Source organism: Shewanella sp. 10N.286.45.A1 (assembly GCF_041470405.1).
In the GTDB taxonomy this organism is placed as follows: Bacteria; Pseudomonadota; Gammaproteobacteria; order Enterobacterales; family Shewanellaceae; genus Shewanella.
This window is the reverse complement of sequence record NZ_JBFRMK010000049.1, coordinates 1-57671: the sequence shown is the minus strand read 5'-3', so window position 1 is coordinate 57671 and position 57671 is coordinate 1. Positions and strand designations below refer to the sequence as shown.

The following is a 57671-nucleotide window of genomic DNA, read 5'->3' as shown; positions in this document are numbered from 1 at the left end:
TGAATTTAGAGATGATGCCTATGCAAAGGACCATCTTTATCATGTCGATACTTACTACCACAATAGGACTTTCATTTTGACGATAAGATCTCCTATATAGGCTCATCCAATTTTGCCCCTCGCTCTGACTTTCTCAATATTGAATTTGGGATTGTGATTGAAAGCGAAGCCTTTGCCAAGATACTCAACACCTATTTATTGGGCACACAAGAGTACAACTATTGGCATGTCACTCAACAGTCTGACGGCAGTATTCGTTGGCAGTCCGCTGATGAGAGCCTCGACACTAATCCTAATTATGGGGATTGGTACAAACTGCCAGACTAGCTTATCAGGCAGGTGGATGGTGGAGCGGAACTCTAAACAGAAACGGTAATGAACAGGAGCGGTTATTGATACCGCTCTTTTTTATGTCTGGATGTTTAGTAGCGGGAGGGGTTTAGCATTTAAGCATCATCTAATATCAAAAAAGCCCACTAGTTGCGGGCTTAACTAAAGTCGCTCATGTTATTTGTATTCGATAACCCGAGCGACGTAATTAAAGTCTCCTGAGTCGCCATGGTAATCTCGATATAGGTCAACCGAGAAAAATACGGGCTTATCTTGCTCAATACGATCCGCAATTTTACGGCTCAGCACATCAATATCTGTTTCACCATAAACATAGAACTTGCTCGCTTTTTCAAGTTGAAGATCTCGGGCCTGGTGCCTATTGATATAGATTTCACTAAACATCTCTTTAATAAAACCTCTATATTCAATTAGCTCAAAACTGGCATCTTCATCGATGGTGATAAAGAATTCTGTCTCCTCAGTAACCGACACTAGCTGCTCCATCTCTTGATCCACCTGCGCCGCTTCGCGCTGATCTAATGTATTCGCTGAGGCATTCGCAGCTAAAGCAAGCAGTGTTAGGGTGACAAGTGTTTTCTTCATATTACTACCTCTTGGTAAGTTTAAGGAACTTCAGTTGACCAAAGCTCAGTGGATGTAGCTTTGCTATAGCCATGCTGGTACAAGGCTTTCATATACTGTAAGTCGAACATATCTTTGGTCGATTTAGGTGCGTTAAACTCATCATCCATATAAGTAAATGAAAGTTCTAAGCCACTATTTTTACTGAAATAAAGCATTCTATACAGGTCACCTTTAGCTTGTTGAATCGTCATACTGCCAAGACTTCTACTTAATAAATCAACGCCCTTATCCTCAGTTGCCTGATAGGGAACTTTTAACATGCCATTACGAATAACATGTACCTGTGGCGTCGTCGTTAAACCCAAAGCCTCATTGATCTTGCCGTAATCAACATTGACTACTTCGAAAAACATTTGCACCGTAAGTCCGCCATCAACATGAAGCTCTTCTAGGGTCTTGTCACCTTGGTTAACCTCAATAAATTGTGGCGGAAACACCCCAGGTATTGATGAACTAGCTGCCAGAATTTGATGAATAAGAGTAACCTTGTTCGGTAGATCACTCTCGGCGATGCGACCAAGGTTCCAAACGACCAGCTCTTCAGAGTCAAAATGGGTGCTGCCAATAAATAACCGACGACCAGACTGATGCTGTACAGCAATCTGCTCAATCATTTCTGCCGTGTAGACGCTCTGGATGAATTCATACATCTTTTGTCCATCGGTAAATGCATCCTTAATCAACGCATTGAGAAAATTACGCTTACCTAAGATAAGATCGTCATTGAGACTCAACATGACGTTTTTCAAACGCGGGATTTCTTCCCCACCCACAAATACAAATGGCGCCATCAGTGAGCCAGCACTAATGCCAGTAACAATGCTGTACTCCTGCAATTGATTGCTGTCGTACAAACCGTTAATGATTCCGGCGCCAAATGCTCCGTTAGCCCCGCCGCCAGACAAAGCGAGAATATTAAGCCGTTCGCCTTTTACACTAAGCGGTGTTGTCCCATCCAGCTCATTGAATAGAAAGTCCGATGCATCATCAGCCCAAACTCGATAGGGTTCAGCAGCTGAATCTGTTGTGCTGGACTCAACCGTTACCGCTCGGTAATTATCTTTGGTTACTCGGTTTTCAAGGGGGTGTATTGAACTACACGCCACAAGAAACAGCGACAAAAACATCACCATAGATAAAGACTTTGTGTGACCCATTACTATCTCCAAATGACTTATCACCACTGTCTGACAGTGATACTGAAAACAACGGACAACAGCCTTATGTCCAACTGATAAAATGCTGCTAGTGGTATTACCCTCACCAGCACTGCAACATTCTTGATTGTGGGTATTTTATACAGATAATTGAGAAGCCATTAATCGCATATGAAGGGTTAAACCCTACAATCACAACTCGACTATTTCATCAGGAAAGCTTCACGGTGTTCGAAGGGTTTGATCCTTCAAAATGAATGTGGGTGATAGCTATGGCTCAGGTACATTAACCTTGTCCGATCCGTTTTAATCTATAGGTCAATTATGAGCAGAAAAAAATTATTATTGAGTGCTGCACTACTTATATCTGTGTCGGCTTACACCCAAGCCAACATCATTGTCGACAGCAAAAATGTCGACCCCCAGCAATATCACGCCGATATGTATGAGTGTGAACAGTTAAGCCAGCAAGTTGAACCACAGTCGTCCAATTCGCTAGGTCATGACATACTAAAGTCAACAGCTAAGGGGGCGGCCATCGGCGCCGCTGGCGGTGCAATATCGGGGGGCAGTGGCTCTAACGGTGCCAAAGCGGGGGCGGGAATAGGTTTGATTGGCGGGGCATTAAAGCATGGTGCAGAGAAACGTCGAGCCGAACAAAGCTTCGATGCTCAGACCCAAAATGTTATGCGTAACTGCATGGTCGGTCGCGGCTATACGGTACTCAACTAACCATTTTGCTTAACATTACAGCAATTGCTATAAGCTCAAATATAAAAATGCCGCGACTTTATCGCGGCATTTTTTAAGCACTGAATCCCCCCGTGCTACTGGATGTTTAACCGACTAAACGGGCTAGTTTTTGACGCATTACGTTTTCATCCATGCCGCCTTTCGGCGCGATAAAGACTAAACGTGTCGCCCGCGCTTCATCAATATCCCATGGCTCACCCACGGTGACATTGGCGCGCTGACCAGTGCATTGGAAAATGCAGCGATGATCAGGACGATCAACCAAATTTAATATACCTTTCATGCGGTAAGCATCGACTGAAAACTGCTGTAATAGTGGATACAGACTTTGCAGTGCGAGTGGCTTATCGGTTTCAAAACTGAAGGTATCGAAACTGTGGTTTACATGATCTGCGTGGTTACAGCCCTGATGGTCATCACAATCATGATGCTGACAGCCATGCACCTTGTGTAGTGTTGGCTGAGTGACTCTTTCTGGAACATCAAATAAGATCGGTAAATCAACTTGGCCAAAAGTCATCTCAACCAATTTAGCGAACGGTGCTTGTGTCGTGCACCATGCTTTCACCTCATCTAATTTAACAGCCTCAACGAGATCCACCTTGTTAACAAGTACGATATCAGCAACTTGGATTTGTTGCTCTGACAGGTCGGCTGTAGGCCCTTCAAAACCTAAGATATTTTCTGCATCAACAGTCGTAACGATAGCATTAAGTGGAGCATGTATTTGAAGCTCTGGATCTTCAAATTGAAGCGCAACCTCTTTAGGCTCGGCAATTCCCGAAGTTTCAACAATAATATGATCAGGGCGATCATCCAAAGCGAGTAAGCGCATTACTGATACAACAAGACCTTCGGCAAGATTACAACAAATACAGCCATTTTCCAGGCTGATCATGTTTTTATCTTCAGATTTAACTAACTCAGCGTCGACATTGATTGAACCAAAGTCATTAACGATAACGGCCATTCGCATACCATCTGCATTGGTCAGTATATGGTTAAGAAGTGTTGTTTTTCCTGCGCCCAAGAAACCCGCTAAAATAGTGACTGGAATTGGCTTGCTGTTCATATAAGGCTCTCTTTTTCTGGTATCAGTTTAACTCACATTCGATATAGCTTTTAAACAGGCTAGTTCAATAACTAGCCCTTAGACTTGGTCCTTACACGGTAACCTTCCGGCGAACGGGCAGACCTGGCATCGCATCTAAATTAAGCTCACCTTGTTCTATTAGTGGCGTACCGTTCACCAATACATACTCCATTCCTTTAGAGAGTACATTTGGCTGGGTAAAGGTAGCCATATCTTTAAGTTCTTCCAATTTGAATACAACTAAATCGGCATCTTTACCCACTTGGACGCGTCCTTTGTTCTTCATTTGAGGAATCGCGTCTTCAAGAATACGACATGCATTTAAACTCGTACGCTCCATCGCTTCAGTAAGAGTCACAGCCTTATACTGATTTACGTATTTGCTCACGAAGCGAGAAAAACAAGCAATCGAACGAGGATGGGCAAATGCATCTTTTGGCAGTGGCCAGACATCACCTTCGATTAATTGCCCTTTACTGTTCATCCAAGGCATGGCATCTGAAGCAATTGCAGCACCAGGGAACAATACCGAGCGATCCATTTTATTACGATCATCTTTATCTTCATCCGGCTTCAAAAAGTGCATGACGACAACTGAGCCTGGTGCTGTCGCTTGAAGTTCTGTAACTTTAGCTTGGTCTAATGCTTTACCATTCATTTCCATATAGCTGGCACTTGGTACCCCCCAACGCTCTAGCCAATCTTCACCACGAAAAACTTCAGCACCGACAGCAGAAGAGCCTGCACCATAAGGGTAGGCTTCGGTAGTAATAGCAAGTCCGTTATCAACCGCTGACTGCACTAGATCTGCACAATCATCGATATCTTGTACTGAAGTACTGTTCAGGTGACAAATATGCATGTGAGCGCCAGTAGTCGCAGACAGGCTAATTAGCTCTTGATAAGCTTCAAAGCTTGACTGAGGCTCTGCACTATTTAAGTAACGAATATGGGTATAAGTAGGGACGTCATAGCGCTTAGCAAGTTTTGCGAGCTCATAATATTCTTTGTGTCCGTAACCAGGTGCGTACCCCGCATTAATGCCCACGCCTAAACCGCCCTCTTTCAACCCTTGTTCAACGGACGATAAGATCTCTTTTAACTCATCTCCTGTTGCCAAGGTGTTTTGCCAATTTTTAAGCCCAAATGCTTTTTGAAACCAAACAATAGTGCCATCGGCAGGCGTAACATCTTTCTCTTTAGCCATCACTCGTGCGTAAGTCCATGCTACCGACGCACCGTAATTAATGGGACGCCCCTCTTTGGCACAATCATCATAGAATTTACCAATAGGCAGTAGGCCTGACTCCATCTCTAATGCTGTGGTGACGCCATCAAATGCTTGTGCGCGAGCAGCAGGAACTTGCTGACCATGAGCATGCATATCAATAAAACCAGGAGCTACAACTAAGCCTGCCGCATCGATGACTTTACTACCTTGTAGCTTTTTATCTGAAATGGCAGCAATACGACTACCTTTAATCCCCACATTTCGAATCGCATCAAGCTTAGTTTCAGGGTCAACCACACGGCCATTTTCAATAACAATATCAAAAGGCCCGGCCTCATTCGCCATTAGTATAATATTCTTACCTAGCAGTTTTTCTGGAGCCGCATGCAAAACCGAGGCAAATGGAATTGCAGCCGCTCCTACAGCTAATTTGGTTAACGTTGCGCGTTTTGACTGATCAATATCATTAACAGCCAATTCATTTAAAGCTTTGGTGTATTTCATCATTAGTTTCCCTAAGTTGATGTCTAAACAATAACCACTAGCTCTCAGACCCTCTAGTTCACTAGGACATGATAATAGTTCATTATTGCACTCTCGTTATTGGTCACTAATATAGACGGGAATAAGCATACTAAAAACTCGTATTTGAATGACTAAACCCTACATGAAATATAACCATACACTAATAAATTAAGCAGCTATTAATGAACGAGAACTGCCATTTGTTCTTTTATTACGGCTACTAGGCAAGCATTTTATAACTGACTTTTGGACAAAGTGAGTCAGCAAGATCTCATTACTGAAGACGCACACCTTTGGTGACTAAGGATTTGTTGCCGCCAAAAATGATCTTGTATGCACATATAATGACACCAAGGTAACAAGGTATTTTCAACATAAGAGCAGAGAATATCATCCCTCAATGTGGTGTGACGTAGCAGGAGTAGATCATTTAGTCCAGAAGACGATGCTTTCAGGTTTCTAGTACCGAGGGTTTGATCGTACATATACGATTAATACTTAGATGATAATGAAGCTACTATTGTGACAACTCAACAAGCTTAGCGTTTATTCAACAGTTTGAAAAAGATGCAAACACTATAGGAATCGAATTATGACTAATAACAAAACCCTTGAGCTACCTGAATTTGAAATCAAAGATTATTCCAATATTCCACAGCGTAAACAGTTTTATCCCGCATCAGAAAAAGCTGTCAATATTGTCCGTGATTCTATGACCATTGATACGCTATTTTCTGCACTATATCCCAGTCAGTGGTCTTCACCTGAAGCGCCAGAATTTCACGATGAAATGGACCGTTGTAAGGCTGCTGGTTTTAAAGTACTTGCAGCATGTCCATCTGCGGACTCGTTAGACGCCTCTGTCGATGGCATCATGAAAGGCACAGATTTTTATCTTAATAAAATGAGAGAACGCCCAGACAGCTACAAAATTATCCGTACAACAAAAGACATTGATGATGCGGTAAAAGAGGACAAGCTTGGGCTATTTTTTACTCACCAAGGCACCCAGATATTTGGTGGCGATGTGGACCGTGTCGCTTTGTGGCGTGAGTTAGGTTATGGCTACTGTCTTTTAGCTTACAACAATCGCAATGAAGTAGGAGATGGTTGCTTTGAACCTGAAAATCGCGGTTTGACCGCCTTTGGTAAAAAGCTGATTGATAGCTATAACCGTTACGGCATGGTGGTAGATGTTAGCCATACAGGCGAACGTACCTCGCTTGATGCGATAGAGCGCAGTAGCCAACCCGTTATTTCTTCGCACTCAGGTGCAAAAGCCATGGCCAATTATCAACGTAGTTTATCTGACGAAGTAATCAAAGCCATCGCAGAGAGTGGCGGCGTATGCTCAATCAACATGGTTGGCGCATTTATGGACACTTCTAACCCAGATATTGTGACCACAGACGCGCTATTCCGTCATGTCGATTACATGGCGAACCTCGTTGGCATCGATCACGTGGGTTTTGGTTCAGACTATATACCCAATATTAATTTTACTGCCTCAATCATGCAAACCCCTATGGGAGCCGCTGTATTCCCAGATGGCGGCTATAGTGCGGCGGCGGGGGCAAAAGGTTTTCCAACTCCTGCGCCTTACCAAATTGTCGCGGCACTGATTGATAAGATGCTTGAAAATGGGTATTCCAAAGAAGATTGTGGCAAATTCTTAGGGGGGAATATGTACCGAGTATTTGATCAGGTGTGGCGTTAGTCAACCAATCTAATTGGTTAAATATCTAGTCGTAAAAAGCACCGCCAAATCAGGGTGATGAGTGTCGGTGCTAACTTAAATTTGAACAATTGGCTGTCGCTGCAAGCATAAGCTGACCTATTGAACGAGGTCCATTCCAATATGGACTGCCCCCAGAACCCTAGACATTTTACAGCCTCATTTTAAGACTGCTTCAAACAACAACAGGCAGATGTCGCTGGATGCAAAGTCTGACATAGGCAGCTTCCGGCTTTCAATGACTTAGCAAAAACATATAACCATACTCTGACATAAAATATACCCATAGTCTGACAAATTGGGACAGCCTCTAATGGACGAAAATAGTGAAATGTTCTTTTATTACGACTATAGAGACGAGCACAATAGAGACGAGCATTTTCTAGCTCACTTTTGTCGGATAGGCGGCACCAGTTACCAAGTGCCGCCCTCCTAAGAACCGGACGTGCAACTTTCACTGCATACGGCTCAAGCCTCCACTAAGGCGTGTTCTGTTACCCAGCACCTTACATCGCAGCTAAAACAGGTTCGAACCAAGAATTGCGACTTTGCTTTTTCGGTTTCCTCTTAGCCAAATAGGCTAGATATTGAGGATCGAATGGCGTGGCAGCACTCCTGATTTTCACATGTCTCTTTATCGGCGTTTGAGCTATCTGAACCAGATTAAAATGGCAGTCCATGTTGGCGATTTTCTGCCAGCCGTGGAATTGCCACCCACCTAAGCGATTCATGTAGTATTTTCGACGTACCCAGTCTTTGCTTTTCGTTAGGTGACGCCTTACCGCCCATCGCCATAACAACCAGAAAAGTTGATGGCCTACATAATCGAAAGTTCGCTTTGCCACACAATGACGATAATAATTCGCCCATCCTCTCAGCTTCGGATTCAAAATCTTAATGAGATCGTTTACTGGAATAGTTGCGTGCTTTTTGATGAGTTCGCGTAAGTTACTCAAAAATGATAATAGATTGCTCTTACTTGGTTTAATAAGCAGTTTGCCTTTGTACTTTCTAAGATTGAATCCCAAAAAGTCAAAACCATCATCAATATGAGTGACATGCGTTTTCTCTTCAGAAAGTGTTAAGCCTCTTTCTTGTAGAAAACCAATTAGCTGCGGTTTGATTTCGTTAAGTAGGAACTCCTGTGAAGTCCCCGTTATAACAAAATCATCTTGTAGTGGTACGGTGAATTTGGCCACCTAGTTAGAGGTGATATCATCACCTCGTAAGTTAACAGGTGACACTATGAAGAAACGTACAAGAAGACTGTTTAGTGCAGAATTTAAACTCGAATCTGCACAACTAGTACTAGACCAGAATTACTCAATTGTTGAAGCGGCTCAAGCCATGAATGTGGGTAAATCAACTATGGATAAGTGGGTTCGGCAATTAAGAGAAGAGCGACAAGGTAAGCAACCTAAAGCATCACCTATATCACCAGAACAAATTGAAATTCGAGAGTTAAAAAAGCAACTCGCTCGCCTCCAGGAGCACAACGAAATACTAAAAAAGGCCACAGCTCTGTTGATGTCGGACTCACTGAACAATTCTTAATAATTGAGAAACTCAGGCAGAGCTACAGCATAAAAACATTATGCGAAGTGTTCAGTATTCATCGTAGTAGTTACAAGTATTGGAGAAAACGGCCAACAGCCATAAACGCAGATAAAGTAAAGCTTCGAAGTCTAGTTAGCGAAGTACACACTGCAAGTAACGGCTCGGCAGGTGCTAGAACGATTGCAGATATGGTTAGCCAGCAAGGTATCTCGCTAAGCCGTTATCGCGCCACTAAGTTGATGAAGGAGCTTGGTATAGTTAGCTGTCAGGTACCTAAGCACAAATACCGAAAAGCGACACTAGAACACATTGAAATCCCTAATCACCTAGGTCGACAATTCGCTGTCACTGCTCCGAATGAAGTTTGGGTTGGTGATGTCACCTACGTGTGGGCTGGTAACCGCTGGATGTACTTAGCGGTTGTGATTGATCTATTCGCTCGTAAAGTTATTGGGTGGGCTATGTCATTATCACCAGATAGCCGTTTAACGGGCAAAGCGCTTTCGATGGCCTATGAAGGTCGAGGTAAACCTAAAGATGTTATGTTCCATAGCGATCAAGGGACTCACTATACAAGCAGAAGGTATCGGCAACTATTATGGCGATACCAGCTCAAACAAAGTTTATCTCGACGTGGGAATTGTTGGGATAATAGTCCAATGGAACGCTTTTTTAGGAGCCTTAAGACAGAATGGATACCAACGACAGGGTATCGTAACTTTGCAGAAGCTCAGCAAGAAATTACACGATACATAATTGGATATTATTGTCAGCTTCGCCCGCATCAATATAACGGCGGACTGACACCTAATGAATCAGAACGATTGTTCTGGTTAAACTCTAAAACTGTGGCCAATATTAGTTGACCACTACAACCTTTCCGCAACTGGCGTTCGGTGATCAATCGGAGCTCTAAGCCCAGCTCAATACAAGACTGCTGTTTATGCCTAAGTCTCTCCTTTACCTCTAGATCACAAGCCTCTTTTGAATACTTAATCTCATAGTAGATCTGCTTACCATCTGCACTTGAGACCAAAAAATCAGGGGTATAAGGAAGGGACTTACCATAATACTGGTAATAAAAACCGATAGGTTGTGCTTCAAAGGCTGACACCGACTTACTGTATTCAAAATGAAAGCAAGCATCAAACTCTAATGAAGACTCTAGCGTTAACGAAGCACGATTCTTTAGGCTAGCAAACTTAAAGAGGTTCTTCACGCGAGAGTGCTTTATGTTTCTTTGGTACATAAAAACACTCAGATGTAGTTAAATGACAAATAAACACTACACTATGTGAACTTATAGTTCAAATTGTGCACACTTATTTGTCGCTATGCAGACTTACATGTAATTTATGCAGGCTTATGCTTTAAACAACAGCAGGTGTCGCTGCAAGCATAACCTGACATACCTCTTATTCAACTTTCAACCACTTAGCTAAAAAATATAACCATATTCTGACATAAAATATAACCATAAGCTGACAAATCGGTGCAGTGACTAATTAACGCGAACAGCGACATGTTCTTTTATTACGACTACTAGGCTCTCACTTTTGGACTAAAACGTTTTAGAGTTTAGGTCATAACAACCACTATTGGCATTAGAGAAAGTATTGGACTCCGATAAGGTAAAGCTCTAATAATGGGCAAAAAATTGTTGGCTAAAATGTTGAGGAACGAAAACGGCCAACTTTTTTTGTCCTTATTAATTAGCTTGTTAGGCTTAAAACGTCTCAGACAAACTAATTGCTACCTGTCGGTCTAATTTAGGAACAACCTCTAAAATATTATCTACTGTTAAAGGCGAAAAACAACCAAACTTATCACGCATATTTTTTAAAGCGTCTTTTGATTCAGCAAGTAACTGCTCGACTAGACTCCATGCACGGTCATACTTATCGTCGCCAGAGCTATCCCAAATATTCCCCGAATGTCGAGACATAAAATCATGCGAAAACCAAACCGCTACCCCTTCCTCTAAAACTGTAGCCACTCCAAAATCTACAGGAGATAGTAGGTGCACGGCTTCATGACCTAATTGATAATATGCTCTGTAATTTTCTCTCATACATGAGTCCCCAATTTTTATCTGAACTGAATTTTGATCAGGATAAAAGACTTGAGGAACATTTGGGTGAACCTCCACAGGAAGCATATTCCTTGAATGATTACGCGTACCAAACATTTGTTCGAGCTCATTCAAAGCAAGGTTTAAAATATCATCAAAACTCAATTAATACTCCTGAAGCCTAACGCCGCACTAGGCGGACTAAAATTGTGGGTTAAAATGTGTAGCGAAAAGTAACTAATGTTTTAGTTCCGTTTAAGTGCCTTGCCATGTGTTTAGCGAGGCAACTCCATCAAGAATTCATCCACTTTTTCAAACAAAAGTTCATTTGGGTCATCACCAGTGATCTTGCTTTTTATTAAGTCAATTAGCATATTTTCATCAAGGTTTAGAATCAATTTACCATGCTCACGCATAGCTCCCTGGCATGCAACAACAGCATTGTCTGATGGTCCCTTTCGAGATATGAGAAAACAAACTTTACGTTTAGCTTTTTCATAAAGATATTTTTCTGTGGAATACACCTGAGACTGACCTATCTTATCTTTGTAATTTTTGAATTCAAATAGGACATACCTAGAATCTAAGTTCAAAGAAATAAATTTCCAAACGGTTGAATTATCAATGACTCGACAAATCATGTCATAGCGATGCAAATCATCTGTAGTTCTTTTTTGTTGATACCAGCCTGTTAGGTCATTATCAAAAAGGTACTGTAATATTTCACTAACAGTATCTTCGAATTTATAGCAACCTTCTCTCCCTGGAGGTATCGCTTGCAGACTATCAATGAAATTCATCCCAATTTTTTCATTTTCATGTGATGAATTTGAATCTAATGATGCTTTAATTTTTGTAGGCTGAATGATGCTTTTAATGTTGCTGTCAAGGTTTCGCTCAGAGAGGTCAATTTCTCTCAGCTTAACGAGTTTACCCAAAAGTTCTAAATCGACACTTGCTAGTGACAGTAAATCATCTAAGTTTAAAATTTGTATTTTATATTGATTTTCAATTCGCTCTTTAATTTCGGGTTTAATATCTGCAGCAACGATAAGTACTGCTTTATGAATCCCTTCTTCATTAGAGCTTTCAATTAATCTTTCCGAAGATATACGTAGAGCTTGTGTAGGGTACATGGAGTTGCGTGTATATTTAACTTCAAAAGCGACTCGTTCATTTTTGACGGGTTCTGTAGCAACGATGTCAATCCCAGTGTCAGAAAACGCATTCAATGATTCAACTACCCAACCATTCGCTGATAAAATATCACGACAAAGGTCTTCTAGAGCAAATCCAAGTCTTGCACTCACTCCAGCTCTTATTTTTATACTCAATCTATATCCTTTTTATAAATTTTTCTGACGACTACCTGACAGTAACTGAAGACACATAACTGTAGTGGACAACAGGTATTGGCACTGTTTTGTAAATTACTGCAATAACTCGGAGTCTATCATTAGATATGATTATGTCACTAGCAATAGTGCGTAACAAACTTTGGGTCAAAAGTGTGCCAGGATGGTACTTCGATATTCAAGAAAAATCCCCGCACTCCATTTTATTGAGCAGTTCGTTGACCAATTTACGTCCTTCCGGAGATCCGAGTAAATCGTTGGGCTTTTTGTTACCGAGTGCCGGAACGTCACTGTTAAATAGCGATTCAGCTAGGCTACGGTCGCCTTTATAAATATCACAAGCCTTTCGAAGAAGGTCACATGCACTGAGATCTTTTGTAGTCATAAGAATCACCATTTCACTAAAAGGTTATTGATAGATTACATCCGGTGGGGAAAGTGGGCTAGAACTAAAAACATACAGCCTCTGGCTCGTCATATCATTCTCCTAACTTTTCAAATAAAAACCTCTTCTCATAACATCAAGAAGAGGTTTTGCTGCCTATTCGGCAGATATCAAAGCATGATTAATTGACTGTACTTCACTGACATTTTCAGCTGCCTATTCGGCAGGTCACGCGTCAAGCGTATTTCTTACCCAATCTGATTTCTTTTCAGCTGCCTATTCGGCAGGTCACATGTAGCCTGAGTATTGCGGGTCTGGTTCATACTTTTCAGCTGCCTATTCGGCAGGTCACTATGCGTTTATCAAAACTTCATGATTAAAACCAATAGCTAACTATAAATATATACTTTTAACCTTAATAAATCACCATAAACAAATAGCCATATTTATCAGCAACTTAAATCCAGCCTGCAAAAAAAGGCTTAAATATTCTCAACTAAGTGAGCTAGATTTGGAACAGTGCCATTCAGTTGCTGATTAGTAGCAAAACCATAGCTATTAAACATGGGTTCCAACTGCTTATCCACCACACCTCTCTGAATATGAAGAAGATAGTCTTGCTGACTTTTATCGCTACTCATGGCAATTCGGTGAAACGCATCCCGCTCTCTTGGTTCGGTGTTTTTATTGGGATTAAAAACTTCCCCTCTTGCTAACGCGCGTTTTTCTAAACGTTTTAATCGTCTTCGAGTTTCACCAACAAATATTTTTGCTATATTTTGATTGCGCTTAAACCTGACCTCTGTACAACCATCGGGAACAGCTTCAACATTACCGACGCTAAAGAATCCACACTCCTGCATATCTTGAAAATAACCTTGTAGCCTCAGCTTATTCAATACACCGATATCGGTGTGAACAAAAGCCATCATATTGCCGATTGATGCATCTGACCAAGCTGGAAAGCTCACACCAAGCCCCTCAATTTCATGCTTACAAATAAAGCCATGCATAATTGAAATGCAGCGCCCAGTAAGCAACGCTAGGTTTGCTTGTTCTGGTAAAAATCTCACCATCAAATAGTAGCGTTTCATACTAGGCCTTCGCAGGGGTTGTTGTTTTAGCGGTTGTGGTTTCGGCTTTTGATTTACTTTTAGCTTCAGCCTTTTTCTGGAACATGCCGCCCTTTATTAACACCGCAAACAGATAGTAGATATTTGGGCTGATGGAATATTCTCCCTCAGCTAGCTGTTGCTTAAGCTCTGCAAGATAGAGCTCTGTATTAACAAACAGAGAATAAAAACTCTGCTTAGATTCAGGAGCACGGCGCGCAACACCTAACTCCTTGTCTGCACCGTATTCATGAATACGTAATCGCTTTGAACCATCAACATCCCACCAATCATCAATTAATTGCAGTGCAGCGCCTATTTTTACCGAATTAAAGCTCACAGCATAACGACCATCAACACACTTCACTTTAGCAAATTGTTTTGAGGCTTCGCCCTGTGCCGCCTTTTCGCCAAAAGACTGGCTTGGGTAGATCTCTTGGCAGAAAGCCGTTTCAATTTTTGCGGTGATATTTGCATCCCAAAATACAGTAGGATCGGTTAACGCTTGATGAACCTCATGACTTAACTCCTCTAATACTTGCTGAGCCTCGGCAGGCCAACGACTATCCCAAGCCAGGTGACGGGTATTAGCTATTTGATAGTAGTTACCAGAGCTAGTCTTAATTTCTATTTGAGAGTTCCCCGTATTTTGGTTACGCCAAAGCCAGGTGCCTAACAGCACGTTTTTACAATATCGAGTAGCTAGCTCTTTGTATCCGCCACACGCTTTAAATGTAGCAGCAAACTCTTCAAGTAAAGCAAATACTGTAGGTTCGCTGCAGCCAGAAGGTTTAAGGGAATTAGCTTGTACTCGCAATGAGAAACGACAATAGATATGCTCGATATTTGGCGGCACATAACACTCTTCGAGGATAAGGGGATTACAGTGGGCTAAATCTTGCGGTGCTAAGTTTTTGGATTTGAACTGAGGAGTAAATGCTTCTGTAAAACCCACCTTCTGACCACGAATTCGGTTGATTTCAGCTTCAAGAGGGACAAAATCACTTTCTGCTGTTTTGTAAAAGAAAATCGCTTTGCTTGGGTACAAAGAGCGGTCGTACTTTAAAACATTACATAACTCCATAAAGCATCCTCAAATCCGTTTCATTAGCATTGAAGTCTCTTTTATATCGAGCATCCAAAAGGCTCGCCTAAAAAAGTTACTCATCCCTTGCAACCTTATATCAATAGCGGTGGCACACTCAACCACTCCTATCGCAGGCTCAGCATAACAATGTAATGGCTCTAACGAATTCTTGCGGCTTTCAGGGGATCCTAACATCAGATATCCCGACATGACTGGGCAGAGTGCTACATTTAGCTTCAATAGCTGCAGCAACCCATCAAGGCTATCCATTTGATATCTAGTTGGCATTATCCATTTACCGGATGCAGGAAGCCGCCTTAGCTTTGAGTACAGTGATGCTTCGCTACGATACAACTCGCACCACTCATCGACTGAGCCGATCTCTGGAGGATGCATTACGCCTCCGGCAAATGTTGCAGGAAAACTGGATTTTATAGCATCTGTAGAGTTATCAATTGCATCTAACTCCTCTTCATAGCCATCAATGTGCACCACAAAATCAAACACTAAATCGCAATGTTTATTATCTACAATCCCAGCCCGTCTAAACTGGTTTTCTTTTTGCCCTTGCATACCGTACTCAGGCAGTTTTTTACCCGCTACAGATGAATACTGACGAATAAACCATGAAAATGAGGTTAGTCTAAGCTGGGTGCCTAGCCTTTCATTTAATCGCCGTTGGTAGTTATGCATCATTCCCCACACAGCCGTTAACGAAGGTACGCCTGCGCAATAAGGATTAGATAACGCTTGGGCATCAAATACTCGTATGCCTTTTAGATACAAATAACGCTGTTGATTGTCTTCATCTGAATCTATTGCTACTGCATTCGATTCTTTCGAGAGGTTATCGAGCAACCATTTTAAACTACTTTTCAATGGCTTCATCAAATGCTGATGGAAGGCATATTTTTGTAATGTATTTGAGTTAGACAACACTGTATTTAACAGGCTAAATATTGGGCTTAGTAAGCCGACAAGATTTTCTTTTTTCGCAGTTAAAAACTGATACTCAAATGAGCCATGAATACAGGCCAGTTCACTCACATGAATCTTGTTCTCTTCCACCTCTAAACGCCACTCTAATAATGGTGACAACCATTCAGTCAGGGTTGCTCTTATCTGCCTCATACTGGCAACTTTTTGCTGCCTACGTTGCTTTAATGCCAGTTCAAAATTCTTTGATAAAAGCCCCTCTAAAGCTCTCTTGAATCGAGGTTGTGATAACGCGCCTTGGTTTAATACAGTTTGGCCGGCTTGAACCTTTAATACCCAAGAGTCACTTAATCCATGCACAGCATTTCCTATCCGAGGAGGATAATTCAGCGCTTTGACGTTACCACCAAGAGAGGCCGATAACTCACTAACAGCCGCTGGACGCGTAAACTCAATATTAGTGTATCGGCCCTGCTTAGCCATTGCAGCTTGCTGTATTTCAGCTTGAAGTGCATGACTAACAACTGGCGTTATCGCCAAATAGCCATCTCGATAAGGCAGACGAACTTGAATCGAATATTTATCGACACGACTAGGGCTCTCATCACTAGGCAATGAAGCTTTAACCCTGCCGCAAACGTTCATGAAGTACTTCACAGGCATACCAAGTTGCTGAAAAGCCGTCTTCCATTCCTTAGGAGCATCAGTCAAAACAGTTGCGAGGCAACAAACTCGTTCTTGCCAGATAAAATGACATGTAAATAACTTTGCTAAATTCACTTTGGCACTGTCATGTGACCAACCCAAAGTGCTTTTGCAGTTTGCACGACTCAATACATGAGAGTGTGATAGCGGAGATGCTTTAATCAGCCTTTGCTTACTGACTCGTATGTCTGGATACTTTAAATTATGCGTATGTAGCCATTGCACCTCGCCAATACAAGCATCTATATGTGTATCAGTATTGAGTGTTTGCTTGGCTAACCGTTTATCAAGTAGATCATCAACCTGTTTTCTAGGGTAAGTCAGATTAAGTAGAATAGTTAACGCAGCAGCTTCATAACCTGTCACATCCATCGGCGCGGTATAGGCAGTAAATGCTCGTCTTAAAACGATATTCCGCTCAGAGATATCATCAATGTCGAGCAATTCTTGGAATTTTAGTTTATCTACCATGCTGATAAGTACATTCCTTGTTTATCGTTGCCAAAACTAGTTTTGTACTCGATAACTTGTCTTAAGTAGAACACACCAATATGAGGACCGATTCGTGTGCGAATCTTTTGTTTAAATCCAGCAGTTAACACACCATCTTGATAAAGCCGATACACTTGCTCATGAGTGGTCGATAGTAATACTGCGGTTTCAGCCACAGAGACCAACATATCAGCCACATTGGGCTTTTTTGATTTAGGATGCGACACTACTAGTTTGCTGATGTATTCCATCAAAGCAAGGTAGATAAAATGCGGCTCTTTATCTTCAGGCAGTAAACATTGGGAATCTAAAATCAGATCATCGTAAATTGACCGAAATGATGTGCGATTAAATAGGTCAATAAGCCTGGCCTCAGCACCAGAAGTCACCACATCGAGTTCCTGATAGAAACTAGCAGGCCAGTCTTCAAAGTAGGTAATTGCTCTATACGCCATACATTCAGTATTTTTAGCATGACGCTTCTGGTACCAAAGCAAAGCAGCAAATCGATGAGTCGCAGATGTGCCAATAAATAACAGAGGATTGTTAGATAAGGCATCACCATCAAACAAGCTACGGGACAATACAACCGCTTGGCTATCGGCTTTCTCGCTCGAAGCGGTGGCAAACTCAAAGCCGCAAACGCAATGAGCAATAGACTCGTTCTCAATGTAATTGATAGGTTGTTGGCAATCAGGGCAATGATGAATCAGTTCACACTCATGCTTGGCACACACTTCAATTGGCTTAATATGCCAAACCTGCCGAATATAGGGTTCTTCTTTCAAACATTGAGGACAAATAGGTACAGTCTCAATACCATCTTCACCAGCGCAACGAATAAAGCTCAATGGAATATCAACACCATTACGATGCACTGCAGACATTCCTCCAACAAACCTTCTATTCGATCGTAATAAGGCAAGTTTTTGTAACTCATGTGGAGGTAAATCAAGCAGGGATTCTAGCAAGCTCAACGCCCGCATTCTAAAGTGACTGTTATGCTTGGCGTGATAAACATTAAGGCGTTTTAGCTCGATAGGAAAAGCCCCGTGGGCCTCAAAGTCCAGCTCGTGAAGCTCCTCACGAATAGCTAAACTCAGCTGTTGATATGAGTCAAAGAAGTTCTCCGCCACAACTCGCAGCAGGTAACTCTCCAATGACTCATCGGAGAATGCGCGTGCGTTAGGAGAAAAGAGAAAAGCCATTAAACACCAAAAACTAAGGAATTCTTAGCTAAAGATTACTCGCTCTGTAGGCTGTTAGCAAGCCATTACAAAACTGATGACATCACCCAATAATTAAACATGATACTAACAAAAACAATGATCAAACTCTCAAATACTCGCACCAGGGAGCCTCATCGTTTAATTTACAGTCAGCTCTGATGTATAACTAGCAATAGAAAAATAGCCATTCGAATTCCGTTATATTCAGGCGATTATCGCTGTAGAGGTCAAATGAACAACATTGTCTCGAAAATACATCAAGGGCGATACGATACCGAAAAGCAATTACTAACCCTGCGTAATAATGCACTAGATAGAAAGAGAAAAGATGTACTCGATGCGGTAAACCAGCGTCTAAAAAAGTGCTTTCCAAAAACATACCAACGTCTTGTGGGGCCTCTGAACGCAAGAATTAGAGATGAAAAGTTTAAATGCTACTGTAATAACCCCAAGAATCTTCATGAGATCTATAAAGACATCATTAATAAGAATGTTCATTATCATTCACTAACCTGCGATGCTTGTTGGCAAGAGGATTTGACGAAGACATGGGGCTATTATGGCTGGGCCAGTAAAATGATTTCAGTACAAACATGGCAAGATCTGTGTGATGAACGTGGCAATGATAAGTTTGCAACTTAATTAACTAAAGACCTTATATTGCTTAAAGCAAAATGGCTTCCGTTACTATGAAAACTATAAATCTAAGGAAACATCAGTGGGCTTAAAAGGCGACATCGTTTTACACGTCAAATTCGGTGAAGGGGTAGCTCTCCATAATTACCCCGAAAAAGATGATGCACGCGGCATCTTAGTTAAAGTCAAATTTTCAAACAAGATTAGAGAAGTCAGTTCTCCCAGCCTTTACAATATAACTGAGCCAACAAAATCAAAAGAACCAAGTACATATAAAGAAAAGTTGAGATGTGAACAAATAAAGCGAGCTGCATTTTATAAAATGAAGAAGTTAGCCATTGCAGCCGAAAAAGAGCAGGAAAGAGTTGAAAAAGAAGCTGAGAGAGCGAAAATAGAAGCCAAAGCAGAAGTTGAGAGAGTAAAGAATAAAGCAAAGGAAAAAGCCGAGAGAGCTAGGGAACGCCAAGAAAAAAACAGGTTGCACGCTGAAAGAAAAGCCTTAATCCAACAAAAAACAGATCAGCTGTTAACACTATTTAGTGCTAACTACCTTAATGCTGAAAGCCACTTTAATACCCATTGCAAAGGTGTTATCTCTCAAGCTGAATTCGACAAATTAAGAATCAACTTCGTAAGGAACTGGCTAGTAACCTACTCGCCTAAGAGAGATGCCAAACAGCTAAACCTCGATGATGAGCAAGCTTTGGCTATCGCCAGCGTGAATGGCAACGTTCAGGTTATTGCACGAGCAGGTAGCGGCAAAACAACCACGCTTGTACTCAGAGCTTTCTTTCTCATTAAACACTGTAATATTAATCCACAAGAGCTATTACTGCTTGCTTTCAATAGAAAAGCAGCCCAAGAAGTACGTAAAAAATTAATGTTCTTACTCTCAGGGGTACCTGAGTCTCAACTAGCGCAGAAAATCGATGAACTAAAAAAACGTAATAGTAGAGACGTAATAGCTACCTTAGAAGCCAAAGCTATAGAACAGCTAATTACACAATATGACATAAATCTACCTAATGTATTTACCTTTCATGCATTGGCTTACGCCATCGTTCACCCTGAAGAATCACCACTTTTTGATAGTGAAGACAACCAATCTTTAAGTCGTTTAACTCAAGGGATAATTGATGACTACCTTAGAGACAGCAAGCACCAAGCTGAAATAAAACACTTAATGATGGCTCACTTCAAAGAAGATTGGATCAGGATTGTTTCAGGCGGATATGAGCAAGATAAAGCAACATTTTTACAGTATCGCCGTTCACTCCCACAACAGTCATTAAAAGGCGAGTATGTTAAATCCTACGGTGAAAAGCTCATTGCTGACTTTCTCTTTGAGCATGATATCGATTACAAATATGAGCGAAATCATACTTGGGACAACATCAACTACCGCCCTGATTTTACGCTTTTTAAAACGGCAAAAAGTGGTGTAATAATCGAATATTTTGGGTTGAAAGGAGATCCAGATTATGACGAGATGAGCTATAAGAAACAGCAGTATTGGAAAGACAAAAATAACTGGGATTTGCTATTTTACACTCCAGTAAATATTGCTGAGCAGAGTAATGATAACTTTCTCAATCACCTACAAAAAGATATAGAAGCTCAAGGTTTTATTTGCAATAAACTATCAGATGAAGAGATTTGGCAACGTTGTAAAGAGAGAGCCATAGACCGGTTCACTGCAGCCATGGTTGCTTTCATTGGTCGCTGTAGAAAAGAGTCATTATCAGAAGATGAGATGGCATTAAGATACAATAACTACAAGACTAGTTCCGAAGTTGAAGCCCAATTCCTTAAATTTTCTACACAGTTTTATACTGATTATCTCAACACGCTCAAGAATACTGGAGAAGACGATTTTGACGGTTTAATACAAAAGGCATCGAGCATCTTAACTCAAGGTAAAACAACCTTTGAAACTAAATCGACAACTGGCGAGCTGTCGAATCTAAAGTACCTGTTTATTGACGAATACCAGGATTTTTCACACCTTTTTAATGAGCTTATACAATCCATAAAGAAGGCAGCGCCCAAGGTAGACCTTTTCTGTGTAGGTGACGATTGGCAAGCAATCAACGGCTTTGCAGGTTCAAATTTAAAGTACTTCAAAGAGATTAATCGCTATATTAGTGAACCAAAGCAACTTGAAATAACCACCAACTATCGGTCACCGACACCAATCGTCGAGCTCGGCAATAAACTCATGCAAGGGCTAGGTACTCCCGCCAAAGCAAATAAGTCACATTCTTGCACACTAAATTTAGTCGACATGGCCAACTATAAGCCAGTAAGGCTAGAGCTTGAAAGACACAGCGGAGACATCATCACCCCTGCAGTTTTAAGGATAATTAATCAGTCGTTGCTCAAAGAGCAAGATGTCGTTCTACTATGCCGAAAAAATAGTATCAGTGGTTATATTTTTTGGGGAGCAAGTGAAATACAGTTGGGAAGCCTTAGAGGGCTAGATAAATATCTCCAGTTTATCCGCAGCTTCTTCCCTGAAGAGCAGCGCAACAAAATCACTATTTCAACCTCTCATCGTTATAAAGGACTCGAAAAACCGACCGTCATAGTCATGGATTTAGTTAAGCGTAGCTACCCATTAATCCACCCGGACTGGGTTTTTCATCGCTTTTTTGGCACGACCTTAGAAACGATTATTGAAGAGGAGCGCAGGTTACTCTACGTAGCTCTGACTCGAGCAGAAAAAGATCTCTTTATCATTACAGATACCAAAGAACCATCGCCATTTTTTGACAACATTCGTAGCGCTACATTTATGAATGCTATCCAATGGGACACCTACCCGCCTTTTGTTGCCGAAGGCCAAGTTAGAAGGGTTTCTGTACATATAAAGAACTTCCAATATGCCGAAAACAGCGGAACGTTTCCCATAAAAGATCTATTGAATGCATCAGGTTATCGCTGGCGCGCCGTAAGCAAAACATGGGAAAAAACATTCCCTATGGAGGAGTTTGATATCAACATACTGACGAGTGAAGTCTGGTACTCAGCCGCAACTAACTTACAAGTAGACATGATTGATGATACCCAGAAACATATCAACACCTGGTATATCGGTTGTTAGCTGCACACATTCAATAAAGCATGGCGGCAACGATACCGATAAAAATACCAAAACCTAATATCCCCACGGTTCGCCAAGGATTGCTTAATCTTGCTAGCTCTGCCTTGTCACGCTCTTTATCCAATTCATCATAGGGGTTTGGCAATGGCTGGTAGGGACTGTCACATTTTTCACAGTAAAGATAATGGCTACCTTGCTCTGCTTGGTAAAAAGTAAAGTTATCAATAGATAAACCAATTTCATCACCACATTTTATGCAGCATGATGACCCTAAACGTATTACAGGCATATTACCTTTCCCTCTACCGTTTTTTATTTGTTATGAATAAATTAAAAGCTGACATAAAAACTTGACCGTAAACCATAACATAGCCATTTTTTGCTGATATGATGAGCTCAATTATTTTCCTATCTAAGACAATGAACTGCCTTAGATTTATTCAAAGCAACTAATACGACTGACACGCAGTAAAGCATCATTATTGGCGTGTTTAGATTATTGCAATATCAAGAGAAAACCAATGCTAACAGGCAGAATACGTAATCAAATCGACCAAGTGTGGGAAATGTTTTGGACCGGCGGTGTCGCTAACCCTATCTCAGTTGTTGAACAAATCTCTTATCTATTATTTATTCGTCGATTAGATGAACTGCAACGTACCGCAGAGCGACGCTCCCAAGCGACGGGATTACCAGTTAAAAACCCAATATTCAGCCCAGATGAGCAAGATCTCCGCTGGAAAAGTTTTAAAGATAAAGACCCTGATATTATGCTCGAAATTGTGCGTGATAGAGTGTTCCCAAAAATTAAAGCACTCCATGACCAAGGCAGCTTTGCCGAGCACATGAATGACGCCATTTTCATTATTCCCTCAGGAAAGCTACTCGACCAAGTGGTGCAACTGCTTAGCGCCATCGACATGGACGACAAAGACACCAAAGGCGACCTGTACGAATACTTGCTAAGCAAATTGCAGCAATCAGGTGTTAATGGGCAGTTCCGCACCCCACGTAACATCATTAATATGATGGTTGAATTAATGCAGCCTAAAATTGGCGATACCATTTGTGACCCTTCATCAGGCACCTGTGGTTTCTTAATGTCGGCGCTTGAATACGTTGAAACTCACCACAAACAAGCAGTAAACAAACCCGTAAATCGCAATCACTTTGATAATGCCATGTTTACCGGTTTTGATTTTGACAAAAGTATGCTCCGCATTGGCGCAATGAACATGCTACTGCACGGTATTGAAAACCCAAGCGTGCATTACCGTGACAGCTTGCAAGACCAAGGCGATGACAACATCTCAGAAGCGTACAACCTCATTCTTGCCAACCCGCCATTTAAAGGCTCGGTCGATTTTGACATTGTTTCACCTGATCTACTGCGGGCATTGGGTAAAAACCCTACTGCCAAAAAAGCCGCAGTTAAGTACACCACCGAAATAGATGAAGACGGTCAAGAGATTCAAGTTGAAGTTAAAAAGAAAGGCCCGACTGAAAAATCAGAACTGCTATTTTTAGCATTGATTTTACGCATGCTTAAAGTCGGTGGCAGAGCCGCCGTTATCGTACCTGACGGGGTATTATTCGGTTCAACTAAATCTCACAAAAGCATTCGCGAAAAAATCGTTAATGAGCAAAAGCTTGAGGCGGTTATCTCACTGCCATCGGGCGTATTTAAGCCATACGCAGGGGTCAGTACTGCAATCCTTATCTTCACCAAAACCAACAGTGGCGGTACCGATAATGTTTGGTTCTACGACATGCTGGCTGATGGTTTTTCGCTGGATGATAAACGTACACAGCTTGTTAAAGCAGGTGAAACAGCTACCCACGAACAAAGCAACATTGCCGATATTATTGCACGCTTTAACACCCTAACCAATGAAGACAACACACCAAATAGTGACAGTTCAGAATACACGCGCAAAAAGACCGAACAGAGCTTTATGGTGCCAGTGGCAAGCATTACTGCCAACGATTGTGATTTAAGCCTTAATAAATACAAAAAAGTAGTCTACGAAGAAGTTCAGTACGACTCACCAAAAGTGATTTTAACGCGAATTAAAACCCTGCAAGAGAAGATGGCAAAGGGTGTTTATGAGTTGGAGAAATTGCTGTGAGCTGGCCTTTAGTAAAGCTTCAAGATCTTGTTGAGATAAACATTGGTCGAACACCTTCTCGCGATAATCCAAAATTTTGGGGAAAAGGCCTTTCATGGCTCTCCATTAGGGATATGAATCAAGGCAAGTTTTTATCTAAAACAGCCGAACAAATTACCGAATTTGCGGTAAAAGAAACAAATTGCAAAATAGCTAAGAAAGGCACGGTATTATTTAGTTTCAAACTAAGCATTGGTAAAGTTGGGTTTGCTGAAATAGACATGTTTCATAATGAAGCTATTGCAGCTATGCCTATCAAGAAAGACGTTGAATTATGTGAAGAGTATTTATATTTTGCATTATTACAAATGGATTCAAGCAAGAGTACAGATCGTGCTGTTATGGGAGCCACTTTAAATAAAAAGAAAATGGCAGAATTGGAAATCCCACTCCCCCCACTTGCAACGCAAAAGCAAATCGCAGCGGTGTTAGAAAAAGCCGACCAATTGCGTAAAGGCTGCCAGCAAATGGAGCAAGAGCTAAACAGCCTCGCTCAGTCAGTGTTTATTGAACTATTTGGTGATCCACTAATAAACCCTAAAGGTTGGCAGCCTCGCACTCTTAATGAGTTTTATGCTTCGCCAAAGACGGGCACTAAATGTGGGCCGTTTGGTTCTGCGTTGAAAAAAGAAGAGTTTGTAGATTCAGGTATACCTGTATGGAATATGAGTAACATTTCTCTAACCGGGGAATTTATTGATAGTCCAACACTGTGGATTACTGAAGATAAATACAAACAACTAGAGTCTTATGATGTTCTTCAAGGAGATGTAATCATCTCTCGTGCCGGTACAGTTGGGAAAATGGGAGTAGTTAGCTCTGAATATGATAGATCAATTATTAGTACAAACTTGATTAGAGTTAGGTTTGGAAATGATCTTTTACCGTTGTACTTTGTGTGTTTAATGACTTACTGCAAAACGAGATTGAAACGATTGAAAGTAGGAGATGATGGGTCATTCTCTCACATGAACACAGGAATCTTGGATAACATCGAGTTCCCGTACCCACCTATGAAAGAGCAGTTGAAGTATATGAAGTTTAGAGAAAATCTCGACCTTCAATTGGGTAACTTGAATCAATTAAAGGGTGAACACGAGTCGAGCTTCAACTCATTAATGCAAAAAGCCTTCAAGGGTGAATTGAATCTCAACGAAATTGAGAAAGTAGGATAGTGTGTAGGCCGCAAAAAGCCTTGCATTCGCAACATCCATGTCGCTCACCCTACGGGCAACATAGTTGTGCAAAATGGCTATCCTGCCATTTTGTTAAGGCGAATTAAACTTATAAAAATAATAATATGATGATGTAAAAAGGAAATTTAATGTCAGATACAGCTAACGTTTCAACAGACGCTCAAGGCTGCTCAACAAACGCTCAGGGCTCTGCTGCTAAAGACGCTCAAGGCTCTGTTCATCACAAGAGTAACTTCGCCATCATGGATGTGGCGATTACCGATGTGGATGATTTGTACTCCACCCGCTGTGCGGAGATACAAACTCGCGCAAAAAACGCTGAGAGCAACATCAAATCCGACCCACGTATAGCAGGCTTCTATGCCCGCAATGCGTTGGAGTTGATGGTTGAAACCGTATTTGATATTGATAACTGGCTAACCCGCCCTCGTCATGATGCCACCTTGATGTCGCTGATTCATGATAAGGGCTTTAAACAAAACCTCACCACTAATCTGTTCCCTAAGCTTAAGCTTATTATTCAAGTGGGTAACGAAGCCGTACACAGTAAAACAACGCTGCCGCAACGTGATGCTTTGCAAGCAGTAAAAGAGCTGCACCATGTGTTGTATTGGTTTGTGCGTACTTATACGCCAATTCTTGGTAGTAAACAGATTGGCAGCAAAGAGCCTGGAAACAAAGAGTTTGACCGCAGCCAGTTTGTAATTCAAGCCTTTGATGAAATCCTTATTCCGCAAAAAATTGCCATCGATGCCACATTAGTCACCAAGGCTATGAGTAGCATTAAGCGAGTGCAAGAGCTTGAAAAACAACTGGCAGAAGATGATAAAGTTGAGCGTGAAGCCTATCTGAAGCAGCTTAAAGAAAACGCTGACTTAAAAGCTGCCAATGAAGATTTACTAAAACAAATTGCCAACGCCAAACAGGCAGCTAAAAACCAGCAAGACAAGCATGACTATAACGAAGCAGAAACTCGCTATTATTTAATTGATGCTCTATTAGATGAGGCAGGTTGGCCACTTAAAGATACCCGTGATAGAGAATACAAAGTCACGACTATGCCAATCAGCGATGCTAACCCCAAGGGTAACGGTTATGTGGACTATGTACTGTGGGGCGATAATGGCACCGCCTTAGCCGTGGTTGAGGCAAAAAAGACCCATCGCCGTGCAGAAGATGGCCAGCAGCAAGCCAAATTGTATGCCGATTGTTTACAAACAAAGTATGGTGTCCGTCCGGTAATATTTTACACCAATGGCTATGAGACGTGGTTATGGGATGACAAGTTTTATCCACCACGTCAGGTGCAAGGCTTTTACACCAAGGCTGAACTTGACTTGATGATAAAACGCCGCAGCGAGCGTAAGCCGTTTTTTGAAGAAGATACTTCTGAAAAAATAACGCCCAGTGCCAACCTCGTTATTAATAACGAGATCTCCAATCGTCACTATCAAAAATCAGCCATTACTAAGCTGTTACAAGACTTTGAGTTAGAGCACGAGCGCAAAGGCTTGTTTGTCATGGCAACAGGTACAGGTAAAACCCGTACCGTGATAAGCCTTGTTGATCTGTTGGTGAAAAACGATTGGGTTAAGAACGTGTTGTTTTTAGCCGACCGTAATGCGCTGCTGAGCCAAGCGAAAAAGAACTTCGTTAAGTTGCTGCCTCGCGTTAGCTGCTCAATGCTCGATTCAGGCCAAAGTAAGCACAACATCGACAGCCGTTTGTATTTTTCTACTTATCCGACCATGAAGAACTTGCTAGACCGAGGAGCAAATGAGCGCCCATTTGGTGTTGGGCATTTTGATTTGATTATTGTTGATGAAGCGCATCGTTCAGTGTATTCAAAGTATCGCCAAATTTTTGAGTACTTCGATGGCTTCTTAATCGGCTTAACGGCAACCCCAAAAGATGAAGTTGAAAAAGACACCTACGGTATTTTTGATTTACAAAAAGGCATGCCAACCTACGCCTACGAAGATGAAAAAGCCTACGGCGAAGGTTACTTGGTTCCGCCGACTAAAATTTCAGTCGCCACCAAGTTTTTACGTGAAGGCATAAAGTACAAAGAGCTTTCAAGCGAAGAACAAGAAGAGTGGGAAAACAAAGCTGAGCTGGAAGATCGTGAAGAAGTGTTGCCCTCAGAGATCAATAAATTTTTGTTTAACGAAGACACCGCAGAGAAGATGTTTGCTCAGTTAATGAGTAAAGATGAGCATGGCGGCATCCACGTTGAAGGCGGTGATGTGATTGGTAAAACCATCATATTTGCAGCCAATAATGATCATGCCCTTTTCCTTGAAAAGATGTTCAACAAGAACTACCCCAAGTGGGCGGGCAAGCTTGCTCGCGTCATTACCTTCAAAGAGACCTATGCACAAAGCCTCATTGATGAGTTTGGTGGCGACGAGAACAAAGTAGATGAGTTTGACCCAAAGAACCCAACCTGCCGTATCGCTATCTCGGTAGACATGCTGGATACCGGCATCGATGTGCCTGAAGTGGTCAACTTAGTGTTCTTCAAAGTGATCCGCTCAAAGGTGAAATTCACTCAGATGATTGGCCGTGGCACACGCTTGTGTGAAGATTTGTTTGGCCCTGGCGATAATAAAACAACCTTTAAGGTATTCGATTACTGTCAAAACTTTGAGTACTTCGATGCTAACCCTGAAGGTTTACCGGTTGGGGTGGCAAAACCCGTTACTCAGCAAGTGTTTGAGAAACGAGTTCTGCTCAGTACCTTGCTTAACAGCAAGCTGAAAAATGTAGAATTCAGGGAGCATAGTCCTGAAGACTGCCAGCGCTATACAGCGTTAAACGACTATCAGCTGGATATGCTTCATCACTTAGTCAGTGGCATGAATCTCGATAACTTTATCGTTAGACCAAAGCGTCAAACGGTGGAGCCTTTCTTAGAGCGTGAGCACTGGAATAATATCGATGATACTAAGTTCACTGAGCTAGAAAGCAGCATTTCCGCACTGCCTACGGAAGCGGAAGCCTTCAACCCAGATGAGCAGCTTAATCATTTATCCCATCGATTCGATAACCTAATACTGACGATGCAACTCGCCTTGCTAGAAAAAGGCATGCTGCCTGAAGCAAGCAGAGTTCGTATGATTGAGTTTGCCGAACAATTAGAAGCGAAATCGACGATACCAGCGGTTCAAGCACAGCTGCAATTGCTGCAAGATATTCAGACAGAAGAGTTTTGGCAGGATATTCACTTAAGCACACTGGAAGATGTGCGCCGTCGATTGCGAAATTTAATGTTTGCATTGGATAAAGAGCAGAAAGAAAAGGTGTACACCAACTTTGAAGATGAAATTTATAAGCCAGTAGATGTCACTGGGACTTCAACAAGCCCAGGATTTAATTTATCTCAATATCGCAAGAAGATTGAGCTGTACATTCAAGATCATCAAGACCAATTAACGATTCAAAAGCTCAAGCGTAATAAGTCCATCACGCAAGTCGATTTAGACGTCCTAGAAGGCTTGCTATTGGATGCAAGCGGCATGAATGATGTTGATACCTATAAAGAGAAAATCTTGCAGGAAAAGCCGCTAGGGACATTCATTCGAGAATTAATTGGTTTAGATATGAATGCCGCCAAAGAAGCATTCAGTCGCTTCCTCGATGAAGAGTCTTACAACGCTGAACAGATTCAATTTGTTGACCAAGTGATCGACTACTTAGTTAACAACGGTATCTTAGATATGTCACAGCTGTTTGAACCACCGTTTACCGATAACCACGGCGAAAGCGCCTACGGCTTCTTCGATGAAGGCACTGTAGTAGAGCTGTTTAGTGTTATTCGAGAAGTGAATGGTAATGCGGTTGTTGAAGAGAGTAAGAGTGCTTAGAGTTGATTGCATTTTTAATCACAGCTTAACTCGCAGCTAGAGCTACATTCATCATGGTTTAATTTAAACCCGAAATAAGTAGCCAGAGAATTGCGGTTACAGTTTTAACTATCAAGACCTTTTCCTATACAGGGTCATTTTTATCTTGAGTGAAATCGAATGCAAAAAACGGTTCCGGATACAATAAAGCAAATTTTGAATATCGACATTTCAAATCATGAACTCTGGGAAGTCGCACTATGTCACAGGTCACATGCTGATGCTAACTCCTCACACCTAGATATCGTTCATAATTGTGGTTTGTATCTATTAGAGTTAATTGCTCACCAAATTGGCCAACAATTAAAAAATGGGCTTGTTACAAGCAAAATAGTAGGTGACCTCAAAGCAGGTATTAAAAATGAACTTTCTCATCGCCTGAATGAGATCCCAAACTGTATTAAGTTAGGTCCCGGAGTACAGCAAAGTGAATACGACTTAGCATTAGCCTCTATAGCTGAGCAATTAATCGGTGTTGCACTTATCGAAAGCCATGTTCAAGCTATTTATGATTTAGCTAAGAACATGAAAATAGCTCATTCCGGTAACGCCTCTAAAGATCCCAAAACATTGCTTCAGGAGCTTTGTCAGAAAAAACGCATAGGATTGCCAACCTACAATGCAAAGGACAAATCCGGACCAGAGCATCAACTTGAATTTATAGTTGATTGTCAGGTTGGCTCAAAAGTCACACAAGGTAAAGGCCCAGGAAAAAAGAAAGCCTCTACAGATGCAGCGAGCAAAATGCTTACCCTACTTACAGGGGAGGAAGCACAAAACCCAAATACTAAAGCAGTTAAGCTTGCCCTAAAAACATCTTTACCTGAATACTCAACAAAAGCATTCACGATAAAAAAGCAGACACCTTTTCACAGCTATTTTGAAATTGAAAGAAGCATAAACATTGAACCTTCATTGATTCCTGCTAGAGAATATAAAGAACTAGGCGGTGTATCTGGAGGTCATAAAACCTTAGCGCAACTGGGCTCAAAAGTCTTGGAAGCTATTCTAGCACGGTCAATGGCCATCGAAGCTCTGAGTGAGAAGAGGCATAGCCAAGAGCATACTATAGCCTGGCATATACGCGAAACACTTAGCGGTAAACCATTAAAACGTTGGTTAAGCTCTTTTGGTCATCATTGGAATGATAGTTACCTCTCTATTGCAAAAAAGCATGATGAAAGTGAAACTTATAAAGACACATGCCTAAAAGCATTATTGGGACTAGCCTACCTATCCGCATTTTCGACACGATCCACCAGTAGGTTTCTTGAAGCTTCAGAACATACCAAGGCATTTGGGCTATTAGCTTCTATTAATCAATCAGGTGTTGTCGACACAGATATTCAATCGCACCCAAGCCGTGAACTTTCGTCTTCAGCCAAGCAAGAAGCTGTAATGATTCGTTTGCAAAGCAATGGTGTGCAGCTTAAATATGAAAATAGGAACGGAATGATTTTCGCCATGCTATTTGGTGTTTTCGATGATACTGATACAGCTGAAGTATCAATTCCTCTAAATGAAAAGAGTGATGTTAAATTACAAAAATCGCTACTCAGCTCTTATTTAGGAATAGGCCTGGATATCCATGAAGGGCTGATGCCCTACCCATACAAACCAGCTCTTTATCAAATAGTCTCTCCATTACTTCGTCTTTTATGGACGACCTCATTAGAAAATCATGAAGAACTCTATTCTTCTAATGAAGTAATACCTATTATTCAAAAAGTAAGAAATCAGCCTAGTATATATAAAAAAATTACACTCGAGACATTACTGAACTTACAGAGTAAATGGTCAGAGCTATCATTACACAAACAAGCTGAATTAATTAGTGAAATTCGATATAGGCTTGAAATAGATAAAGAGAGAGAACCGCTAGAAAACGTGTTTTTCCAACCTCAGTTGCTGTGCAAACTGAAATCAAGATTATTTACAGAAAGCACTTCGTCTCTAGAACAAAGCAGCACTCTAACAGTGCCATTTAACAAGCCATTTAAATGGCCTACAACAGTTGTGTCAGCAGCTAACGACTCTATTCCTGAAACCCAGTGGCCTAAAGTAGGTATATTGCGTGCTGTTGGCTATCGCGTTGGCAAAAATGGGGAGAAGCAATACACAAGACACACTTTGTTAGGGTATGTATTATCTGAAAAACTTCCACTAGTTGACGGAAAAAGGTACATGGCTCAATGGGAACATCCAAATACAACCTCTAGACTCAAGAAGTTGGCCAATACGATTGCAGCTCTTACTCGTAACGCCAAAAGAAAGAACATGGACATGAATATCTCAATATCAAACTGGGAAGCTGACTTAAATTGGTTGAAAGAGAAATATTACGATTCTGATATTGACTGGGGCTGGCCGAAGACTTAAGTTTCTGTTCCCAAACATAGGAAAATAGGAAACTTCTGAAAATAGGCTTTCATAAAAAAGCATTCAAATAGGGCTGTAAGCAACACTATCATAGACGCCACAAATTTCCTTGGGGCTTATCAGCTCTTAGGATCTACATAATTAAGTGTAGCCTTAATCTTTCTTTATCTTTTTGACTAAATCAGCCCTTTCAACTTCTGTCATCCTTTCAAGTAAGCACAGCAATTCGGCTGTGCTTTCTGACTCACAGAAAAAGTAAGCTACAGGCACGCCCAGCTCATCCGCCATCGCTTTTAGCGTTGCGTAATCGGGTGTGTGCTTGCCTTTCTCGTAATGATTCATGCGTGCGCTCGCCGTACCCGGTTCCATTCCTAATTGAATGCCCAGTTGCTTTTGGCTGATGCCCATCGCTTTTCTTGCCTGCTTAAGCCTAAGCGGCAGTGGATTGATCTGCTTTTCTGACACGAGTTCATTATTGTCTGATCCTAGATAACTTAGATTGTCTTAGTTTTTTCACTTAAGGTATACTAAGGAATCCTTAGCTTTTTGGGCTGCATTGTCAAGTTTTAACCAAATTCGATAAGGTCTGAACAGATAAGGGGAGAAATAGTTAGAGGATATTAATTATTGAAACGTCACGGAATGGCTTATTACACATTGAAATTACTAACAATTGGTAAATATCGTGACCCAATCAATGATCCGTATAAACGAAATACTTATTAGTATCTTAAAAAGTAAAACGCTCACTCAATTTACTGCCGTTGAGTTGAAAAAAATGTTCATAAAGGAACTACCTGACACAAAAAACAAAGATGCTAGCCAATTAGTGCATAGAACACTGAACAAACTATGTAGCGCTAACTTCATTGAAAAACAGATTGATGGCAAAAAGGTTTTATTTATCAAGACTCCCATGTTTGATGAAAGCCGCCTCTATGCAAGTACGCCACGCAAACAAGTCTCAAAAGAGCCCATCGTTAACGACAACGCTCCTAAGTTACAAAAACTTAAAACTACGCTCAACCAATACCAAATTGATCTACTGGGCCATATTGGTGAAGCTGAAGAGTTCAAACGGCTATTCAATGAATTCCCTGAAACGAAAACGAGTTTATATTCCCGCTATATGCATGCGCGCAACCAAAGCTCATCAATGGTTGGTAAAATTAAAGCCATAGAAGCCTGTATCAACACGCTAGAGAGTTAATATCGTGAAGTTAAGACAATGGCAGCATGATTGCGTTAAAAAGGCGCTAGAGTCCTACCAAACACAAAATCACTTTATGTGTTTAGCAACTCCTGGAGCGGGCAAGACTGTAATGGCTGCCGAGCTGGCTGCTCGATTAATTGAAATGGGGAAAGTAGATTTTGTTTTATGCTTCTCACCCTCATCTGAAGTCAACGAAAGTATAAGAGCCAGCTTTTCACGACGACTACAAAAGCGTTTTGATGGATTAATGGGAGCTATTGGAAGCGTTTACACTTATCAGTCCATGTCTTCATTAACGCCTGAGTTTTGGCAGCTTCTTCATAGTCACAATATCTTTGTCATTATGGATGAAGTGCATCACTTAAAAGGCACTGAACTCAATAATGCCAACGCATGGGGTGAGGAAGTACTCCTCAACATTCAAAACCAAGCTTGCTATACATTGGCCCTATCTGGCACACCTTGGCGCTCAGATGCTGCTCCTATCGTGTTATCAAGATTTACTGAACCCGATAACACCATACATTGTGATTTTGTCTATGGTCTAAAGCAAGCGGTAGCCGATGACGTATGTCGTAAACCCAATATCGCGCTCATTGATAATGACAAAATAAGATTAGATGATGAGCTAGAGTCAGAAACGTTTTCATCTATTGCTGAGTTATTAAAAGGGTCTGGATTCAGCTATAAGGCATTAATTAACAATCAACAAGTGATGCATTACATGCTGAGCCAAGGTATTGAAAAACTAGAACAAATACGGCAAGAAACCCCCTTCGCTGGCGGACTCATTGTTGCTTCATCTATCAAACATGCCAAACAGCTCTACCAAATTCTTGTTGGAGATTTTAAACAAACAGCCTGTATTGTCACCTCTAAATTGAAGCATCCTTCACACATTATTGAAGCCTTTAGGCAGAGCGATACTCAATGGATTGTGAGTGTTGGTATGATCTCAGAAGGGACAGATATTCCACGGCTGCAGGTATGTTGTCACCTGAGTCTCATCAAAACCGAAATGCATTATCGCCAGGTGTTAGGTCGGATCTTGCGAGTCACTTCCTGTGATGCTCAACAAGCTTGGTTATTCACTTTAGCTGAAGCGAGCCTTATTGAGTTTGCTTATAGGATCGATCAAGATCTACCGGAAAACGCAGTGATTGTAGAACAAACTGAGCAACAAGAACTAAATTTGGCTTTACCTCATAAACCAATCTCGACTGAGTTTGATCACGACTTAAGCAGCAATCTACACTTCTCAGAGATATCACTAGCCACTAAAGCAGCTACACCACCACTTCTAATCGATATTGAGGAAGAAAACAGTTACAACTTAGCCCTGTTAGGCGGATACAAGGAACAGATTGTGAGGATGTTTGATGCTCATTAACATTAATAAATGTATTCAAACACCCTATCAATAATTTCATCTTTCTCTTCTAGAGCATTTGGGTTATATCTTGAAGGGATTGATAGCACTGGAATAGGAATTTCCTTAAACTTTATAGTAAATGGGTTTGAACTTAAGTGTTCACAGCCTAGTTTATCAAAAGTTTCAGCAAGTGTTTTTTCATTTAGAGTATGATCGTTATTCTGTAGCGCCATTTTACAAGCTTCATATAGAAAAACCATGAGTTGCCTAAACTCCCCTCGACAAACAGCAAAGAGTGCGCGAGTTAATTCTTTGCTATGCAAAACTGGACGCGTATCAAATGACATTCTTTTTGAAAAGCCAACCAAAAGCAATCTAAAATGTTCACGATCTTCTTTACGTATATAACTAAAATATTCCAAGTGCTTCCTGCGCCGAAGTCTAGACCCCCATTCAGAATCATTAATTATATCTTTCATCCAAGGCATTCCTACTAATACAATAGGTATATTTGCTGCTTCACTAATGAATTTTAGTGCACTCGTAATTATCTGGATCTCTTGGTAATTTTTAAACTTAATTAAATCATGAAATTCATTAATGATAAGTAATTCAACATTAGCTGCTGTTAAATTTCGCACCACTTTTTTGGTCAAGTCGGTTTTCATCCCACGTTTTTTTTGGTGACATCCAAAAGTATCTAAATCTGACAATATTTGTACTAAAGTATTTTCTAACCCCTTATTACTCGAAATATTTGTAATGAGCACAGGAACATCTGAATGCCTAAAGCCACTATTAGCATTAACCCTTCGCCGATACTCTTGGATCAAACGTGTTTTACCTGACCCTGTTTCACCAGTAAGCATCATACATTGAGGATCTGATTGATAATCTCTATTGAATCTTAGATCATCAAAATCTTGAAAAGTTTCTGACACTATTGGTAATTCAATAAAGCAAAGCCCAAACTCTTTAAGTGCTGTGTCCTGTTGAAGCGTCAATTTAGTCATCAATATCCTTCCAAATCCATATCCCAATCATCATCTTCCATTTCTGCCTCTACTTGATTGCAGCTAATTGACTTCTGCGGTTCACTTTCTGGGAGGACTATTGTGGATTTACCTGTTGAGCTAATATCAGCTAATTGAGCTTTCTTCTTAACTCCAGAGAGCTTGGCTTTAATTTTAGATTCATTAAAGAGTTCTTGCTCTTGCTGTACTCGAGCATGGATTGCCATTCGGGCTTTAGCTAAACCTAGATTGTTCTTACTCTCGCGTATTGTTTCACGATTAATTTTCTTAATTACTTTATGTTCGTGAAGGCTCAAACCATTGGCATACCCAGTAGTATCAGTACAAGGTACTTTGAGGTAGCCCCCTAACTCCTCTAGGTAAACATGGATACTGGAGAGATCATCAGGGTCTATCTTAATCAGTTTTTTTATAGAGTCTTTAGTTTGCGGATAGTGCTTACGATAATCAGCCAATGCCGTTGAGTCATACATCAACTCTTCATATTTAAAACCATTTCGAGTTAACGTTCTTTCATCAGTGATCCCCATCAGCACATTGAAACGCTCTTCATCCTCTACGCCCATCTGTAAGGGTGGGTATATATCAAAACCATGCTGCCACTGTTTTATTGGTATGCGTGTATCCCGAGAGTCTGAGTCCTGATGATAAATATCAACAATCCAACGATGAAACTCCTCGACAAATACTGAAAAACGCATAATGGCGTCTTTTTCAGGTTTGTAGTCCTCTTTTTCTAGAATATTTGAGAACGTTTTCCCAGGTAGTTCAGTTAAAAAATATTGGTTAATCATGCCAAAAAAACGCTCAACAAACGGCTTTAACCATGGCTTACGAACCGGGTTATATTGAATATTTATACCAGCCTCTTTACAAGCATGGTCTAAACTCTTTGACCAAAACTCAGCTCCATTATCAACAACCAAGGTTTCAAATTTTCCATAACAAGGCCAATCGTTTTGAAGCTCTATTCCGATATTACCCAGCGTTTTAGGCTTTATGGCATGCACAATTGCTTTAGCCGCTGAAACATAAGATGGAGCTTTATAGCTCAAATGAAAACCTAAAACACAATTACTAAAGACGTCAACGATTAAAGTCAGGTAAGGCCTTCCGAGGGGAATAAGTAATTCATCGTCGAGAAGAATTAAATCGAGTGGCGTATGATCTATTTCAACTCGCTCTAAAATCCGAGTGGGCGGTATATGAGAAGAGCAATAGGCGAACCATTGATCAGCTTTGAACTTACCATGCCTAGCGACAGCTATTGGGTAAGGTGGTAGTGACTTTATTCTTTGGTTGAAGGCTGTATAGGAAATAATAGGGATCTTCCCATCCACAATTGTTTCATTCTCAATGGTGATGACATCTTTATAGTACTGGTAGGCAGTTGTCACTTTCGGTCTTTTGGCGTCTAGAAAACGAGATAATGCTCGCTCAAAAAATACCTCGTCGCCTTCCACTCGCTTATTTCGGTTACCCATTTTATGGCGCTTAACAACCAAAGAGGCTAAATCACCATTACTATCAATATAACTCTTACGCCAACGAACCACAGTTCGCCAATTAGGCCGTTTGTCTCTATTGCCTTCAAATAGTTTATCAAGAATTGGGTCTAGTTTATTTTGCGTCCAGCCTCCTGAGTTTTCCTGCTCGATAAAACTAATTAGTTTGTATTTATCTAGAGCTTTTTCTTTAAGGAAGTCAGGGAAAGTATCTAAATCTCTCTTAACTAACTCAGCATCATCTAACTTGACGTATTGAGCTGGGGTTTCAGGTTTTTTAACAGATGTAGACACTGTGAATTCATCTTCAAAGTCCATTATGCATTACACCAGACAGATGGATTGCAAGTTAGGTCATCTTGACTTAGATCAGCCTCTAATAAGCCTTTATTTATTAGCGAATAGAGAAACGAGCGAGTTTCACCGACTGAAAGCGCATATTCATCGGCAACATCATCCAGCTGGATTTTTCCTGAATTTTGAATCAACTGTAGCAATTCACGCTGAATATCACTCACAACATAGATGCCAGAATATCGGTGCAATAATTTGAGATTATTTAAGATTGGGTTTACACGAATTTGCTTATCTGTAACAAGTATAAGCTCAGTGCCGAGTGCCTGAGCAGCCTCTTTCTTAGCGACAAACTTTGCTTTAAAAATAGGGTCGAATGTCTTGCTGTAAGGTTTATATTCATGAAACTTTGTCGTCCCATCAATGTAGTGAAGTAACGCGTCCGGCGTATAAGGTAATCTTTTACCCTCAAAACAGTAATAAAACCCTTTGGGTTGGCTGCCAAAAGTCTCGATTGTCTCATTATATTCATGGTGGAAACATGCATCGAACTCCAATGTGCTCTCACACATTATCGTTTCGCTCACTTTTGCACTCGCGAATTTAAAGACGTTTTTATTGGGCGAAGGCTTACGTAAATTTCGAATATACATGAGCAAAACTCGAGCAACTTAAGTACACTTAGTGTACAGTTGCTCGATATTTTGTCAAATTTGTCAGGCTATGCTTTAATTTTTAACTCAAGTAATTGATTTATATAAAATTGAATTATGTAGTTAAAATACAAAACATCATTTTATGTCAATCTATGCTTTAAATTTGTCAGACTATGGTTATCTTATGTCAATGTATGCTTTCAGTGACACAGGAAGAAATTTAGTAGTCGAAGCCAGGTTGGGCTTTTACCCCTGCCTCAAACGCATGCTTTATCGGCTGCACTTCACTTACAGTATCAGCTATCTCGATAATCGCTCGATGACACGCTCGCCCAGTTACAATCACATGCTGCATCTTAGGGCGGTTTTCTAGCGCCTTAATCACACGTTCTACATCTAGATAGTGGTAGCTCACCATGTAAGTTAGCTCGTCTAACATGACCAAATCTAAGCTCTCATCTTGCAGTAGCTTCTCGGCAGCATCCCAAGCTTTTACTGCCGCTGCAGTATCTTTATCGCGGTCTTGGGTTTCCCAAGTAAAGCCTGTACCCATGACATGGAAATCGACTCCGGCGCCTTCTAATAGAGTGCGCTCACCGCACTCCCAGTTGCCTTTAATAAACTGCACTACAGCCGCTTTCTTACCATGGCCAACGGCGCGCGCGACGGTACCAAAACCCGATGTAGACTTACCTTTACCGTTACCGGTTAACACCAGAAGAATACCTTTCTCTTCTGTTGCTCTAGCAATCTTGGCATCTACGCCCTCTTTGACTCGTTGTTGGCGCGCTTTATGTCGCTCAGCTTTTACTGCTTCTGCTGATTTGCTTTCGCCATTATCAGCTTGCTTTGAATCACTCATTACATATCCTTGTGCGTAGGGTTATTTGCGCATTTATATTGGCACATCATTTAAGTCGATTTTTTCCATATATCAGCCAAGGCTTCAACATCTAAGTGTTGCTCAAGCACGTCAGCTAAGCGGTCCAGCTGTTGCTCTCTTATTTGGTCGACATCAATACTATTAGCATCTTGCATTCCCGCCCACTGCAGTAACAATTGGCAAGCTTGCGGTGAATCAAACAGGCCATGGATGTAAGTACCAAAAATTTGATTATCAGTAGATAGCATACCTTCACTCTGCCAGCGTTTTACTGCTGTAGACTCATTTTGCTGATTATCTTTGCTCCGTCGGGTTAGCGTCAATGGCTGTTCCAATTTCATCAGCGAGTTAGAGCGCCCACAATGAATTTCATAACCTTTAACTTCTGCTTGTTTCCCTAACAGCGACAGTACGCCCTCTACTTGCAACAACACCTTGTCGCTTGTTAGTTCCGTGACCACAGGTAGTAAACCTAGTCCTTCACTGCTTCCAGCGTTATCTTCAATACCCTCTGGATCGTCAATCAGATGTCCAAGCATTTGATAGCCGCCGCAGATCCCAAGTACCTTACCGCCATAGCGAAGGTGCTTTTCTATCTCTTTATCCCAGCCTTGCTCGCGAATAAAATCCAGATCAGCGCGAACATTTTTGCTGCCAGGGACAATAATCAAATCCGCTGACGGTAAACTAGAATGGCTCTGTTGGCCTTTGTCTTGCGCGTGCTTGTGAGATTGAGTTTGCAATGAAACATACTCAAATTCGATTTGAGGATTGAGCCTTAGTGGGTCAAAGTCGGTGTGGTTACTAATGCGAGGTAAAACCAGCACTAATACTTTGAGTTTAGCATCAGTGCTTTTATCTGGCGCGGCAATCAGTGCATCCTCAGCATCAAGATGCAGATCATGTAGGTAGGGCAATACAGCTAATACCGGTTTATGAGTATAATTTTCTAACCAATCCAAGCCCGACTGCAATAGACTGATATCACCACGAAAACGGTTAATCACAAAGCCCTTTACTCGTGCTTGCTCCGACTCACTCAGTAGTGCCAACGTACCAACTAAATGCGCGAATACACCGCCTTTGTCGATATCTGCAATAATGATAACAGGGCAGTCGACCTCTTCGGCAAACCCCATATTGGCAATATCACCCTCACGCAAGTTTATCTCTGCTGGGCTGCCAGCACCTTCAACGAACAGCATTTGATAGTCATCAGTTAATCGCTTGAAAGACTCCTTAACCGCAGCCATTGCTTTAACGCGGTAACCTTGAGCATTTCTACCAAAGTAATCTTCCGCTTCCATCTTCATCAACGCTTTACCGTGGACGATAACCTGCGAGCCAGTATCTGAACTAGGCTTTAATAAAATAGGATTGAAGTCGATTTGCGGTTCAAGATGACAAGCCACGGCTTGCAAAGCTTGGGCGCGACCAATTTCGCCACCATCAATAGTGACCGCGCTATTGAGCGCCATATTTTGTGGTTTAAAGGGAGCCACTTTATAACCTTGGCGAACAAACATGCGGCACAAACCCGCAACCAAGGTACTCTTACCTGCATCCGAGGTTGTACCTTGCACCATCAACACCTTAGCTGGCTTTTTATGATTTTTATTTTTGCTTTCTAAAGTCGACAAAACACTTCTCCTAACCTTTTAGTCGCAAAGGTAAGCCCGCCGTAACCAGAGTTACTCTGTCAGCAATCGCAGCAATATCCTGATGTAGCCACCCAGCTTCATCCACAAAGCGGCGACTTATTTCTCCCATTGGTACAACGCCGCAACCAACCTCATTACTGACCAAAATTATTTCACCAGGTAACTCGGCGATGGTCTGTAAAAACTCGGCTTTAGTCGTTTGCCAATTATCAGTTTTTTGCAGTAAATGATTGGTTAACCACAAGGTTAAGCAGTCGACGAGAACTAGACTATTTTGCTGCACATTACTCTTTAATGCCGCTGTTAACGCCAATGGAGACTCAATGGTGCGCCAATCAATGGCTTCTGTTTGCCGTTTAGATTGATGCTGTACGATACGTGCTGCCATCTCTGTGTCCAATGCCTCTGCAGTCGCAAAGTAAAGACACGCTAACTGACGGCTTCCTTTTTGGTTTTTATTATTAGACACACGCTGCATCACTTGTGATTCAGCAAAATTACTCTTACCACTGCGCGCGCCGCCAAGTACTAAATGGATCACCAAGACGCTCCTACAATGAGTAATAACAAGTAACAAACGACTTCGGCAATTTGCTGAGTCGCCCCAAGCGTATCACCGGTGTAGCCGCCAATTTGTTTGTTAAACCACCGCGCCAATGCAATCCGTACAATCAATAGACCCGAGATAAGCACTAAAGCTTGCACAAATGATATTAACAATAACGAAATAAATGCTGTAGCCAGCAAAATAGACAGTTCGTTGATACTTTGCTGCATTGCCAGTGGCTTACTTTTACTGCTGGCATCATCGGAAACATACTGCTCAGAAAAGATAAAACTAGAGGCAACAACACGGCTTAAGGTATGGCCAACAATTAGTGCGAGACTAACGCTACTGGGATCAAAAAGCGCCAACTCACTGAGCAGTTGCCATTTGAGCAGTAAACACAATAGCAACGCCAACGCGCCATAACTGCCGAGTCGAGAGTCTTTCATGATGCTAAGCTTGGCTTCAATAGTCCAACCACCGCCTAAACCATCGGCTGTATCAGCCAAACCATCTTCATGAAATCCCCCTGTTAATAACACGCTAGCAATCATGGCGAAGATAATCGCAACACTTGGTGACACCCAAGGCAACATCAAGCTATAAACTAAAGCACTGAGCACACCAATAAGCGTACCAACCAAACCAAAATAGCGGCTAGCCTGATTTAGCTTTTCAGCATCGACTTCAATCCACTTTGGCATGGGGATCCGTGTAAAGAAGCCCATTGCGATAAAAAATAGATTGAGCTGTTGCTGCCAAGGTGCCATTAGATCTCTATCCCCGCGTCAGCAAAACTTGCCATCTCATTGTAGAAATTGGCCGCCGATTGAATTAACGGGAACGCTAGGGCTGCGCCCGTGCCTTCACCTAGTTTCAAGCCCAGATTCAATAAGGGTTTGGCTTGCATAAATTCAAGCATTAAGTAATGGCCTTTCTCATCTGACAGGTGCGAGAAGATCATATAGTCACGGCAATCAACATTAATATTTATCGCTACTAAAGCTGCAGCCGAAGCGATAAAACCATCAATAACCACTAACATGCCGCGCTCTGCTGCAGCGAGAATCGCGCCTGTCATCTGCACAATTTCAAAGCCACCAATGCAAGCCAATACCTGCATAGGGTCATCAAGTTCACTGTGGTGTAGTAACATCGCTTGCTCGACTAACATCTGCTTACGCTTAAATGTGGCCGCATCGATTCCAGTACCGCGACCAACACAATCGGCTGCGGGGATCCCAGTTAACACCGACATAATCGCAGCAGCTGCAGAGGTATTGCCTATGCCCATTTCGCCAAGCGCTATCAGGTTACAACCATTCTGGTGATGCTGTTGAACGCGAGCAGTGGCCATATCAAACCCCTGCTTAACAGCCCCAAGTGTCATCGCTGCGCGCTTATGAATTGGGCCTGTTCCCGCCCCTAAACGCTGATCAATAACCCCACTCTCACTTTCAAAGGGTTGCAATACACCACAATCTATCACTTCCAGCTCTAATCCAACTTGGCGGGTAAACACGTTAATTGCAGCCCCGCCAGCCATGAAGTTCCTGACCATTTGCTCAGTCACTTCACTCGGAGCGATAGACACACCAGAATCCGCTATGCCATGATCAGCGGCAAACACTATCATTTTTGGATTGTTGATCTGTGGGCTGTCTTTACCTAGCACTTTTGCAATTTGCAGCGCGAGTCCTTCTAGATCGCCAAGCGCACCTAATGGTTTAGTTTTGGTATCAATTTTCTGTTGAATTGCTTCATCAAACTCTGAACTCAATGGCTTTATATTAAACATCTAACCTTTTGCTCCCAACATCCCAAAAGGGATAAATTAAACTGCAACCACGTTAAGTGCGTTTTGCACTGCGGCTGCCTAAAATAAACAAGAAAAATATACTGCCCATCACTGCGGTGATAATCCCAACGGGTAACTCTTGGTAGCTCAATATTGTACGTGCCAATACATCAACCCAAACCATAAATAGCCCACCTATCGCAGCAGTCAGCAGTAACGGGTAACGGCCAGGAAAGAGCAAGCGCACCGTGTGCGGTACCATCAAACCGATAAAACCTATGCCACCGCAATTTGCGACTAATATCGCTGTGATAAGCGAGCACAGTAACAACATAGATAACCGTAGACGCCCAACGTTTATCCCTAAAGTGTGCGCTGTCTCATCGCCGGCTCGCATCGCAACGATCTGCCTTTTAAATAACAGAATAACTAACGTACAAATCGACACTATAATTGCGGGTAAAATCAATCCAGACCAACTGGCTTTAGCAAAGCTACCTAAACTCCAAAAAAGCACTGAAGCGGCCGCTTGAGGGCTCGAAAAGTACAGCAGTAAACTGGCCATGGCACCAAACATAAATGAGATAGCGACACCGGATAACAGCATACGCTCGACCTGAGTTGATAAATTTCGACCACACAAACTCAGTACCATCAATACCGATAAGCTGGCACCAATAAATGCACCAAGAGGTAAGCTTAGCCACAATATACTTTGGCTAAATAGGGTTAAAACCACCACAGCACCAAAAGACGCACCAGAAGATATGCCAAATAGGTAAGGGTCGGCCAACGGATTACGAGTCACGGTTTGCAACACACTGCCCGCAATAGACAGACCAGCTCCAGCAATAAACGCCAGTATGACTCGCGGTAACCTTAGCTCCCAAATAATGCGTTCAGTCACACCTTGGTTTTCACCTAGGCCGAAAGCTTTGTGGCTAAAGACCTGTAACACGTCATTAGCTGAAATACTTGCGGCACCAAAGCTTGTTGCTGCAAATGGTGTAATAACCGCTATTAGCAGTAGCGTAATGAGCAATAGTAATTGATAGGACTGTTGCCATTTACTCTGAGCAATAACAGACAATGAATTAGACATCCTTGCCACCCTCTTCTAATCCATGATGCGATTTACTGCGCGGTTCATAACCATAGAAATAACTGATAAGTGGGTTACCGTGCTGTGGGTGAGGTTTAACTTCACAACAGACATCAAACACTTCGCCAATACGCTGCTCTGTTAACACTGCTTTGGGCGTGCCCTTGGCTACACAGCGCCCCTTATCAAGGAGTAATAACTCGTCGCACAGAGCACTGGCAAGATTGAGATCATGAATTGAGGTGATGACTGTTATATTAAGCGTGTGCAGTAACTCTAAGGTTTGGATTTGGTAGCGAATATCAAGGTGATTAGTTGGCTCATCCAAAATCAACAGCTGTGGTCGCTGAACAATCGCACGAGCGATGAGCGCACGCTGTTTCTCGCCACCAGATAAGCTTTCATAAGCTTGGTTAGCTTTATCAGCCAAGCCCACTTTAATTAAAGCCTGAGCCACAACCTCTCGATCATCAGCATTGGTAAATTCAAACGCGCCTTTATGGGGCGTCAAACCTAGGCTGACAAGCTGAGTGGTGGTCATTTCAAAGTGATGTGGTGTATCTTGCAGTACAACAGCAATCTGCTTGGCAAATGCCTTTGCTGATAGTGCTGTAATTGGCTGACCAAATAAATGAATTTTACCGCTTGTAGGTTTGATAAAGCGATATAGACAACGCAGTAAGCTAGATTTACCCGCACCATTGGGGCCAATAATGCCCAGCATGCTTCCTTTAGCTAAGCTAAATTCGATATCAGATAATATGGGCTGGCTATTTAATTTCCAGCCTAAGCCGCGAACAGTAAGTACTGTTTCTGATGCCTGACTAGACATTCAATAAACTGCAAAACATGTGTTAGTACACTCCCTTGAGACGCCCGCTCAAGTTATTCAGTATGGTTAAGTTAGGCTGGTATCTGACTTGGGGCGAAAGCTATTTCGCTCCCATACAGTTGCGGGTACAGTCCGGACTCATTAGCCTTATGCGGCCACCGGTTCCCAATTTGTGCGATAAAGCACCTAACTTAAATTTAGTTTGTGTGGTTTACCTCATTTTGAGGTAATAGGCTGCAGTTTATCATGCAAAGCTGATAAGGCATTGCACTTGATCAACAACTTGTTACTCCAGCCCCCAATTAAGGCTTAAGTATTGCTGGCCACCATCTTCCAAGACATCAATAACCACCGTCGCTGCATAGGGCAATTTCAAAGCACTGTAGATCCCTGCGCACTGTTTTAGTCCGAGGGATTTAGCCATTAAGTGTCGAATAACGCCGCCATGGGTTAATAGCAATATAACCTTACCTTTATACTGCTCAACTAAAGCCTCCCAAGCCTTATCCACTCTAGATTCAAAAGCTTGCATCGTTTCGCCGTTTGGTGGGGTATGCACCCATGGATTTGCCCAGTAGGCATCCAACTGCTCACTGTATTGCTGATAAAGCTCAGTGAAAGGCTTTCCATCCCAATCGCCAAAATTAACTTCCATAAAACCGGCCAGTTCAACAAAATGAATATTGTGCTGCATGGCAAAAGCTTGAGCGGGTTCTGAGCAGCGCAATAATGGCGAACTCACCACTAGATCCGCCATGCTGTTTTTAGCCAAATGACAGGTTTTACTATTTTTAAGAGTCGAAAAAGCCACATTTAGCTGCTCTTTTCCAGCTAAACTCAGCATAACATCCGTATGACCACGTAAAATATTGCCGCCTTCGCAGGCACCATGTCGTAGTAAAATCACCTTGGTATTTTTCACCAAACAATCCAACCAATTATATTTATCAAATACTTACAAGTAAACCATTACATATTCTTATTGAAAAAGTATCAAGTTTTAGGGGTTGCACTTTCGCTAATGACTCACGTATTATGGACGTCTATACGTATAAATGTCCAAAAATAAATAACTTAGCCTAGTAATGCTAGCTTTAAGTTGATAAGAATGGACAAAGTAACTGAATTTATATTTTGCGACTCTGTATTTGGTAGGAATTTTTTATGGCAACACATACCCTGAGCCCAGTCCCGCACACCCAAGATACTGCCGACAAGGTGTTAGCAGTACTGACTAAAAAGTTAGAGGAAGGGATCCTGCTACTTGATGGTGCAATGGGCACCATGATCCAAGATCGCAAATTTGAAGAGCAACAATTTCGCGGTGAGCAGTTCAAAAACTGGCATTGTGATGTAAAGGGTAACAACGATATGTTGGTGCTCACTCAGCCTGAAGCTATCAAGCAGATCCATAAAGATTACCTGCTGGCTGGCTCCGATATTATCGAAACCAACACCTTTAATGCCACTCGTATCGCCATGGCCGATTACGATATGCAGGCACATTCAGCTGAGATAAATTTACAGGGTGCTCGCCTCGCGCGAGCAGCCGCCAATGAAGTAGAGGCTGAAACCGGCCGCCAATGCTATGTAGCGGGCGTGCTTGGTCCGACCAACCGTACTTGTTCAATCAGCCCTGATGTTAACGACCCTGGGTTTCGTAACGTCAGTTTTGATGAGCTTGTAGACGCTTATATTGAGTCAATCAATGCACTCATTGCCGGCGGCAGCGATATCATCATGGTTGAGACCATCTTTGATACCCTCAATGCAAAAGCGGCACTATTTGCCATTGAAACCGTCTACGACACCCAAGGTTTCCGCCTGCCCATTATGATCTCAGGCACCATTACCGATGCCTCAGGTCGAACACTTACCGGGCAAACGACCGAAGCTTTCTACAACTCACTGCGCCATGTAAAGCCATTAACCATTGGGCTTAACTGTGCATTAGGGCCAAAAGAGCTGCGCCCATATGTAGAAGAGTTATCAAAAATATCCGAGTGTTTTGTCTCGGCGCACCCTAACGCTGGTCTACCCAATGAATTTGGTGGTTACGACGAAACACCAGAGCAAATGAGCGAAGTGATTGAAGAGTGGGCCGAGGAAGGCTTTTTAAACGTGATTGGCGGCTGTTGTGGTACCACGCCCGCTCATATCCGCGTCATCCGCGACGCCGTGATTAAGCATCCAGCACGAAAGCTGCCCGATATTCCAGTAGCTTGCCGCCTATCAGGGCTTGAACCGCTCACTATTGATGAAAACTCACTATTTTTAAACGTGGGTGAACGTACGAACGTTACTGGCTCGGCTAAGTTTTTACGCCTGATTAAAACCGGCGAATATGAAGAAGCGCTCAGTGTTGCCCGCGATCAAGTTGAAAACGGCGCGCAGATCATCGATATCAACATGGATGAAGGCATGCTCGATGGCGCTGAAACCATGCACAAGTTTCTTAATCTTATTGCCTCTGAGCCTGATATTTCACGTGTACCAATTATGATCGACTCCTCTAAGTGGGAGGTGATTGAGGCGGGCCTAAAATGTATTCAAGGTAAGGGCATCGTTAACTCTATTTCGCTTAAAGAGGGCGAAGAGAAGTTTATTGAGCAAGCCACATTGGTGAAACGCTACGGTGCGGCTGCCATCGTGATGGCATTTGATGAAGTCGGCCAAGCCGATACTAAAGCACGTAAAGTAGAAATATGTACTCGCGCATACAATGTGTTGGTTGATAAAGTAGGCTTCCCGCCAGAAGACATTATCTTTGACCCGAATATTTTCGCCATTGCGACCGGTATTGAGGAGCACGACAACTACGCCGTCGACTTTATAGAAGCCACTGCAGAGATAAAGCGTACCCTGCCCCATGCCATGATTTCAGGCGGAGTCTCCAATGTGTCATTCTCGTTCCGCGGTAATAATCCGGTGCGTGAAGCGATCCATGCGGTATTTCTGTACCACGCTATTCAAGCTGGTATGGACATGGGTATTGTTAACGCTGGGCAACTGGCGATATACGATGATATTGATCCTGAGCTTAAAGCGCGGGTCGAAGCCATTGTGCAAAACTTGCCCTGCACCGTTAACGACTCAAGTAATACTGAATTGCTACTCGAAGTGGCAGAAAAATTCCGCGGCGATGGCAGTCAGGCCGCCAAGAAAGAAGATTTAGAGTGGCGCACAAAACCGGTTAATGAGCGCTTAGCTCATGCATTAGTCAAAGGCATTACAGACTTTATTGATGAAGATACTGAAGAAGCCCGTTGCCAAGCCAGTCGCCCGCTGGATGTGATTGAAGGGCCATTAATGGATGGCATGAACATCGTAGGTGACCTATTTGGCTCAGGCAAAATGTTCCTGCCACAAGTGGTTAAATCTGCACGAGTGATGAAAAAAGCCGTCGCTTACCTCAACCCTTATATTGAACTTGAAAAAGTTGCTGGCCAGTCCAACGGTAAAATACTAATGGTGACGGTTAAAGGCGATGTCCATGATATTGGCAAAAACATTGTTGGAGTTGTACTGGCCTGTAACGGCTATGAAGTGATTGATTTAGGCGTCATGGTGCCGGTCGAAAAGATTATCGAAGTGGCCAAGGCTGAGAACGTCGACATTATCGGCATGTCAGGACTCATTACCCCAAGTCTGGACGAAATGGTACATAACGTTAAGAGCTTCCATAAAGCGGGCTTAACTATTCCATCGATTATTGGCGGCGCGACCTGCTCAAAAATCCATACTGCCGTCAAGATTGCACCGCACTCGCCTGAAGGTGCGATCTATATCGCCGATGCTTCACGCGCCGTCCCTATGGTGTCAAAGTTGATCAATAACGATACCCGCCAAGCAACGATTGATGAAGCCTATCAAGAGTATGATGTGATGCGCGAAAAGCGTCTGTCACAAACCAAGCGTAAAGTCATCACCTCTATTGAAGCTGCCCGTGAAAATCGTTGCCAGCATGACTGGCAAAACTATACGCCATTTGTGCCGAATCAACTTGGGCGTCAAGTCTTTGATAACTACCCGCTCGAAGATTTAGTGGAGCGTATCGATTGGACGCCCTTCTTTAGAAGTTGGGAGCTACATGGTCATTTCCCACGCATTTTAGATGATGAAGTGGTCGGTATTGAGGCACGTAAACTGTTTAGTGATGGTAAAGCGATGCTGGAGAAAATCATCAGTGAAAAGTGGCTCACCGCCAAAGCCGTTATCGGACTGTTCCCAGCCAATACTGTTAACCACGATGATATTGAACTTTACACCGATGAAACTCGCAGCGAGCTTGAGATGACCACTCATCACCTGCGGATGCAGATTGAACGTGTCGGTAATGACAACTTCTGTTTAGCCGATTTTGTTGCGCCAAAAGACTCGGGCGTTGCCGATTACATGGGCGGCTTTGCAGTCACTGCAGGCCACGGTATTGATGAGCACGTAGCGCGTTTTGAAGCGGATCATGATGATTACAGCGCCATTATGCTCAAGTGCTTGGCCGACCGTTTAGCCGAAGCGTTTGCCGAGCGGATGCATGAGCGTGTACGTAAAGAGTTCTGGGGTTATGCAGCAGATGAAACGCTTGATAACGAAGCGCTTATTCGTGAAAAGTACAAAGGTATTCGTCCTGCACCAGGTTATCCTGCTTGCCCAGATCACACCGAAAAAGGCCTGCTGTGGGACTTATTAAAGCCAGATGAAACTATCGGCCTTAATATCACCGAAAGCTATGCTATGTTCCCAACCGCTGCGGTATCAGGTTGGTATTTTGCTCACCCTAAATCACGCTACTTTGGTGTGACCAATATTGGTCGCGATCAGGTAGAAGATTACGCCAAGCGTAAAGGGATGAGCATCGAAGAGACTGAGCGCTGGTTAATGCCAGTTTTGGATTATGATCCTGAGTAAAATCGCACGTTAAGTGGGGGGAGTGCTTCCCCCACAAATTTCACTTACAACTCTATTTTTTAGCCATATTGCTAACAAGATGACTGGCAAGCGCAGCGCAAATCTCTTGTTTTTGATATGCTTCAGCCCAATAGAACTCACCACACGGGTTAATTTCTAAGAACTTTAGTTCACCATTAGGCGTCAAAATATAGTCTGCAGCGCCATAATTCAGCCCTAAACTCTTAGTAAGCTTAATCAACTTTTGAGCCTCTTCCTCCGGTAAATCATAAGCAAACCAAGCAGCTAATGTTGTTGCGCCCTTTCTTCGCCAGTCGTAGTTTTCAGTTTGAAACTCATTACTGTTGATAGCGATGCAAAAAACCTTGTCCCCGACCACAGTTGCCCGCAGTTCTAACTCCTTCGGCAGAGATTGCTGAAATTGCATTGGGCAGAAACGTAAATCCTCAAGTCTATCTAAGTCACTTTCTTTTACTGGATTTGTAAAGACTACATTTTCCTTTCCATCCTCATAAATAGCAAAAGCTGTCTGCATTTTGGTAATAATATTGCCATTATGTTTATTATAAAAATCAAGTGCTGCTTGAGGATCATTAGTAGTAAGAGTATCTGGGATATCAATGCGTTGTTCATTGGCCTTAATGAGTTGCAGTTCTTTAGATGATGCCTTTCGAATACTCCAATAATCATCAATCTTAAACACATTCAAAGCATCAAAATAGCCGAGAACAGTGCGTTTAGATTCTTCAGAACAAGCATTTCTGGTTTGCCTATCGATATCTTTAGGTAAATCCCGAGCAATATGAAATCGGCGATACCAGATTGCACCAATATCCGATAGTAAATATTGCTCACCCGTTTCCAAAGTCAGTACTTGCTCTTTATCTAAACCTTGATAGGAGGCAATGCTAACCTTAGTCGGAAATAGATCAGTATTAAATCTAGCGACTTTCACCCCATAGTTTAAAAGGTGCTTAGTAACAGTCTCGACTGATTGATTATCGTTAGAATGTGTAATGATTAACACAACGTTATTACTCATGAGATAGCCCTATATTTACGTTATTTTTTATACATCGCGCTATAGATTGCGCTATAGGAAAGTCCAATTCCTTTTGCAACATTCCCCATTCACCGCATGGATTAACTTCCAAAAATACATAATCCCCATTCGTCGCTCTGATGATGTCTAATGCCCCGAAATTTAAACTAAGACGCGCCATTAAAAGTCTGATCTGCTGACAAACAGTGTCCGGCAGTTGATAAGGCTTCCAGCAAAAATGCGGATGTTCTGCACTACGCCAATCTAGACTTTGTTTACTTCGTGCTGTTTTAAGTGAAATTTTTCCGGTAAAAAACTCACCTGCAACAAAAACGACTCGCAGCTCATAAGCCTTTTCTATCTCTTGTTGAAACTGCATGGGGCAATACTTCAAACTATCTAATTTGGATAAATGCTCACGGTTTACTTTTGAGGTATAAACGAAAGCCTTGGGATTACTCATGAAAGTGGTTAGCGGAGTCAGCATTTTGGTAATAAGATTACCGTTTTCACTCTCAAAAAATTGTCTTACTGCGTCAGGGGAATTACTTAGTAACGAGTTCGGAACTGACAGTCCGCACTCTTTAGCGAGAATAAGTTGCAGTTGTTTATTTTCAGCGCGTTGGATGTCAAAAGGAAAGTCAAACCAGAATATCGATTCCAATGCATACAACACCGCATTTTTTGCCGCCGTAGACTCCTTGGTAGCTTGGCTTAACGTTTCACCCGTTAGGACAGAGTTCAAATTAGAGTGTTGATTTTTTCTAAACCAAACTGCGACGAAGTCAGATAAATAATGGCGAACGCCATCAATTTCAATCGTACCATTAATCCCCTGATTAGTTTGCATCGCTGAAATTTGAATATTCAATGGAAACTGGTCTGTATTCATCCTGACCATCTTCAAACCTAAGGCAGCTAAACTAGCATCCACCAATTCAGTAACGTAATAATCTTGGCTATGGGTTAAGCACAGAACTTTATGGCTCACTTATAATCTCTTCTGGCAGTTAAAAAAGTGCTGAAACAGCACTTTTTTTGATATTACATACTTTCTAATTCGCCACCTTCATCACCATCAGATGGATGCTTCATCGTATGCTCTAATTCATCCTTACTTTTATCAGTGATAACGCAACCACCATCACCAGCGACAATACCTCCAGTGACTCGTTTAAGATCTTGCTCTTCTAAAAAATTACTAAAAAATGGCTTATTCATTTATTTTCCCTAATTAAAAATTAAATTGATGGGTTTACTCATAGCAATGAATGACAATAGTGACTAGGTTTATCACCCAGCCATATTTAAGTGACTTAAATAATATCAAACATCACTATTCGGCATTATGCTATCGCAGAAAAGAAGCATTTAATCGCAAAATATTTTCAGAACATCTAAAGAAAAGTCACTATTTAGCATGACCAGTAGCAACACATAAACCGATATACAGAAAGAGCAATACTTTAAATTAAGCTTTCATAAGGACAATGATAAAACTCTAAATAAAAGTCATCATTATTCCCCTAAATATAAAGCAAGATTTAAAAGTGGACAGGGCTTACAACTGACTCCGTTTAAAAAATAGCCAGCTCGTCAATTGTAATCACCTCTAATTCGACAATGCCTTAACAAGAAACTCTCGAAGTGCAACCAAATTACTGTCGTAACTTTTTCGATGTGCGACCACCATATTCAATGGCGAGTTTTCTTTCTTATATTTAGGAAGTAGAGAAATTAACCGTCCTTCTGCAATATCTTGCTGCACGTCTAAACCGGTTTTGTAGGTGATACCCACCCCTTTTAGGGCTAACAGACGTAGGTAATCGCCATTATCTGACACGTGACTGCCACTTACTTTCACTGAAATCGTGCTTAAATCTTTGTAAAATCGCCAATGGCTGGACAAAGTGTCATCACCAGAAAAATGTAAACAATTATGATTTATCAGCTCTTCTGGCTTGGTTGGGGTACCAAACTGCTGTAAATATTCAGGAGAAGCACACAATTCTCGCTTAGCGTTACGTATAATGGGCAGGCAAACCAGTGCAGAATCTTCCGGCTCTCCATACCGTATCGAAGCGTCTAAATTCTGCGAGTAAAAATCAGCATATTTATCACTTACTTTGACTGTTAGTTTTATCCCTGGAAACTTTTCTTGGAATGCTATTAAATGAGTTAACAGCGTATTACGACCTAAGTCAGAAGGCACTGATAGCGTAATATTCCCTCTTAACTCCTCCCCAGAAATAGCTTGGCGCCCCACATCCAAATTTTCCAAAGATTTACGTGCATAAGGCAGAAAATCAGCACCACTTTGAGTCAATGTTAAGCTTCGAGTTGAACGTTGTAATAACCGAGTGTTCAACTCTGATTCAAGCCGTTTTAAAGCTGCACTTGTTGCAGCCGGAGTTATAGAAAGCTCTCTGGCGACAGCTGAAAGATTCTTAAGTTCACAAGCAAGGACAAATACCTTCACGTCAAAAAATTTCATCGTTATTTTCAATTCTTTTTTGAAAGAACTTCTAATTTAAATACTATTAAATGAAAAAGCGAACTCATTTATGCTTTCCTAAACTAACCACGGAGAGCATCACATGCCATCATTGAAATCATTAAAAACCGCAGTCATTGCGATAGCAGCATCCCTATTTCTTAGCCTATCCGCTCATGCAAATAGCTTTGAAAAAATCCCTTTTGACAAAACTACGTTTGATCAACTTCAAGCAAAAGATGAAACCTTTCTAGTTGATATATATGCCACTTGGTGTCCAACCTGTAAAAAGCAACAACAGGTACTGAATGATTATTTCAATGCCCACCCGAACAGTAAGATAAAAGTACTAGTCGTAGATTTTGATGAGCAAAAAGAATGGGTTAAATACTTTAAAGCGCCACGTCAATCAAGCTTGTATCTCTACAAAGGCAAAGAGCAAGTTTGGTTCAGTGTCGCTGAAACCCGTGAGCAGAAAATATTCTCAGCCCTAAACTCAGTGAGTATGTGATATGGATACATTCGCCATACCATTGGCTTTTTTAGCAGGCATACTTAGCCTGCTATCTCCTTGTGTATTACCGATGATCCCGGTTGTCGCCAGCTCTGCCGTACAAAGCTCTCGAAAAGGCATTGTCACACTAGCCTTGGGCTTAAGCCTATCATTTGCATTCGCGGGTACGGTGTTAACTTTTGCACTGATAAGCTTAGGTTTGTCTCCGGAGGTACTGCGCTATTTTTCAGCGACTTTGCTGTTAGCCATAGCGATAACCATTCTAGTTCCTAAGGCGGGCGAGTGGTTAACATTAAAGCTATCTCTGCTGACAAGTAAACTCCCTAGCCACAACGTTAATGGCAGTGGAGTCATGACACAGTTTGCTGTTGGGGCCTCTTTAGGGCTTGTATGGCTACCATGTGTCGGACCCACTTTAGGAGCCGCTATCGCATTAGCCTCAACAGGGCAAAGCATGCTAAGTGCCTTTATGGTGATGCTAGCTTTTGGCGTTGGTACCGCGATTCCATTAGTTGGATTCAGCCTATTGATGAAGAACTCTATCGGGAAATGGTTAAACGGTGGATTAATTGCGAAAAAGATTATGGGGTTATCTCTCATCATTCTGTCGCTCACAATATTTACTGGTTTTGACCGAACACTCGAAGCTCTCGCCTTAGAGCTCATGCCGGAATGGCTCTACAACATTTAATAGGGAACAGCATGAAACTTAACCTTTCTGCCATTGTATTGATTGGAGTTACACTTATGTCATCGACCACCATTGCCGCAGAGTCTGTCAAACAGCCGCCACGCGAGCTACCCAAAGTCATTTTCTTCGATGTAAACGAAACCCTGTTAGATCTCGGTAACGTCGCACTGTCTGTCACTAAAGCTTTAGATGGTCGCGATGACTTAGTCGCAAGTTGGTTCACAACGATGCTGCATTACTCATTAGTAAGTAATGCTATCGATGATTATCATCACTTTAGTGATATCGGCGTTGCTGCACTGCAACTTGTTGCCCAACAGCACCATATTGCACTAACACAAGCCGAGGCTAAACAAGCTATTCAGGTTCCTTTTGGAGATTTACAACCTCATCAAGATGTCATCCAGGGACTCAAGCGCTTACAAGCAATGGGAGTTAAACTCGTCACACTGACAAACTCATCTGATGCCGGAATTAAAAGCCAACTGCAAAATGCCAAGTTAACGCAATACTTCGATAAATCCCTCACAGTACAAAGCGTACAAATTTTTAAGCCAGACTTAAGAGTCTACCAGTGGGCGCTAGAGCAAATGGATGTCGATGCTAAGCAATCAATGTTAGTTGCAGCGCATGCATGGGATATAGCGGGTGCTGCCAAAGCGGGCATGCAAACTGCGTTTATCCAGCGACCAGGCAAATACCAATTCGAATTGTTTGAAAAAGCGGATTATGTGGCTAGCGATATACTCAGCCTAGCAGAGCAATTATCAGCAAGGAAGAAGCCATAGTTTACAACGGTCATTCCAACGGCTAAACCCCTTGAAAGCAACATAGCTGCAGAGCATGTTGCTTTCAGTTTCTTATCAGAAGCTATTTTTAGGGCGATAACTGCGGTAACCCGCCACCCTGAGGTAACGCAGGAACTTTGGGCACGCTAAATGATTACTCGCCTTACATGCTGCGGCATGCCTTAAACCATCTCGCATTGCAGTCATCTGTTCGATCTGTTTATCGAGCAACTCAGCTTTTTCCAGCAAACGTTCGCGATCAACAATGAAACCTTCAGTGGTAAACATTTCGCCAATGTCATCAAGTGACAAGCCTACATTACGACCTAATGAGATCAGAGCTAACTTCTCAATAACATCATTGGCAAAGTCACGTCTCATGCCATTACGTCCTATAGAGCGAATCAGCCCTCTCTCTTCGTAGTAACGGATGGTTGAAACCGGAAGGTTAGTTATCTTTGAAACTTCTCCAATATCCATAAATCCCTCTTGACCTCAAGTCGACTTGAACTAGTAGCATGCCATTAAAACACCACCTCTAACCAAGCCAGTTAATGGAGACAAGCTCATGTGGGATCAACGCTATAGCGACTCGGAGTATGCCTACGGCACGCAAGTAAACGACTTTTTAAAAGATAATTACCATGTTATACCACAAGGAAAAATATTGAGCTTAGGTGAAGGAGAAGGACGTAATGCTATTTTCCTGGCAAAAGCTGGTTACAGCGTCACCGCGGTTGATTCATCAATCGTCGGCTTAAACAAAGCTAAACGATTAGCAAAATTGAATAATGTTACTATCGAGACTATCCATGCCGATCTCGCTGATTATCATCTCGGTGAAAATCAATGGCACGGCATTATTTCGATTTTCTGCCCGTTGCCTTCCTCGATAAGACAAAGCCTTTATTCAAAGTTGCATCGTTCACTTAAAAGAGGCGGCAGTTTTTTAGTTGAGGCTTATACACCCGCTCAAATTCAACGTAACACCGGTGGTGGTAAAAATGCCGACGTGTTGCAAACTAAGCAGACATTAAGCAGCGAAATCACCCAACTCTCGATGGTATATCTACAAGAGCAACAAAGAGAGGTTCACGAAGGGGTTTATCACACAGGTTTAGGTGCTGTGGTTCAAGCAATAGCGACTAAAGTGGGCTAAAGTCCTAACCGCTACTGCAGAGCTTATATTAATCTATACCCACCAGCTTATTCAGCGCTAATAAAATGATTAGCATTGAATAAGCGGCCAACAATACGCTAGTCAATTCGATAATGACTTGATACCAGAAAACCGCGCTAGACAGTGGTTGTCCCAAGTCATCTATAGCTCAACACAGACGCGGCTTTGTTGATACCTTTCTCACTTACGCTGTTTTCCAGAATATAACTCATGAGGTAATTCGCATCTTTCCAGACGCCGCCGAGGGTAGCTGAACCACGGGTGTATAACCAAGGTAAGCCTATAAAATACAAACCATCGACATCTTTGCTCACACCTCGATAATTACTCGGGTAGTTCATTTCATCAAAAGAGATATCTTCAATCCAAAAGAAATTAGGCTTAAACCCGGTCGCCCAAATAACATTCTTAATGCTACTCACGCTGCCTTTTTGAAACTTGATGCAACTTTCATCAGCGGACAAAGTTCTCCCCATATGAATCACATTGTCTTTTGCTAACAGGGACTTCACATCAGTACCAATGACGGGCTGTACGCCCTTGCTGAGCCATTTACCTATTTTGCTAAAGCGTGAAACCGATAAAAAGCCGATTTTAGTGAACCACCACCAAAGCGTTTTGCCTAAAAAAGACTGTGGAATCGCAGCAATTTTATCGGTGCCAGAAAAGTATACTTTACGCCCTGTTTCGGCAACCTCCGACAAGATTTGCACCCCCGAATCACCCGCTCCAACCACTAAGCAATCGCCATCTTGTAATTGCCCTGTGCTCTTATAATTCTCACTGTGAAGTTGAGTAATATTTGGCGCAATATCAACATGGCAGGCAGGAGTAAAAGGGGTATGAAACGGACCTGTGGCAATAATCAACTGCTTAGCTTTATAGCTTGCAGTATCACTGGTAATTTCAAAAAAACCATCCACTTTCTTTACCGAACTAATTTTTTGATTGAACTCAATCGGCATCGAAAATTTTTCAACATAGCTTTTTAAGTAATCGGCAACTTCATATTTATTGGGGTAATAGCCTTTGGGGAATGGAAATGGCATACCGGGAAGGTTGTTGTATTCAGCTGGAGTAAAAAGTTTTAATGAATCCCAGCGCTTTAGCCAAGGGACGCCAATATGTTCGTTGGCATCTAATACCAGGTAATCTTTGCTGTTTTTAGATAAGTTGTAAGCCATAGATAGCCCAGACTGACCTGCGCCAATAATGATAAATTCTTTCATGGTTCCCAAATACGTGCATATTATTTTTGTTATGCTCGCTATTCTAACAGAACACAGCGCTTGCACGGGATTCATTGGAAAATTGTTCAAGACCCTAGGTGTAAAGTTTAGCGTTTAGCCGTATTTATACCAATTGCATT

49 protein-coding genes, 1 pseudogene and 1 riboswitch (1 of these 51 running past the window's edge) are annotated in these 57671 nt (G+C 42.0%); of the genes and pseudogenes, 18 read left to right on the top strand and 32 right to left on the bottom strand.

Translation table 11 applies throughout. The features are described from left to right. Both AB4238_RS04605 and AB4238_RS04600 read left to right on the top strand, forming a co-directional pair. Window positions 1–100 carry the final stretch of a hypothetical protein gene (locus tag AB4238_RS04605; RefSeq protein ID WP_372031775.1) on the top strand. 788 nt of this gene lie to the left of the window's left edge, so 100 of the gene's 888 nt are visible here — the last part of the coding sequence; its start codon lies off the left edge, out of view; the stop codon is at window positions 98–100. A gap of 53 nt (window positions 101–153) precedes the next feature. Then, complete coding sequence (locus AB4238_RS04600; RefSeq protein WP_372031773.1) at window positions 154–327, top strand: hypothetical protein; 174 nt, start codon at window positions 154–156, stop codon at window positions 325–327. Between the two features lie 180 nt (window positions 328–507). On the opposite strand, the gene AB4238_RS04595 is transcribed toward AB4238_RS04600, so the two are convergent. Both AB4238_RS04595 and AB4238_RS04590 read right to left on the bottom strand, forming a co-directional pair. Continuing rightward, window positions 508–936, bottom strand: coding sequence for a hypothetical protein (locus tag AB4238_RS04595; RefSeq protein ID WP_372031771.1), 429 nt, complete (start codon window positions 934–936; stop codon window positions 508–510). A 20-nt stretch (window positions 937–956) separates the two neighbouring features. After that, entirely contained in the window at window positions 957–2135 is a 1179-nt protein-coding gene (locus AB4238_RS04590; protein ID WP_372031768.1) for a patatin-like phospholipase family protein, read from the bottom strand. Between the two features lie 324 nt (window positions 2136–2459). Between AB4238_RS04590 and AB4238_RS04585 the strand changes: the two genes are divergently transcribed. Further along, on the top strand, window positions 2460–2867 hold the full coding sequence (locus AB4238_RS04585; RefSeq protein WP_372031766.1) for a glycine zipper family protein: 408 nt from the start codon (window positions 2460–2462) through the stop codon (window positions 2865–2867). Window positions 2868–2973: 106 nt separating this feature from the next. Here AB4238_RS04585 and AB4238_RS04580 read toward each other — a convergent pair whose 3' ends face one another. Continuing rightward, on the bottom strand, window positions 2974–3960 hold the full coding sequence (locus AB4238_RS04580) for a GTP-binding protein (protein WP_372031763.1): 987 nt from the start codon (window positions 3958–3960) through the stop codon (window positions 2974–2976). Window positions 3961–4051: 91 nt separating this feature from the next. Then, a complete protein-coding gene (locus tag AB4238_RS04575) occupies window positions 4052–5719 on the bottom strand; it encodes an amidohydrolase family protein (protein ID WP_372031761.1) in 1668 nt (555 codons plus the stop codon). A 610-nt stretch (window positions 5720–6329) separates the two neighbouring features. On the opposite strand from AB4238_RS04575, the gene AB4238_RS04570 reads away from it, so the two are divergent. Continuing rightward, window positions 6330–7454 (top strand): dipeptidase, encoded by a 1125-nt coding sequence (locus tag AB4238_RS04570; RefSeq protein ID WP_372031759.1) that lies wholly within the window; start codon window positions 6330–6332, stop codon window positions 7452–7454. 524 nt (window positions 7455–7978) lie between these two features. Here the strand turns inward: AB4238_RS04570 and AB4238_RS04565 are convergent. Continuing rightward, window positions 7979–8644, bottom strand: a pseudogene (locus tag AB4238_RS04565) (group II intron maturase-specific domain-containing protein); the annotation flags it as partial. Between the two features lie 73 nt (window positions 8645–8717). Between AB4238_RS04565 and AB4238_RS04560 the strand changes: the two are divergent. Next, window positions 8718–9895 (top strand): IS3 family transposase gene (locus tag AB4238_RS04560; RefSeq protein ID WP_372031757.1). Its coding sequence is split into 2 segments (ribosomal slippage): window positions 8718–8985 and window positions 8985–9895, totalling 1179 coding nucleotides; the frame shifts between segments, so codons are not numbered across the junction. On the opposite strand, the gene AB4238_RS04555 is transcribed toward AB4238_RS04560, so the two are convergent. The 8 genes from AB4238_RS04555 to AB4238_RS04520 form a co-directional block, all read right to left on the bottom strand. Continuing rightward, on the bottom strand, window positions 9814–10248 hold the full coding sequence (locus tag AB4238_RS04555) for a Tn7 transposase TnsA N-terminal domain-containing protein (RefSeq protein WP_372031755.1): 435 nt from the start codon (window positions 10246–10248) through the stop codon (window positions 9814–9816). The genes AB4238_RS04560 and AB4238_RS04555 overlap by 82 nt on opposite strands. 507 nt (window positions 10249–10755) lie before the next feature. After that, window positions 10756–11265 (bottom strand): hypothetical protein, encoded by a 510-nt coding sequence (locus AB4238_RS04550; RefSeq protein ID WP_372031752.1) that lies wholly within the window; start codon window positions 11263–11265, stop codon window positions 10756–10758. A gap of 110 nt (window positions 11266–11375) precedes the next feature. Beyond that, window positions 11376–12434 (bottom strand): restriction endonuclease, encoded by a 1059-nt coding sequence (locus tag AB4238_RS04545; RefSeq protein WP_372031751.1) that lies wholly within the window; start codon window positions 12432–12434, stop codon window positions 11376–11378. Window positions 12435–12633: 199 nt separating this feature from the next. Next, window positions 12634–12840, bottom strand: coding sequence for an antitoxin Xre/MbcA/ParS toxin-binding domain-containing protein (locus tag AB4238_RS04540; protein WP_372031749.1), 207 nt, complete (start codon window positions 12838–12840; stop codon window positions 12634–12636). A gap of 482 nt (window positions 12841–13322) precedes the next feature. Then, complete coding sequence (gene cas6f, locus AB4238_RS04535) at window positions 13323–13934, bottom strand: type I-F CRISPR-associated endoribonuclease Cas6/Csy4 (protein ID WP_372031746.1); 612 nt, start codon at window positions 13932–13934, stop codon at window positions 13323–13325. 1 nt (window position 13935) lies between these two features. Continuing rightward, window positions 13936–15036 (bottom strand): type I-F CRISPR-associated protein Csy3, encoded by a 1101-nt coding sequence (csy3, locus tag AB4238_RS04530; RefSeq protein ID WP_372031744.1) that lies wholly within the window; start codon window positions 15034–15036, stop codon window positions 13936–13938. Window positions 15037–15045: 9 nt separating this feature from the next. After that, window positions 15046–17151: a type I-F CRISPR-associated protein Csy2 gene (locus AB4238_RS04525; RefSeq protein WP_372031742.1), complete on the bottom strand. Its 2106-nt coding sequence runs from the start codon at window positions 17149–17151 to the stop codon at window positions 15046–15048. Further along, window positions 17145–18380 (bottom strand): TniQ family protein, encoded by a 1236-nt coding sequence (locus AB4238_RS04520; RefSeq protein ID WP_372031739.1) that lies wholly within the window; start codon window positions 18378–18380, stop codon window positions 17145–17147. Before AB4238_RS04520 ends, AB4238_RS04525 begins: the two co-directional genes overlap by 7 nt. Window positions 18381–18632: 252 nt before the next feature. Here AB4238_RS04520 and AB4238_RS04515 point away from each other — a divergent pair, with 252 nt between their 5' ends. Both AB4238_RS04515 and AB4238_RS04510 read left to right on the top strand, forming a co-directional pair. Then, entirely contained in the window at window positions 18633–19043 is a 411-nt protein-coding gene (locus AB4238_RS04515; protein ID WP_372031737.1) for a hypothetical protein, read from the top strand. 316 nt (window positions 19044–19359) lie between these two features. Beyond that, window positions 19360–22140, top strand: a complete 2781-nt coding sequence (locus AB4238_RS04510; RefSeq protein ID WP_372031735.1) for a UvrD-helicase domain-containing protein — start codon at window positions 19360–19362, stop codon at window positions 22138–22140. Between the two features lie 10 nt (window positions 22141–22150). Here the strand turns inward: AB4238_RS04510 and AB4238_RS04505 are convergent, their stop codons facing one another. After that, entirely contained in the window at window positions 22151–22429 is a 279-nt protein-coding gene (locus tag AB4238_RS04505) for a hypothetical protein (protein ID WP_372031733.1), read from the bottom strand. A 232-nt stretch (window positions 22430–22661) separates the two neighbouring features. Between AB4238_RS04505 and AB4238_RS04500 the strand changes: the two genes are divergently transcribed. The 4 genes from AB4238_RS04500 (at window position 22662) to AB4238_RS04485 (ending at window position 31788) form a co-directional block, all read left to right on the top strand. Further along, entirely contained in the window at window positions 22662–24269 is a 1608-nt protein-coding gene (locus tag AB4238_RS04500; RefSeq protein WP_372031730.1) for an N-6 DNA methylase, read from the top strand. Then, window positions 24266–25483, top strand: coding sequence for a restriction endonuclease subunit S (locus AB4238_RS04495; protein WP_372031729.1), 1218 nt, complete (start codon window positions 24266–24268; stop codon window positions 25481–25483). The genes AB4238_RS04500 and AB4238_RS04495 overlap by 4 nt, the downstream gene beginning before the upstream one ends. Before the next feature lie 149 nt (window positions 25484–25632). Then, on the top strand, window positions 25633–29370 hold the full coding sequence (locus tag AB4238_RS04490; RefSeq protein ID WP_372031726.1) for a DEAD/DEAH box helicase family protein: 3738 nt from the start codon (window positions 25633–25635) through the stop codon (window positions 29368–29370). 159 nt (window positions 29371–29529) lie between these two features. Then, the gene (locus tag AB4238_RS04485; protein ID WP_372031724.1) at window positions 29530–31788 is read left to right on the top strand and encodes a putative dsRNA-binding protein; all 2259 of its coding nucleotides are present in this window, start codon (window positions 29530–29532) and stop codon (window positions 31786–31788) included. 153 nt (window positions 31789–31941) lie between these two features. Here the strand turns inward: AB4238_RS04485 and AB4238_RS04480 are convergent, their stop codons facing one another. Then, window positions 31942–32253: a helix-turn-helix domain-containing protein gene (locus AB4238_RS04480; RefSeq protein ID WP_372031722.1), complete on the bottom strand. Its 312-nt coding sequence runs from the start codon at window positions 32251–32253 to the stop codon at window positions 31942–31944. Window positions 32254–32473: 220 nt separating this feature from the next. Here AB4238_RS04480 and AB4238_RS04475 point away from each other — a divergent pair, with 220 nt between their 5' ends. Together AB4238_RS04475 and AB4238_RS04470 are read left to right on the top strand one after the other, a co-directional pair. Further along, window positions 32474–32998, top strand: coding sequence for a hypothetical protein (locus AB4238_RS04475; RefSeq protein WP_372031720.1), 525 nt, complete (start codon window positions 32474–32476; stop codon window positions 32996–32998). Between the two features lie 4 nt (window positions 32999–33002). Beyond that, window positions 33003–34391 carry a DEAD/DEAH box helicase gene (locus AB4238_RS04470; RefSeq protein ID WP_372031718.1) on the top strand — a complete coding sequence of 463 codons (1389 nt, stop codon included), beginning with the start codon at window positions 33003–33005 and terminating at the stop codon, window positions 34389–34391. Window positions 34392–34393: 2 nt separating this feature from the next. Here AB4238_RS04470 and AB4238_RS04465 read toward each other — a convergent pair whose 3' ends face one another. From AB4238_RS04465 to AB4238_RS04415, 11 genes are all read right to left on the bottom strand, one after another. Next, window positions 34394–35386: a TniB family NTP-binding protein gene (locus AB4238_RS04465; protein WP_372031716.1), complete on the bottom strand. Its 993-nt coding sequence runs from the start codon at window positions 35384–35386 to the stop codon at window positions 34394–34396. Next, window positions 35386–37230: a Mu transposase C-terminal domain-containing protein gene (locus AB4238_RS04460; RefSeq protein ID WP_372031714.1), complete on the bottom strand. Its 1845-nt coding sequence runs from the start codon at window positions 37228–37230 to the stop codon at window positions 35386–35388. Before AB4238_RS04460 ends, AB4238_RS04465 begins: the two co-directional genes overlap by 1 nt. Next, a complete protein-coding gene (locus AB4238_RS04455) occupies window positions 37230–37793 on the bottom strand; it encodes a TnsA endonuclease N-terminal domain-containing protein (protein ID WP_372031711.1) in 564 nt (187 codons plus the stop codon). Before AB4238_RS04455 ends, AB4238_RS04460 begins: the two co-directional genes overlap by 1 nt. A gap of 289 nt (window positions 37794–38082) precedes the next feature. Further along, window positions 38083–38724 (bottom strand): cob(I)yrinic acid a,c-diamide adenosyltransferase, encoded by a 642-nt coding sequence (cobO, locus tag AB4238_RS04450; protein WP_372031708.1) that lies wholly within the window; start codon window positions 38722–38724, stop codon window positions 38083–38085. A gap of 50 nt (window positions 38725–38774) precedes the next feature. After that, window positions 38775–40331, bottom strand: coding sequence for a cobyric acid synthase (locus AB4238_RS04445; protein ID WP_372031800.1), 1557 nt, complete (start codon window positions 40329–40331; stop codon window positions 38775–38777). A 64-nt stretch (window positions 40332–40395) separates the two neighbouring features. Continuing rightward, window positions 40396–40947, bottom strand: coding sequence for a bifunctional adenosylcobinamide kinase/adenosylcobinamide-phosphate guanylyltransferase (cobU, locus tag AB4238_RS04440; protein ID WP_372031705.1), 552 nt, complete (start codon window positions 40945–40947; stop codon window positions 40396–40398). Next, entirely contained in the window at window positions 40944–41723 is a 780-nt protein-coding gene (locus AB4238_RS04435; protein ID WP_372031703.1) for an adenosylcobinamide-GDP ribazoletransferase, read from the bottom strand. The genes cobU and AB4238_RS04435 overlap by 4 nt, the downstream gene beginning before the upstream one ends. Continuing rightward, window positions 41723–42751 carry a nicotinate-nucleotide--dimethylbenzimidazole phosphoribosyltransferase gene (gene cobT, locus AB4238_RS04430; protein WP_372031701.1) on the bottom strand — a complete coding sequence of 343 codons (1029 nt, stop codon included), beginning with the start codon at window positions 42749–42751 and terminating at the stop codon, window positions 41723–41725. The genes AB4238_RS04435 and cobT overlap by 1 nt, the downstream gene beginning before the upstream one ends. 52 nt (window positions 42752–42803) lie before the next feature. After that, window positions 42804–43853 (bottom strand): FecCD family ABC transporter permease, encoded by a 1050-nt coding sequence (locus AB4238_RS04425; protein WP_372031699.1) that lies wholly within the window; start codon window positions 43851–43853, stop codon window positions 42804–42806. Continuing rightward, entirely contained in the window at window positions 43846–44685 is an 840-nt protein-coding gene (locus AB4238_RS04420) for an ABC transporter ATP-binding protein (protein ID WP_372031697.1), read from the bottom strand. Before AB4238_RS04420 ends, AB4238_RS04425 begins: the two co-directional genes overlap by 8 nt. A gap of 56 nt (window positions 44686–44741) precedes the next feature. Further along, a riboswitch (cobalamin riboswitch) is annotated at window positions 44742–44890 on the bottom strand. 81 nt (window positions 44891–44971) lie between these two features. Then, a complete protein-coding gene (locus AB4238_RS04415) occupies window positions 44972–45607 on the bottom strand; it encodes a histidine phosphatase family protein (protein WP_372031695.1) in 636 nt (211 codons plus the stop codon). Window positions 45608–45849: 242 nt separating this feature from the next. Here AB4238_RS04415 and metH point away from each other — a divergent pair, with 242 nt between their 5' ends. Continuing rightward, the gene (gene metH / locus AB4238_RS04410) at window positions 45850–49593 is read left to right on the top strand and encodes a methionine synthase (protein WP_372031693.1); all 3744 of its coding nucleotides are present in this window, start codon (window positions 45850–45852) and stop codon (window positions 49591–49593) included. A 52-nt stretch (window positions 49594–49645) separates the two neighbouring features. Here metH and AB4238_RS04405 read toward each other — a convergent pair whose 3' ends face one another. From AB4238_RS04405 to AB4238_RS04390, 4 genes are all read right to left on the bottom strand, one after another. Next, window positions 49646–50635: an MvdC/MvdD family ATP grasp protein gene (locus tag AB4238_RS04405; protein ID WP_372031691.1), complete on the bottom strand. Its 990-nt coding sequence runs from the start codon at window positions 50633–50635 to the stop codon at window positions 49646–49648. Then, complete coding sequence (locus AB4238_RS04400; protein ID WP_372031689.1) at window positions 50628–51626, bottom strand: MvdC/MvdD family ATP grasp protein; 999 nt, start codon at window positions 51624–51626, stop codon at window positions 50628–50630. The genes AB4238_RS04405 and AB4238_RS04400 overlap by 8 nt, the downstream gene beginning before the upstream one ends. Before the next feature lie 53 nt (window positions 51627–51679). Next, complete coding sequence (locus AB4238_RS04395; RefSeq protein ID WP_372031687.1) at window positions 51680–51856, bottom strand: microviridin/marinostatin family tricyclic proteinase inhibitor; 177 nt, start codon at window positions 51854–51856, stop codon at window positions 51680–51682. Between the two features lie 391 nt (window positions 51857–52247). Further along, window positions 52248–53129 carry a LysR family transcriptional regulator gene (locus tag AB4238_RS04390; RefSeq protein WP_372031685.1) on the bottom strand — a complete coding sequence of 294 codons (882 nt, stop codon included), beginning with the start codon at window positions 53127–53129 and terminating at the stop codon, window positions 52248–52250. Between the two features lie 103 nt (window positions 53130–53232). Here AB4238_RS04390 and AB4238_RS04385 point away from each other — a divergent pair, with 103 nt between their 5' ends. Genes AB4238_RS04385 through AB4238_RS04375 form a run of 3 tightly spaced genes read left to right on the top strand, consistent with a single transcriptional unit; the run spans window position 53233 to window position 55122 of the window. After that, window positions 53233–53640, top strand: coding sequence for a thioredoxin family protein (locus AB4238_RS04385; protein WP_372031682.1), 408 nt, complete (start codon window positions 53233–53235; stop codon window positions 53638–53640). Window position 53641: 1 nt separating this feature from the next. Beyond that, entirely contained in the window at window positions 53642–54334 is a 693-nt protein-coding gene (locus tag AB4238_RS04380) for a cytochrome c biogenesis CcdA family protein (protein ID WP_372031679.1), read from the top strand. Between the two features lie 11 nt (window positions 54335–54345). After that, window positions 54346–55122, top strand: coding sequence for a haloacid dehalogenase type II (locus AB4238_RS04375; protein ID WP_372031676.1), 777 nt, complete (start codon window positions 54346–54348; stop codon window positions 55120–55122). A gap of 75 nt (window positions 55123–55197) precedes the next feature. On the opposite strand, the gene AB4238_RS04370 is transcribed toward AB4238_RS04375, so the two are convergent. Continuing rightward, the gene (locus AB4238_RS04370; RefSeq protein ID WP_372031673.1) at window positions 55198–55602 is read right to left on the bottom strand and encodes a helix-turn-helix domain-containing protein; all 405 of its coding nucleotides are present in this window, start codon (window positions 55600–55602) and stop codon (window positions 55198–55200) included. Between the two features lie 88 nt (window positions 55603–55690). On the opposite strand from AB4238_RS04370, the gene AB4238_RS04365 reads away from it, so the two are divergent. Continuing rightward, a complete protein-coding gene (locus tag AB4238_RS04365; protein ID WP_372031671.1) occupies window positions 55691–56281 on the top strand; it encodes a class I SAM-dependent methyltransferase in 591 nt (196 codons plus the stop codon). A gap of 158 nt (window positions 56282–56439) precedes the next feature. Here the strand turns inward: AB4238_RS04365 and AB4238_RS04360 are convergent, their stop codons facing one another. Continuing rightward, the gene (locus AB4238_RS04360; RefSeq protein WP_372031668.1) at window positions 56440–57531 is read right to left on the bottom strand and encodes a flavin-containing monooxygenase; all 1092 of its coding nucleotides are present in this window, start codon (window positions 57529–57531) and stop codon (window positions 56440–56442) included. Window positions 57532–57671: the final 140 nt, after the last annotated feature.

What these genes read in the sequence shown, in the direction of transcription:
- AB4238_RS04595 (WP_372031771.1), bottom strand. Translation starts at nt 936, where the DNA reads ATGAAGAAAACACTTGTCACCCTAACACTGCTTGCTTTAGCTGCGAAT.
- AB4238_RS04590 (WP_372031768.1), bottom strand. Translation starts at nt 2,135, where the DNA reads ATGGGTCACACAAAGTCTTTATCTATGGTGATGTTTTTGTCGCTGTTT.
- AB4238_RS04585 (WP_372031766.1), top strand. Translation starts at nt 2,460, where the DNA reads ATGAGCAGAAAAAAATTATTATTGAGTGCTGCACTACTTATATCTGTG.
- AB4238_RS04580 (WP_372031763.1), bottom strand. Translation starts at nt 3,960, where the DNA reads ATGAACAGCAAGCCAATTCCAGTCACTATTTTAGCGGGTTTCTTGGGC.
- AB4238_RS04575 (WP_372031761.1), bottom strand. Translation starts at nt 5,719, where the DNA reads ATGATGAAATACACCAAAGCTTTAAATGAATTGGCTGTTAATGATATT.
- AB4238_RS04570 (WP_372031759.1), top strand. Translation starts at nt 6,330, where the DNA reads ATGACTAATAACAAAACCCTTGAGCTACCTGAATTTGAAATCAAAGAT.
- AB4238_RS04540 (WP_372031749.1), bottom strand. Translation starts at nt 12,840, where the DNA reads ATGACTACAAAAGATCTCAGTGCATGTGACCTTCTTCGAAAGGCTTGT.
- cas6f (WP_372031746.1), bottom strand. Translation starts at nt 13,934, where the DNA reads ATGAAACGCTACTATTTGATGGTGAGATTTTTACCAGAACAAGCAAAC.
- csy3 (WP_372031744.1), bottom strand. Translation starts at nt 15,036, where the DNA reads ATGGAGTTATGTAATGTTTTAAAGTACGACCGCTCTTTGTACCCAAGC.
- AB4238_RS04525 (WP_372031742.1), bottom strand. Translation starts at nt 17,151, where the DNA reads ATGGTAGATAAACTAAAATTCCAAGAATTGCTCGACATTGATGATATC.
- AB4238_RS04520 (WP_372031739.1), bottom strand. Translation starts at nt 18,380, where the DNA reads ATGGCTTTTCTCTTTTCTCCTAACGCACGCGCATTCTCCGATGAGTCA.
- AB4238_RS04515 (WP_372031737.1), top strand. Translation starts at nt 18,633, where the DNA reads ATGAACAACATTGTCTCGAAAATACATCAAGGGCGATACGATACCGAA.
- AB4238_RS04510 (WP_372031735.1), top strand. Translation starts at nt 19,360, where the DNA reads ATGAAGAAGTTAGCCATTGCAGCCGAAAAAGAGCAGGAAAGAGTTGAA.
- AB4238_RS04505 (WP_372031733.1), bottom strand. Translation starts at nt 22,429, where the DNA reads ATGCCTGTAATACGTTTAGGGTCATCATGCTGCATAAAATGTGGTGAT.
- AB4238_RS04500 (WP_372031730.1), top strand. Translation starts at nt 22,662, where the DNA reads ATGCTAACAGGCAGAATACGTAATCAAATCGACCAAGTGTGGGAAATG.
- AB4238_RS04490 (WP_372031726.1), top strand. Translation starts at nt 25,633, where the DNA reads ATGTCAGATACAGCTAACGTTTCAACAGACGCTCAAGGCTGCTCAACA.
- AB4238_RS04485 (WP_372031724.1), top strand. Translation starts at nt 29,530, where the DNA reads ATGCAAAAAACGGTTCCGGATACAATAAAGCAAATTTTGAATATCGAC.
- AB4238_RS04465 (WP_372031716.1), bottom strand. Translation starts at nt 35,386, where the DNA reads ATGACTAAATTGACGCTTCAACAGGACACAGCACTTAAAGAGTTTGGG.
- AB4238_RS04460 (WP_372031714.1), bottom strand. Translation starts at nt 37,230, where the DNA reads ATGGACTTTGAAGATGAATTCACAGTGTCTACATCTGTTAAAAAACCT.
- cobO (WP_372031708.1), bottom strand. Translation starts at nt 38,724, where the DNA reads ATGAGTGATTCAAAGCAAGCTGATAATGGCGAAAGCAAATCAGCAGAA.
- AB4238_RS04445 (WP_372031800.1), bottom strand. Translation starts at nt 40,331, where the DNA reads ATGGTGCAAGGTACAACCTCGGATGCAGGTAAGAGTACCTTGGTTGCG.
- AB4238_RS04435 (WP_372031703.1), bottom strand. Translation starts at nt 41,723, where the DNA reads ATGGCACCTTGGCAGCAACAGCTCAATCTATTTTTTATCGCAATGGGC.
- cobT (WP_372031701.1), bottom strand. Translation starts at nt 42,751, where the DNA reads ATGTTTAATATAAAGCCATTGAGTTCAGAGTTTGATGAAGCAATTCAA.
- AB4238_RS04425 (WP_372031699.1), bottom strand. Translation starts at nt 43,853, where the DNA reads ATGTCTAATTCATTGTCTGTTATTGCTCAGAGTAAATGGCAACAGTCC.
- AB4238_RS04420 (WP_372031697.1), bottom strand. Translation starts at nt 44,685, where the DNA reads ATGTCTAGTCAGGCATCAGAAACAGTACTTACTGTTCGCGGCTTAGGC.
- metH (WP_372031693.1), top strand. Translation starts at nt 45,850, where the DNA reads ATGGCAACACATACCCTGAGCCCAGTCCCGCACACCCAAGATACTGCC.
- AB4238_RS04405 (WP_372031691.1), bottom strand. Translation starts at nt 50,635, where the DNA reads ATGAGTAATAACGTTGTGTTAATCATTACACATTCTAACGATAATCAA.
- AB4238_RS04395 (WP_372031687.1), bottom strand. Translation starts at nt 51,856, where the DNA reads ATGAATAAGCCATTTTTTAGTAATTTTTTAGAAGAGCAAGATCTTAAA.
- AB4238_RS04390 (WP_372031685.1), bottom strand. Translation starts at nt 53,129, where the DNA reads ATGAAATTTTTTGACGTGAAGGTATTTGTCCTTGCTTGTGAACTTAAG.
- AB4238_RS04385 (WP_372031682.1), top strand. Translation starts at nt 53,233, where the DNA reads ATGCCATCATTGAAATCATTAAAAACCGCAGTCATTGCGATAGCAGCA.
- AB4238_RS04380 (WP_372031679.1), top strand. Translation starts at nt 53,642, where the DNA reads ATGGATACATTCGCCATACCATTGGCTTTTTTAGCAGGCATACTTAGC.
- AB4238_RS04375 (WP_372031676.1), top strand. Translation starts at nt 54,346, where the DNA reads ATGAAACTTAACCTTTCTGCCATTGTATTGATTGGAGTTACACTTATG.
- AB4238_RS04370 (WP_372031673.1), bottom strand. Translation starts at nt 55,602, where the DNA reads ATGGATATTGGAGAAGTTTCAAAGATAACTAACCTTCCGGTTTCAACC.
- AB4238_RS04365 (WP_372031671.1), top strand. Translation starts at nt 55,691, where the DNA reads ATGTGGGATCAACGCTATAGCGACTCGGAGTATGCCTACGGCACGCAA.
- AB4238_RS04360 (WP_372031668.1), bottom strand. Translation starts at nt 57,531, where the DNA reads ATGAAAGAATTTATCATTATTGGCGCAGGTCAGTCTGGGCTATCTATG.